At 53.5% G+C, this 57671-nt stretch carries 52 protein-coding genes; 32 read left to right on the forward strand and 20 right to left on the reverse strand.

What is annotated here, in order from left to right; genetic code table 11:
• Positions 1-187 precede the first annotated feature (187 nt).
• Complete coding sequence (locus tag ACLD4F_RS19425) at positions 188-892, forward strand: FadR/GntR family transcriptional regulator (protein WP_001131144.1); 705 nt, start codon at positions 188-190, stop codon at positions 890-892.
• A gap of 11 nt (positions 893-903) precedes the next feature.
• The gene (gene mdtD, locus ACLD4F_RS19430) at positions 904-2331 is read left to right on the forward strand and encodes a multidrug transporter subunit MdtD (protein WP_000202071.1); all 1428 of its coding nucleotides are present in this window, start codon (positions 904-906) and stop codon (positions 2329-2331) included.
• Here the strand turns inward: mdtD and rbsR are convergent.
• From rbsR to kup, 7 genes are all read right to left on the reverse strand, one after another.
• Entirely contained in the window at positions 2297-3295 is a 999-nt protein-coding gene (gene rbsR / locus ACLD4F_RS19435; RefSeq protein ID WP_000224491.1) for a ribose operon transcriptional repressor RbsR, read from the reverse strand. The two genes, mdtD and rbsR, sit on opposite strands and share 35 nt — an antisense overlap.
• Before the next feature lie 3 nt (positions 3296-3298).
• The gene (gene rbsK / locus ACLD4F_RS19440; protein ID WP_000844730.1) at positions 3299-4228 is read right to left on the reverse strand and encodes a ribokinase; all 930 of its coding nucleotides are present in this window, start codon (positions 4226-4228) and stop codon (positions 3299-3301) included.
• A 131-nt stretch (positions 4229-4359) separates the two neighbouring features.
• Positions 4360-5250, reverse strand: coding sequence for a ribose ABC transporter substrate-binding protein RbsB (rbsB, locus tag ACLD4F_RS19445; protein ID WP_001056260.1), 891 nt, complete (start codon positions 5248-5250; stop codon positions 4360-4362).
• Between the two features lie 24 nt (positions 5251-5274).
• A complete protein-coding gene (gene rbsC, locus ACLD4F_RS19450; RefSeq protein WP_000211345.1) occupies positions 5275-6240 on the reverse strand; it encodes a ribose ABC transporter permease in 966 nt (321 codons plus the stop codon).
• Positions 6241-6245: 5 nt separating this feature from the next.
• On the reverse strand, positions 6246-7751 hold the full coding sequence (rbsA, locus tag ACLD4F_RS19455; protein ID WP_000339361.1) for a ribose ABC transporter ATP-binding protein RbsA: 1506 nt from the start codon (positions 7749-7751) through the stop codon (positions 6246-6248).
• A gap of 7 nt (positions 7752-7758) precedes the next feature.
• Complete coding sequence (gene rbsD / locus ACLD4F_RS19460; RefSeq protein ID WP_000715944.1) at positions 7759-8178, reverse strand: D-ribose pyranase; 420 nt, start codon at positions 8176-8178, stop codon at positions 7759-7761.
• A gap of 196 nt (positions 8179-8374) precedes the next feature.
• Positions 8375-10243 carry a low affinity potassium transporter Kup gene (gene kup / locus ACLD4F_RS19465; RefSeq protein ID WP_000102338.1) on the reverse strand — a complete coding sequence of 623 codons (1869 nt, stop codon included), beginning with the start codon at positions 10241-10243 and terminating at the stop codon, positions 8375-8377.
• A gap of 347 nt (positions 10244-10590) precedes the next feature.
• On the opposite strand from kup, the gene ravA reads away from it, so the two are divergent.
• Positions 10591-12087, forward strand: a complete 1497-nt coding sequence (gene ravA, locus ACLD4F_RS19470; protein WP_411010990.1) for an ATPase RavA — start codon at positions 10591-10593, stop codon at positions 12085-12087.
• Positions 12081-13532: an ATPase RavA stimulator ViaA gene (gene viaA / locus ACLD4F_RS19475; RefSeq protein WP_411010991.1), complete on the forward strand. Its 1452-nt coding sequence runs from the start codon at positions 12081-12083 to the stop codon at positions 13530-13532. Before ravA ends, viaA begins: the two co-directional genes overlap by 7 nt.
• A gap of 4 nt (positions 13533-13536) precedes the next feature.
• Here the strand turns inward: viaA and asnA are convergent, their stop codons facing one another.
• Positions 13537-14529 (reverse strand): aspartate--ammonia ligase, encoded by a 993-nt coding sequence (gene asnA / locus ACLD4F_RS19480; RefSeq protein WP_411010992.1) that lies wholly within the window; start codon positions 14527-14529, stop codon positions 13537-13539.
• A 150-nt stretch (positions 14530-14679) separates the two neighbouring features.
• On the opposite strand from asnA, the gene asnC reads away from it, so the two are divergent.
• The 16 genes from asnC to glmS all read left to right on the forward strand — a co-directional run bounded on the left by asnC (position 14680) and on the right by glmS (position 30802).
• Positions 14680-15138 (forward strand): transcriptional regulator AsnC, encoded by a 459-nt coding sequence (asnC, locus tag ACLD4F_RS19485; protein WP_000433018.1) that lies wholly within the window; start codon positions 14680-14682, stop codon positions 15136-15138.
• 89 nt (positions 15139-15227) lie between these two features.
• Entirely contained in the window at positions 15228-15671 is a 444-nt protein-coding gene (gene mioC / locus ACLD4F_RS19490; RefSeq protein ID WP_001531212.1) for an FMN-binding protein MioC, read from the forward strand.
• A gap of 378 nt (positions 15672-16049) precedes the next feature.
• Positions 16050-17939, forward strand: a complete 1890-nt coding sequence (gene mnmG, locus ACLD4F_RS19495) for a tRNA uridine-5-carboxymethylaminomethyl(34) synthesis enzyme MnmG (protein WP_411010993.1) — start codon at positions 16050-16052, stop codon at positions 17937-17939.
• Between the two features lie 102 nt (positions 17940-18041).
• Positions 18042-18665 carry a 16S rRNA (guanine(527)-N(7))-methyltransferase RsmG gene (gene rsmG / locus ACLD4F_RS19500; RefSeq protein ID WP_038993043.1) on the forward strand — a complete coding sequence of 208 codons (624 nt, stop codon included), beginning with the start codon at positions 18042-18044 and terminating at the stop codon, positions 18663-18665.
• A gap of 615 nt (positions 18666-19280) precedes the next feature.
• Complete coding sequence (gene atpI, locus ACLD4F_RS19505; RefSeq protein ID WP_000116685.1) at positions 19281-19661, forward strand: F0F1 ATP synthase subunit I; 381 nt, start codon at positions 19281-19283, stop codon at positions 19659-19661.
• Positions 19662-19669: 8 nt separating this feature from the next.
• Entirely contained in the window at positions 19670-20485 is an 816-nt protein-coding gene (atpB, locus tag ACLD4F_RS19510; protein WP_000135632.1) for a F0F1 ATP synthase subunit A, read from the forward strand.
• Between the two features lie 46 nt (positions 20486-20531).
• A complete protein-coding gene (atpE, locus tag ACLD4F_RS19515; RefSeq protein ID WP_000429386.1) occupies positions 20532-20771 on the forward strand; it encodes a F0F1 ATP synthase subunit C in 240 nt (79 codons plus the stop codon).
• Between the two features lie 59 nt (positions 20772-20830).
• Positions 20831-21301: a F0F1 ATP synthase subunit B gene (gene atpF, locus ACLD4F_RS19520; RefSeq protein WP_001052212.1), complete on the forward strand. Its 471-nt coding sequence runs from the start codon at positions 20831-20833 to the stop codon at positions 21299-21301.
• 14 nt (positions 21302-21315) lie between these two features.
• A complete protein-coding gene (gene atpH, locus ACLD4F_RS19525) occupies positions 21316-21849 on the forward strand; it encodes a F0F1 ATP synthase subunit delta (RefSeq protein ID WP_001288957.1) in 534 nt (177 codons plus the stop codon).
• A gap of 12 nt (positions 21850-21861) precedes the next feature.
• Positions 21862-23403 (forward strand): F0F1 ATP synthase subunit alpha, encoded by a 1542-nt coding sequence (atpA, locus tag ACLD4F_RS19530; protein ID WP_001176751.1) that lies wholly within the window; start codon positions 21862-21864, stop codon positions 23401-23403.
• 50 nt (positions 23404-23453) lie between these two features.
• On the forward strand, positions 23454-24317 hold the full coding sequence (gene atpG, locus ACLD4F_RS19535; RefSeq protein WP_000896506.1) for a F0F1 ATP synthase subunit gamma: 864 nt from the start codon (positions 23454-23456) through the stop codon (positions 24315-24317).
• 26 nt (positions 24318-24343) lie between these two features.
• On the forward strand, positions 24344-25726 hold the full coding sequence (gene atpD, locus ACLD4F_RS19540; RefSeq protein WP_000190499.1) for a F0F1 ATP synthase subunit beta: 1383 nt from the start codon (positions 24344-24346) through the stop codon (positions 25724-25726).
• Positions 25727-25746: 20 nt separating this feature from the next.
• Positions 25747-26166, forward strand: coding sequence for a F0F1 ATP synthase subunit epsilon (locus ACLD4F_RS19545; protein WP_001251971.1), 420 nt, complete (start codon positions 25747-25749; stop codon positions 26164-26166).
• Positions 26167-26395: 229 nt separating this feature from the next.
• A complete protein-coding gene (locus ACLD4F_RS19550) occupies positions 26396-27094 on the forward strand; it encodes a Bax inhibitor-1 family protein (protein ID WP_000009900.1) in 699 nt (232 codons plus the stop codon).
• 319 nt (positions 27095-27413) lie between these two features.
• Entirely contained in the window at positions 27414-28784 is a 1371-nt protein-coding gene (glmU, locus tag ACLD4F_RS19555) for a bifunctional UDP-N-acetylglucosamine diphosphorylase/glucosamine-1-phosphate N-acetyltransferase GlmU (protein WP_411010994.1), read from the forward strand.
• 188 nt (positions 28785-28972) lie between these two features.
• On the forward strand, positions 28973-30802 hold the full coding sequence (gene glmS, locus ACLD4F_RS19560) for a glutamine--fructose-6-phosphate transaminase (isomerizing) (RefSeq protein WP_172496485.1): 1830 nt from the start codon (positions 28973-28975) through the stop codon (positions 30800-30802).
• Positions 30803-30951: 149 nt separating this feature from the next.
• On the opposite strand, the gene ACLD4F_RS19565 is transcribed toward glmS, so the two are convergent.
• Positions 30952-32709 carry an SgrR family transcriptional regulator gene (locus tag ACLD4F_RS19565; RefSeq protein WP_411010995.1) on the reverse strand — a complete coding sequence of 586 codons (1758 nt, stop codon included), beginning with the start codon at positions 32707-32709 and terminating at the stop codon, positions 30952-30954.
• Positions 32710-32803: 94 nt separating this feature from the next.
• Between ACLD4F_RS19565 and ACLD4F_RS19570 the strand changes: the two genes are divergently transcribed.
• The 7 genes from ACLD4F_RS19570 to phoU all read left to right on the forward strand — a co-directional run bounded on the left by ACLD4F_RS19570 (position 32804) and on the right by phoU (position 39836).
• Positions 32804-33622 (forward strand): shikimate 5-dehydrogenase, encoded by an 819-nt coding sequence (locus tag ACLD4F_RS19570; RefSeq protein WP_000166709.1) that lies wholly within the window; start codon positions 32804-32806, stop codon positions 33620-33622.
• 48 nt (positions 33623-33670) lie between these two features.
• Complete coding sequence (locus ACLD4F_RS19575) at positions 33671-35044, forward strand: fructose-specific PTS transporter subunit EIIC (RefSeq protein WP_000162545.1); 1374 nt, start codon at positions 33671-33673, stop codon at positions 35042-35044.
• Between the two features lie 166 nt (positions 35045-35210).
• Positions 35211-36251: a phosphate ABC transporter substrate-binding protein PstS gene (pstS, locus tag ACLD4F_RS19580; RefSeq protein ID WP_000867131.1), complete on the forward strand. Its 1041-nt coding sequence runs from the start codon at positions 35211-35213 to the stop codon at positions 36249-36251.
• 135 nt (positions 36252-36386) lie between these two features.
• Positions 36387-37346: a phosphate ABC transporter permease PstC gene (pstC, locus tag ACLD4F_RS19585; protein ID WP_000741630.1), complete on the forward strand. Its 960-nt coding sequence runs from the start codon at positions 36387-36389 to the stop codon at positions 37344-37346.
• Positions 37346-38236 carry a phosphate ABC transporter permease PstA gene (pstA, locus tag ACLD4F_RS19590; protein WP_000212197.1) on the forward strand — a complete coding sequence of 297 codons (891 nt, stop codon included), beginning with the start codon at positions 37346-37348 and terminating at the stop codon, positions 38234-38236. The genes pstC and pstA overlap by 1 nt, the downstream gene beginning before the upstream one ends.
• 86 nt (positions 38237-38322) lie before the next feature.
• Complete coding sequence (pstB, locus tag ACLD4F_RS19595; protein ID WP_000063118.1) at positions 38323-39096, forward strand: phosphate ABC transporter ATP-binding protein PstB; 774 nt, start codon at positions 38323-38325, stop codon at positions 39094-39096.
• Positions 39097-39110: 14 nt separating this feature from the next.
• Positions 39111-39836: a phosphate signaling complex protein PhoU gene (gene phoU / locus ACLD4F_RS19600; protein WP_000377800.1), complete on the forward strand. Its 726-nt coding sequence runs from the start codon at positions 39111-39113 to the stop codon at positions 39834-39836.
• Positions 39837-39930: 94 nt separating this feature from the next.
• Here phoU and yieH read toward each other — a convergent pair whose 3' ends face one another.
• A complete protein-coding gene (gene yieH / locus ACLD4F_RS19605) occupies positions 39931-40596 on the reverse strand; it encodes a 6-phosphogluconate phosphatase (protein WP_079944697.1) in 666 nt (221 codons plus the stop codon).
• Positions 40597-40764: 168 nt separating this feature from the next.
• Between yieH and adeP the strand changes: the two genes are divergently transcribed.
• Entirely contained in the window at positions 40765-42102 is a 1338-nt protein-coding gene (gene adeP / locus ACLD4F_RS19610; protein WP_001521829.1) for an adenine permease AdeP, read from the forward strand.
• Between the two features lie 44 nt (positions 42103-42146).
• On the opposite strand, the gene ACLD4F_RS19615 is transcribed toward adeP, so the two are convergent.
• The 9 genes from ACLD4F_RS19615 to rpmH form a co-directional block, all read right to left on the reverse strand.
• Positions 42147-42731 carry an NADPH-dependent FMN reductase gene (locus ACLD4F_RS19615; RefSeq protein ID WP_001527038.1) on the reverse strand — a complete coding sequence of 195 codons (585 nt, stop codon included), beginning with the start codon at positions 42729-42731 and terminating at the stop codon, positions 42147-42149.
• Positions 42731-43486, reverse strand: a complete 756-nt coding sequence (locus ACLD4F_RS19620; protein ID WP_411010996.1) for a 4'-phosphopantetheinyl transferase family protein — start codon at positions 43484-43486, stop codon at positions 42731-42733. The genes ACLD4F_RS19615 and ACLD4F_RS19620 overlap by 1 nt, the downstream gene beginning before the upstream one ends.
• A 157-nt stretch (positions 43487-43643) precedes the next feature.
• On the reverse strand, positions 43644-44603 hold the full coding sequence (yidZ, locus tag ACLD4F_RS19625; protein ID WP_079944698.1) for an HTH-type transcriptional regulator YidZ: 960 nt from the start codon (positions 44601-44603) through the stop codon (positions 43644-43646).
• The gene (locus ACLD4F_RS19630; RefSeq protein WP_079944852.1) at positions 44572-45759 is read right to left on the reverse strand and encodes an MFS transporter; all 1188 of its coding nucleotides are present in this window, start codon (positions 45757-45759) and stop codon (positions 44572-44574) included. Before ACLD4F_RS19630 ends, yidZ begins: the two co-directional genes overlap by 32 nt.
• Positions 45760-45941: 182 nt before the next feature.
• Complete coding sequence (mnmE, locus tag ACLD4F_RS19635; protein WP_023218439.1) at positions 45942-47306, reverse strand: tRNA uridine-5-carboxymethylaminomethyl(34) synthesis GTPase MnmE; 1365 nt, start codon at positions 47304-47306, stop codon at positions 45942-45944.
• A gap of 140 nt (positions 47307-47446) precedes the next feature.
• On the reverse strand, positions 47447-49093 hold the full coding sequence (gene yidC / locus ACLD4F_RS19640) for a membrane protein insertase YidC (RefSeq protein ID WP_000378278.1): 1647 nt from the start codon (positions 49091-49093) through the stop codon (positions 47447-47449).
• A gap of 2 nt (positions 49094-49095) precedes the next feature.
• The gene (gene yidD / locus ACLD4F_RS19645) at positions 49096-49353 is read right to left on the reverse strand and encodes a membrane protein insertion efficiency factor YidD (RefSeq protein ID WP_001307474.1); all 258 of its coding nucleotides are present in this window, start codon (positions 49351-49353) and stop codon (positions 49096-49098) included.
• Positions 49317-49676, reverse strand: a complete 360-nt coding sequence (gene rnpA / locus ACLD4F_RS19650) for a ribonuclease P protein component (protein WP_000239725.1) — start codon at positions 49674-49676, stop codon at positions 49317-49319. The genes yidD and rnpA overlap by 37 nt, the downstream gene beginning before the upstream one ends.
• Positions 49677-49692: 16 nt before the next feature.
• A complete protein-coding gene (gene rpmH / locus ACLD4F_RS19655) occupies positions 49693-49833 on the reverse strand; it encodes a 50S ribosomal protein L34 (RefSeq protein WP_000831330.1) in 141 nt (46 codons plus the stop codon).
• Positions 49834-50493: 660 nt separating this feature from the next.
• Between rpmH and dnaA the strand changes: the two genes are divergently transcribed.
• The 4 genes from dnaA to gyrB all read left to right on the forward strand — a co-directional run bounded on the left by dnaA (position 50494) and on the right by gyrB (position 56713).
• Positions 50494-51894, forward strand: coding sequence for a chromosomal replication initiator protein DnaA (dnaA, locus tag ACLD4F_RS19660; protein ID WP_000059093.1), 1401 nt, complete (start codon positions 50494-50496; stop codon positions 51892-51894).
• Positions 51895-51898: 4 nt separating this feature from the next.
• Entirely contained in the window at positions 51899-52999 is a 1101-nt protein-coding gene (gene dnaN / locus ACLD4F_RS19665; RefSeq protein WP_000673474.1) for a DNA polymerase III subunit beta, read from the forward strand.
• Between the two features lie 197 nt (positions 53000-53196).
• Positions 53197-54270 carry a DNA replication/repair protein RecF gene (gene recF / locus ACLD4F_RS19670; RefSeq protein WP_000059373.1) on the forward strand — a complete coding sequence of 358 codons (1074 nt, stop codon included), beginning with the start codon at positions 53197-53199 and terminating at the stop codon, positions 54268-54270.
• 28 nt (positions 54271-54298) lie between these two features.
• Positions 54299-56713: a DNA topoisomerase (ATP-hydrolyzing) subunit B gene (gyrB, locus tag ACLD4F_RS19675; RefSeq protein WP_000072047.1), complete on the forward strand. Its 2415-nt coding sequence runs from the start codon at positions 54299-54301 to the stop codon at positions 56711-56713.
• Between the two features lie 18 nt (positions 56714-56731).
• On the opposite strand, the gene ACLD4F_RS19680 is transcribed toward gyrB, so the two are convergent.
• Positions 56732-57628, reverse strand: coding sequence for a LysR family transcriptional regulator (locus ACLD4F_RS19680; RefSeq protein ID WP_001054589.1), 897 nt, complete (start codon positions 57626-57628; stop codon positions 56732-56734).
• Positions 57629-57671 lie beyond the last annotated feature (43 nt).

Below are 57671 nucleotides of genomic sequence, written 5' to 3' on the forward strand. Positions count from 1 at the left end.
GTGGCGCATTATAGGGAGTTATTTCTGCCTGACAAGAGGAAATTTAAAATAATTTTCTGAGTGTCTCTTTTTTCATCAATGGCGTGCTTAACGTGCCATAAAATAAGCAAATTGCCGTTATTGCAACTGTAATCACACTTCCAGGTGGCATACTAATAACCAAACGAAAGAGAAAGGAAGAACATTCATGCCTTTAAGCGCACAACAATTAGCCGCACAGAAAAATCTATCCTATGTTCTGGCTGAAAAGCTGGCGCAGCGGATATTAAAGGGTGACTACGCCCCCGGTACGATTCTTCCCGGCGAAATAGAACTGGGCGAGCAGTACGGCGTAAGTCGAACGGCAGTTCGCGAAGCGGTGAAAACGTTGACGGCTAAAGGTATGGTGCTACCCCGTCCGCGCATTGGTACGCGGGTGATGCCGCAGGGAAACTGGAACTTTCTGGATCAAGAGCTGCTGACCTGGTGGATGACGGAAGAAAATTTTCATCAGGTGGTAGATCATTTTCTGGTGATGCGTATTAGCCTGGAGCCGCAAGCCTGCCTGCTGGCGGCGACTCTTGGCACACCGGAGCAGAAAGCGCGGCTTAATGCCTTAATGGAAGAGATGGTCGCGCTGAAAAAGCATTTTAAGCGTGAACGCTGGATTGAAGTGGATATGGCGTGGCACGAGCATATCTACGAAATGAGCGCCAATCCCTTTCTAATCTCTTTTGCTACGCTATTTCATTCGGTTTATCACACTTACTTTACCTCAATCACCTATAACGAGGTGGTAAAGCTGGATTTGCACCAGGCCATTGTTGATGCCATCGCTGATGGCGACGGCGAACGCGCTTTCCAGGCCTGTCAGGCGTTGTTAATAGCGCCCAATGAGAGACCAGATAATTAACAGGATATTGAATGACCAGCAAAAAAGCGCGCAGTATGGCTGGCCTGCCGTGGATCGCGGCGATGGCCTTCTTTATGCAGGCGCTAGACGCCACCATTTTGAATACCGCTTTACCGGCTATTGCGCATAGTCTTAACCGTTCACCACTCGCCATGCAGTCCGCTATTATCAGTTATACCCTGACAGTAGCTATGTTAATTCCGGTAAGCGGCTGGCTGGCTGACCGCTTCGGTACGCGTCGCGTCTTTATGGTTGCCGTAAGTCTGTTTACGTTAGGCTCGCTGGCCTGCGCGCTCTCCAGTTCACTATCTGAATTGGTTATTTTTCGCGTCGTACAAGGCGTCGGCGGAGCGATGATGATGCCGGTGGCGCGGCTGGCGTTATTGCGAGCCTATCCGCGTAGTGAGCTGCTGCCCGTTCTTAACTTTGTCACTATGCCGGGGCTGGTAGGTCCGATTCTGGGGCCGGTATTAGGCGGCGTACTGGTGACCTGGGCAAGCTGGCACTGGATCTTCCTGATTAATATTCCCATTGGTGTTGCAGGCATTCTGTATGCCCGCAAATATATGCCCAACTTCACCACGCCGCGTCGCAAGTTTGACATGACCGGCTTCTTTCTTTTTGGGTTAAGTCTGGTTTTATTTTCCAGCGGAATGGAACTGTTTGGCGAAAAGATTGTGGCGACATGGATCGCATCCGCCATTATTTTTTGCAGTATCGTTCTACTATTGGCCTATATCCGCCACGCCCGCCGTCATCCGACACCGTTAATATCACTGTCGCTGTTTAAGACACGCACATTTTCCGTCGGTATTGCCGGCAACCTCGCCACGCGTCTGGGGACTGGCTGCGTACCTTTTTTGATGCCGTTAATGCTACAGGTTGGTTTTGGCTACCCGGCTCTGATCGCTGGCTGCATGATGGCACCGACGGCTTTGGGTTCTATTATCGCGAAATCGACCGTAACGCAGGTTTTGCGACGTTTGGGATACCGGAAGACTCTGGTCGGCATTACGGTATTTATCGGTCTGATGATTGCCCAGTTTTCGTTTCAATCTCCCGCCATGCCGATCTGGATGCTCGTGCTGCCGCTATTCATTCTTGGAATGGCGATGTCCACTCAATTTACGGCAATGAATACGATTACTCTTGCGGATCTGACAGACGATAACGCCAGCAGCGGCAACAGCGTTCTGGCAGTTACGCAGCAATTGTCTATCAGTTTAGGCGTGGCGATCAGCGCGGCGGTGTTACGTATTTATGAAGGTTTTGCGGGCACCAGTACCGTGGAACAGTTCCACTATACCTTTATCACGATGGGGGCGATCACAATCGTGTCCGCGCTGATGTTTATGCTGCTAAGAGCCAAAGACGGCAACAATCTGATTAAAGAACGGCATAAATCTAAACCGACCCACGCACCGTCAAAACCGGAGTAAGCTGAAGTCGCTGTTGTTGCAAGGCGGGCTGCGCCATCCGATGAATCAACACATCAATAGCCAGCTCGCCCAATTCATCTTTCGGCTGATGGATAGTCGTCAGCGGCGGCGTCATATAGCGCGCCAGCTCAATGTCATCATAGCCAATGACTGCCATATCCTGCGGAATACGAAGCCCCGCCTGATATAGCGCCTGATAGGCACCGACAGCCATCGCATCGTTTCCGGTAAAAACCGCTTGCGGTCGCTGTTGATGGGCGAGTAACGCCTGCATGGCGTCAAAGCCGCCGCCAAATTCAAAATCGCCGGTGATCTCATAGCCTTGCGGAATAGCCAGCCCTGCGCGTTTCATCGCCGCCCGATACCCTTCCAGCCGCAAACGCGCTGGCGTTTTGTCCAGCGGGCCGGTAATACAGGCTATTCGGGTAAATCCTTTATCGATAAGGTATTGGGTAGCAAGATCGCCGCCTAACAACGAATTATCCTGAATGAGATCGCTATCGCCCTCACCATCAAACGGCGACCAGTCCATCATGACGGTAGGAATAGACGGATAACGCTCCATGATTTCACGAGAAGGCTGATGCGTTTCGGTACACAGCAGCAGTAAACCGTCTACCCGTTTTTGCATCAGCGTCTCCAGGTTGCGGTTCATCCGTTGCTCGTCGCCTTCGGTATTGCACAGCACCAGACTATAACCGCGCTCAAAACAGCTTCGCTCAACGCCGCGCACCAGTTCGGAATAAAAAGGGTTGGTACTGGCGGTAATCAACATACCAATCGTGCGGGTCTGGTTTAACTTGAGGCTTCGCGCCAGCGCAGAAGGCGCATAGTTAAGCGATTTAATCGCCGCTTCAACTTTTTCGGTTATCGTCTCACTCACAAAGCGATCTTTGTTGATAACGTGAGAGACCGTCGATGTAGAGACTCCCGCCAGGCGGGCAACATCTTTCATAGTAGCCAAGCGTTACCCCTGCTGATGTAAAAACGCTTCTATCTCTTCGCGCCACGGAACGGAAGGTTGCGCGCCTTTACGCGTTACGGCAATCGCGGCGGCGGCATGGGCAAAGCGAATCGCTTCCGGCAACGGCGTCTCCTCGAGTATCGCGGTGATAAAGGCGCCGTTAAACGTATCTCCGGCGGCAATGGTATCGACAGCCTCAACGCTAAATCCAGGAACGCGGCGGCCCTCGCCGTTTACGCTGGCCCAGACGCCACGGCTTCCTAAGGTAATTAATACGGTTCGAATGCCTTTATCATGCAAAACCTGCGCAGCTTTCGCGGCATCGTCGTCATTTTCCACACGCACGCCCGTCAGCTTTTCAGCTTCCGTTTCATTTGGCGTGATGATGTCCACCAGCGCCAGCAGCTCATCCGGTAGCTCACGGGCAGGCGCCGGGTTCAGCGCAACAGTAGTATGATGTTGATGGGCGATTTTCGCCGCCGCCAGTACGCTTTCCAGCGGCGATTCCAGCTGCATCAGTAACGCATCCGCCTGCGCGATACGTTCACGTTGCGCATCAACCAACGCCGGCGATAACGCGGCATTCGCTCCGGCATGAATACCGATGACGTTCTCGCCTTCGCCATTAACGAAAATCAGCGCCACCCCGGTAGACTCGCCTTTAATGACGCTAACTGGCGCGATATCAATACGATCGCTGACTAATTGTTTACGAATACTGTCGCCAATATCGTCATCGCCCGTGCAGGCGATAAACGCAATATTTGCCCCGCTACGTCCCGCAGCAACCGCCTGATTCGCGCCTTTCCCGCCAAACGCGACCTGATAATGGCTACCGGTTACCGTTTCACCCGGGGTAGGGAAGGACTCAAGATTAAGGATATGATCGGCATTAATGCTGCCAAGGACGATGAGATTACCTGCGGTTTTCATATTCGGGGTTCCACGTCAAAGTGCGCCACCGGTTAGGGTGGCGCGTGCCCTGCTTTTCTTTTTTACGTTCACCTCAGCGGAGGATCGCGTATTTCTGTCGCCATCAGGCCATAGTTGACCCGTGTCGTTTATTACTGCTTGATGACCAGTTTCAGGTCAACCGGATATTTGGCCTGAACTTTTTCGCCTTTCAGCACCTTATCCGCCACTTCAACGCCTTTGGCGCCGATTTGATCCGGTAACTGAGCGATAGTCGCTGCCAGTTTGCCATCTTTTACAGCCTTTTCGCCATCCGGCGTACCGTCAAATCCAACCACCATCACATCTGCTTTACCGGCAGTTTGCAGCGCGCGCAGTGCGCCCAGCGCCATTTCATCGTTCTGGGCGAAGACAGCCTGAACATCCGGATGCGCGGTCAGCAGGTTTTGCATGACGTTCAGACCCTTAGTACGGTCGAAATCGGCAGGCTGGCTGGCCAGAACATTAAATTTGTGAGCGGCTACCGCCTGCTGGAAACCTTCGCCACGCTCACGCGCCGCAGATGTTCCGGCAATGCCTTGCAGCTCAATCACTTTGGCGCCTTCGCCAGCTTTTTTCGCGATATAGTCGCCAGCGATCTTACCGCCCAGCACGTTATCAGACGCGATATGGCTGACGACATCACCTTTGGTTGCCTGGCGGTCAAGCGTGATAACCGGAATCTTCGCCTGGTTCGCCATCTTCACCGCGTTACCCACCGCATCGGAGTCAGTCGGGTTGATCAGCAGAATTTTGGTCCCGCGAACGGTTAAATCCTGCACGTTCGCCAGCTCTTTGGCAGGGTTGTTCTGGGAGTCCAGCACCACCAGGTTATAACCCAGTTTATCCGCCTCTTTTTGCGCCCCGTCTTTTAACGACACGAAGAAGGGATTATTGAGGGTAGAGATCACCAGCGCAATGGTGTCTTTCGCCATTGCATTCGCGCTCACGGTGGCGCTCAGCGCAACAGCAGATACCAGGGTAGCCAGTTTTTTCATGTTCATATTTCAGATGTCCTGTAGTCGTTGTTACTGCTTTTTGTTGTCTACCAGTACCGCCAGCAAAATCACCACCGCTTTGACGATCATCTGGTAATAGGAGGAAACACCTAACAAATTCAAACCATTATTAAGGAAGCCGAGAATCAATGCGCCGATCAATGTCCCAACAATGCGCCCTTTACCGCCTGCAAGGCTGGTGCCGCCCAGCACTACGGCGGCAATAGCATCCAGCTCATAGCCGGTACCCGCCGTCGGCTGCGCGGAAGAGAGGCGCGCCACTTCAATGATGCCCGCCAGCGACGCTGTCAGGCCGCAAAGTGAATAGACGATAATTTTCACTTTGCTCACGCTAATGCCAGACAGGCGCGTCGCCGCTTCGTTACCGCCCAGCGCGTAGATATAGCGTCCCAGACGGGTGTGATGCAGCATATACCAGGCGGCGATAAAGACGATAGCCATGATCCAGACCGGCGTAGGAACGCCCAGCGGACGGCCGATACCGAACCAGCCAAACAGATCGGCGTTATCGGTAAAGCCGGTGTTGACCGGGCTACCGTCGGTGTAAACCATCGTCACGCCGCGCAGTAGCAACATCATCACCAGCGTAGCGATAAACGCCTGTACGCGGCCTTTCGCGACGATAACGCCAGTGACGGCGCCAATCGCAGCGCCCAGCGCCAGCGCGGCGGCAACCGCGACCAGCGCATTCACTTCAACGCCGACGATTGAAGCGGCAACCGCGCCGGTGAGCGCCAGCAGGGAACCGACGGACAGATCGATCCCCGATGTCAGAATCACCAACGTCATCCCCACCGCCATAATGGCGTTAACGGAGGTCTGTTGAAGAATATTGAACAGATTATTAACGGTAAAAAAGTTGGGGCTTAACGTCGACACAATCGCGATCAACACCAGCAGGGCAATGAGCGACTTCTGCTCAAGAAGCCACGCTTTAGTGAAATAACGGCGACCAGAAACAGCCTGGGTTGTCATCTTTTTTACTCCTGATTCACGCGATTAAGCTTGCCCACTGCGGCAGCCATTAACACTTCCTGGGTGGCCTGCTCGCGAGTAAATTCACCGCTGAGATGCCCTTCATGCATGACGATGATGCGATCGCTCATGCCTAATACTTCTGGCATCTCAGATGAGACCAGAATGATGCTCAGGCCGTCGGCCTTAAACTGGTTGATAAGCTGATAAATCTCTTTCTTGGCGCCGACGTCCACGCCGCGGGTCGGCTCGTCGAGAATGAGCACTTTCGGGCGCGTCATCAACCCGCGGGCAATCGCCACTTTTTGCTGATTACCGCCAGAAAGCAGGCCTATCGCCTGTTCCATTGACGGCGTCTTGACGTTGAACAGACGGATAAAATCCCCCACCGCCTGTTGCTCATCTTTGTGTTTCAGGCTTCCGCCAGCGCGGCTGAAATAGTCCAGCGCCGTCAGCGACATATTCTCTTTAACTGACATGCCGAGCACCAGTCCATCGCGCTTACGGTCTTCAGAGATATAAACGATGCCATTGGCCAGTCCGTCCTGCGGAGAACGCGTCACCACTTCGTGTCCATCAAGCGTCACGTAACCGCTGGTTCGCGGCATCGCGCCGTACAATACTTTCATCAGCTCGGTGCGACCGGCGCCCATCAGGCCGGAAATGCCAAGAATCTCGCCTTTTCGCAGCACAAAAGAGACATCATTCACGCCCGGTCCGCACAGATTATCGACCTTGAGGCGAATCTCACCCGGCGCGTTATCCAGATGCGGGTACTGATCTTCCAGCTTACGTCCCACCATCATTTCGATAAGAGAATCTTCGGTCAACGTGGCCACTTCACGCTCGGCGATAAATTGCCCATCGCGGAAGACCGTCACGTCATCGCAAATTTCGAAAATCTCTTTCATACGGTGAGAGATATAGACAATGCCGCGCCCCTGCGATTTTAATTCACGGATAACGCGGAACAGAGATTCGGTTTCAGTGTCGGTCAGCGCATCGGTCGGTTCATCCATAATGATGACTTTGGATTCGAAGCTCAGCACTTTGGCGATTTCCACCATTTGCTGATCGCCGATAGAGAGTTCGCCCACCAGCTTATCGCTCTTAAAGCGCAGATTGAGTTTGGCTAAGAGGTGGTCGGCTTCGGCATACATCTTTTTCCAGTCGATTTTGCCAAAGCGATTCACAAACTCACGGCCCAGGAAGATGTTTTCCGCAATGGTCAACTGCGGGATCAGGTTCAGTTCCTGATGAATAATGCCGATCCCGGCTTCCTGAGACGATTTAGGCCCATTAAAGGTGGTCTCTTTACCCAGCCATAACAACGATCCCGCATCTCGCGTATAGATGCCGGTTAATACTTTCATCATGGTGGATTTTCCGGCGCCGTTTTCCCCCACCAGCGCCATAACGCGGCCAGGATAAACGTTTAACGCGGCGCCGGAGAGAGCCTTCACGCCGGGGAACGCTTTATCGATCCCTTTGAGTTGCAGTAATGCGTCCATAGCGGCCTCAGAAAGTGACGCCAGCGCAAAGAATGACGTTCGCATACGGGGAACACTCCCCGCTGCGAATCACTGCCTGACTGTCTGCAGTCAATTTTTTGAATTGTTCGTGTGTCGTATAACTAATTTTTATGGTGTTTCCCTGGTGTTGCTGCAGTTGCTCAAGGTGAGTGAGCAACGTTTCGTGGAGCTGCGGATTCTGTTGTTTGATTTCCGTTGCAAGAATCGCCGCCTCAACCTGCATTTCCCGGGTCACGACATCCACCACCTGCATAAAAGAAGGTACGCCCTGGGTTAGTGCCATATCGATACGCGCAGTGCTATTCGGGATGGGTAAACCCGCATCACAGACCACCAGAGTATCAGTATGCCCCAGACGGGAAATGACCGACGAGATTTCAGAGTTGAGTACGGTGCCTTTCTTCATTTTTCTGCTCCACTAGCGAAACGTTTCGCTGGCCGCAGTGTAACCCTGGATGTGTTCATAAAACCATCATGACGTAACAGAATTGTGATCGCCGTCGAAACGTTTCGCTAGCGGAAATCAGGCGATTATCGTGTGGGAATCTACGGATTGGCCAGGCCGGGTAAGCCAACGCGGCCCCCGGCATGGTGATGGGAGGTTAAATCTCGACCTGCGTTCCTAACTCAATCACGCGGTTAGGCGGGATCTCGAATTGATCCGGCGCGCGCAGGGCGTTACGTTGCAACAACAAATACAGCTTGCCACGCAAACGCAAATACCACGGGCGTTTGCCGACAATCAACGACTCGTGCGACATAAAGAACGACGTTTCCATCATCCGACAGCTAAGCCCTTCCAGACCGCAGCGGTGGAACACCTCTTCAACGTTTGGCGTTTCGCGCCAGCCGTAGCTGGCCACCACGCGCCAGAATGTCGGAGACAACTGCTCAATCTGCACCCGGCGAACGTTATGCACATAAGGCGCATCTTCCGTACGCAACGTCAGTAAGATTACGCGCTCATGCAACACTTTGTTGTGCTTCAGGTTATGCAATAAAGCAAAAGGGATCACACTGAGCGCGCGCGACATGTATACGGCAGTACCCGGCACCCGAACCGGCGGTGACTTCTCCAGCGAAGCAATCATCGCTTCCAGCGAATTACCGTGTTCATGCATACGACGCAACAGACGGAAACGCTCGCTCTTCCAGGTGGTCATGATCGTGAACATGATCAGGCCCAGGCTCAGCGGCAGCCAACCACCGGACAACAATTTGTCGAGGTTGGCCGAGAACAGCGGGATATCCACGCACAGGAATGCGATGAGGATCAGCGCGACAAAATATTTGTTCCAGTGCCAGTTCTTACGCGCCACGGTCGTAGAAAGAATAGACGTCAGCACCATCGTGCCGGTCACGGCGATGCCATAGGCCGCCGCCAGGTTGCTGGAGTGCTCAAAGCTAACAATAACAACCACGACCGCGAAATAAAGCAGCCAGTTAACGAAAGGGATATAGATCTGACCGGACTCCATCTCGGAGGTATGGATAATGCGCATTGGCGACAAATAGCCAAGACGCACAGCCTGACGCGTCAGCGAAAAGACGCCGGAAATTACCGCCTGGGAGGCGATCACCGTCGCCAGCGCGGCCAGAATCAGCAGCGGAATTAACGCCCAGTCCGGCGCCAACAGGAAGAAGGGGTTTTTAATCGCTTCCGGATGCTTTAGTAGCAATGCGCCCTGACCAAAGTAGTTCAGTACTAACGACGGCAATACCACGGTAAACCACGCCAGGCGAATCGGGAACTTACCGAAGTGTCCCATATCGGCGTACAACGCCTCTACGCCGGTAATCGACAGCACCACCGCGCCCAACGCAATAAACGATACGGTTTTATATTCAAGGAAAAAACGTACCGCCCAGACAGGATTCAGCGCATGTAACACTTCGGGATTGGCGATAATACTGCGCAGGCCAAGTACCGCCAGGATTAAAAACCAGGTCAGCATGATCGGCGCAAAGAGTTTCCCTACCATTCCCGTACCGTGCTTCTGAATCATAAACAACAGAGTCAGCACAATAATGGAGAGCGGGACAATCCAGGTGTCCAGCTGCGGCGCGACAATCTCCAGGCCTTCAATCGCCGACATCACCGAAATCGCTGGCGTAATGACCACTTCGCCATAGAAAAAGCTGCCGCCTATCAGTCCCATGATAACTAACATGGATGTGGTGCGCGCCGAGGTATTACGCCCGGCAAGCGACATCAGCGTCAAAATTCCACCTTCACCCGCGTTATCGGCGCGCATCACGAAGGTGAGATATTTGATGGAAACCACAAAGATGAGTAGCCAGAAGATCAGCGACAGAAAACCAAACACGGCATCTCGTTCAACGCCAAAACCAAACTGACCGGACAAACATTCACGAAGCGTATAAAGCGGGCTGGTACCAATATCACCGTAGACAACCCCAATAGCTGCGAGGGTAATCGCAGGCAACGATTGCTTATTATCAGTGCTCATAGACTCATCTTTCGTTTATACACGTCACCCTTCACGCTACCTCCTTGTCGGCTGCATTCGCTTACCCCAGTCACACGTTTAAGTCAGTGCCAGGGGATTCACTCCTTTGCCGCCTTGATGTAGTTTGAATGAATGAGTGTATAGATATGAAATGTGTGCTTAGTCCCTTGGCCCACAAAAAAGCGCACAGTATGCACGATTAATCATAAAATCGTACCCCTAAATGAAGCCAGATTAACCTGGCTCAAAGAAAAATAAACAGCGCGTCAGACGATTACAGCCCCGGTGGTGAAACGTCTATACTCGCAATTAGCACGATCCATTTGTCGAAAGGACGCCTCTTTATTATGGCTCACCCACATTTATTAGCGGAAAGAATTTCCCGTCTGAGCAGCGCCCTTGAGAAGGGGCTGTATGAACGTAGTCACGCCATACGCCTTTGCCTACTGGCGGCGTTAAGCGGTGAGAGCGTCTTTTTGTTGGGCCCTCCCGGTATCGCCAAGAGTCTGATTGCCCGCCGCCTGAAGTTTGCTTTCCAGCGCGCCCGCGCTTTTGAATATCTGATGACACGCTTTTCCACGCCGGAAGAGGTGTTTGGCCCGCTCTCTATTCAGGCGTTGAAAGATGAAGGTCGCTATGAACGCTTAACGACCGGCTATCTTCCCGAAGCCGAAATCGTTTTTCTGGATGAAATCTGGAAAGCCGGGCCCGCTATCCTGAACACATTGCTGACCGCCATTAACGAACGCCATTTCCGCAACGGCGCATTTGAGGAAAAAATTCCGATGCGGCTGCTGGTGGCGGCCTCCAACGAACTGCCCGAAGCGGACAGCAGCCTGGAAGCCTTGTACGACCGAATGTTGATTCGCCTGTGGCTGGATAAAGTTCAGGATAAAGCCAATTTCCGCTCCATGCTGATTAGTCAGCAGGATGAGAGTGATAACCCGGTCCCCGCCTCGTTACAGGTTAGCGACGAAGAATATCAACAGTGGCAAAAAGATATCGGCGCGATTTCACTCCCTGATCCGGTCTTTGAGCTGATCTTTACTCTGCGCCAACAGCTGGATAATTTGCCGAATGCGCCTTATGTCTCCGACCGTCGCTGGAAGAAAGCCATCCGCCTGTTACAGGCCAGCGCCTTCTTTAGCGGACGCGACGCGGTTGCGCCGATTGACCTTATCCTGCTAAAAGATTGCTTGTGGTATGACGCGCAGAGTCTGAATCTCATGCAACAGCAACTGGAAATATTGATGACCGGACACGCCTGGCAGCAGCAGGCCATGCTGACTCGCCTCGGCGGTATCGTCCAGCGTCGCCTCCAGTTGCAGCAACAGCAAAGCGATAAAACCGCTTTCACCGTCATTAAAGAAGGCGGTATGTTCAGCCGCCGCCCGCATTACACTTTACCGCCGGAAGCCAGCGCGTCAACGTTGACGTTATTGCTACAAAAACCGCTAAAACTGCATGATATGGAAGTGATCCATATTACCTTTGACCGCAGCGCGCTGGAACTTTGGCTGACCAAAGGCGGCGAGATCCGCGGCAAACTGAACGGGATCGGCTTTGCCCAAACGTTGAATATGGAAGTCGATAACACTCAACATCTGGTGGTGCGCGACATCAGTCTACAAGGTACCCGTCTGGCGTTACCGGGAGCGGCTGAAGACAGTATGCCTGCGGAGATCAAACAGCAGTTGGAAACGTTAGAAAACGACTGGCGCCAGCAGCATACCCGCTTCAGTGAGCAGCAACATTGCCTGTTTATTCACAGCGACTGGTTAGGGCGCATTGAGGCCAGCCTGCAGGATGTAGGAGAACATATCCGCCAGGCGCAACAATGCTGACGCTGGATACGCTAAATGCCATGCTGGCCGTCAGCGAAGAGGGAATGGTCGAAGAGATGATCCTTGCGCTACTGGCTTCCCCACAGCTGGTCATTTTCTTTGAAAAGTTTCCGCGTTTAAAAAACGCCGTGACCGCCGATCTCCCGCGCTGGCGGGAAGCGCTACGCAGCCGTCTTAAAGACGCACGCGTTCCGCCGGAACTCACGGAAGAGGTCATGTGTTATCAACAAAGCCAACTTCTCTCTACATCACAGTTCATCGTGCAACTGCCGCAAATACTGGCGTTGCTTCACCGCCTGCATTCACCGTATGCCGCGCAGGCGAAGCAGTTGACGGAGAGCAACAGTACCTTTACCCCTGCGCTACACACGCTTTTTTTGCAACGCTGGCGGTTAAGTCTGGTCGTGCAGGCCACCACGTTAAACCAGCAACTACTGGAAGAAGAGCGCGAGCAGTTGCTGAGTGACGTTCAGGAACGGATGACGCTGAGCGGGCAACTGGAACCGACGCTGGCGGAAAATGATAATGCCGCAGGCCGCCTGTGGGATATGAGCGCGGGCCAGCTTAAACGTGGTGATTATCAACTGATCGTAAAATACGGCGAATTTCTCGCCGCCCAGCCGGAGCTAATGCAACTGGCGGAACAACTGGGACGTTCGCGGGAAGCCAAATCGGTACCGAAAAAAGACGCGCCGATGGAAACCTTTCGTACACTGGTACGTGAACCCGCAACGGTGCCGGAGCAGGTTGACGGTATTCAGCAAGGCGATGATATTCTGCGCCTGTTGCCGCCAGAGCTGGCGACGCTCGGCATCACCGAGCTGGAATATGAATTCTACCGCCGGTTAGTGGAAAAACAGCTCCTCACCTATCGCCTGTATGGCGAAGCGTGGCGTGAGAAAGTGACCGAACGGCCGGTAGTACACCAGGATGTCGACGAGCAGCCGCGCGGACCGTTTATTGTCTGCGTCGATACTTCAGGCTCGATGGGAGGATTTAACGAGCAGTGCGCAAAAGCGTTCTGCCTGGCGTTGATGCGCGTTGCGCTGGCGGATAACCGCCGCTGCTTTATTATGCTGTTTTCCACTGACGTTGTGCGTTATGAACTCTCCGGCCCGGAAGGTATCGAGCAGGCCATCCGCTTTTTAAGTCAACGTTTTCGCGGCGGCACGGATATCGCCAGCTGTTTTCGCGCCATTATTGAAAGAATGCAGGGACGGGAATGGTTTGATGCCGATGCGGTGGTCATTTCGGATTTTATCGCCCAACGCTTGCCGGATGACGTGGTGAGCAAAGTGGGAGAGTTGCAGCGTCTTCACCAGCATCGATTCCATGCGGTGGCGATGTCGGCGCACGGCAAACCCGGCATCATGCGCATTTTCGATCATATCTGGCGCTTTGACACCGGGATGCGAAGCCGCCTGCTGAGACGCTGGCGGCGCTAACGGCTTATAAAATAGCAGGAATGCTTTCGCGAACCTGCGCGGGCCATACGCCGCACTGCACCTGACCAATATGCGGCAATTGCAGCAGCAACATCGTCAGACGAGACTGCCCAATCCCGCCGCCGATGGTCTGCGGCATTTCGCCGCGCAGCAGCGCCTGATGCCACTCCAGTTGCAGACGATCTTCATCACCGGTCAACGCCAGCTGGCGCATCAGCGTATCGGCATCTACGCGGATACCCATAGAGGAAAGCTCAAACGCATCTTCCAGCACCGGGTTCCACACCAGGATATCGCCGTTCAGACCGGCGTAGCCCAGCTCAGATGAGGAGCTCCAGTCATCATAATCCGGCGCGCGTACATCATGGCGGTGGCCATCGCTCAGTTTACCGCCGATCCCCACCAGGAAAACGGCGCCAAGTTCTTTGGCGATCGCGCGTTCGCGCCCTTTCGCATCCAGATCCGGATAGCGAGACAACAGCTCCTGGCTGTGAACAAACTGAATTTGCTCTGGCAGGAACGGCGCCAGACCAAACTGTTTATGCACTTCCGCTTCCGTCGCCTTAATTCCTGCCCATATAGCCTCTACTGTGCTTTTCAGGGTAGAAAATTGGCGCTCGCCATCGCCCATGACACGCTCCCAGTCCCACTGATCCACATAGACCGAGTGGAGCGGAGAGAGTCGGTCTTCATCGGGGCGAAGGGCTTTCATGTGCGTGTACAGCCCTTCGCCCGCGCTGAAGTCATGTTGCCCCAGGGTTTGACGTTTCCACTTCGCCAGTGAATGCACCACTTCGAACTGGGCGTCAGGCAACGCTTTCACTTTTACCTGCACCGCTTTTTCACAGCCGGACAAATTATCCTGCGTACCATCCCCTACGCGACTCAGAATCGGCGCCTGGACCTCAATCAGACCCAGACGCTCCTCCAGCTGGCGAGAGAAATGTGATTTCACGAAGCTAATTTGACGTTGTTTGGCAATATAAGCGGTTTTCATTTTTTTACTCCTGCGTCCTGTTGCCTATGATTAAGCAACAAAACGAGAGTACTATTCAATAATCTACAGATAAAAAGCTAACTTCGGTTTTGATTCGTTAAAAATAATGGCTAAAATAGAGATAATCATTAATCTGCATAAGAAAAAGCGATGGAAAATTATCAGATCGACAATCTGGACCGCGGCATCCTTGACGCCTTAATGGGAAATGCCCGCACTGCCTACGCCGAACTGGCCAAACAATTTGGCGTTAGCCCTGGAACCATTCACGTTCGCGTCGAGAAAATGAAGCAGGCCGGGATCATTACGGGCGCACGGATTGACGTCAGCCCTAAACAACTGGGCTACGATGTGGGCTGCTTTATTGGCATCATCCTCAAAAGCGCCAAAGACTATCCCTCCGCACTGGCCCGGCTGGAAAGCCTGGATGAGGTGACGGAAGCGTATTACACCACCGGTCACTACAGCATCTTTATAAAAGTGATGTGCAAATCAATCGACGCGCTTCAGCACGTACTTATCAACAAGATCCAAACAATTGATGAAATTCAGTCCACTGAGACACTGATCGTCTTGCAGAACCCGATCATGCGCACCATCAAGCCATGATCGGCTTTTTTAATCCCACATTTTTCCACAGGTAGATCCCAGCTCGTTCACAGAGTACAATGCAGCCTCTTTACCTGAGCGAGCGATCAATGGCAGACATTACTCTTATCAGCGGCAGCACCCTGGGCGGCGCCGAATACGTCGCGGAACATCTGGCGGAAAAGCTGGAAGCTGCCGGTTTTTCAACCGAAACGGTGCACGGTCCGTTATTCGAGGATCTGTCAACTTCCGGGATCTGGCTGATAATCAGCTCAACGCACGGCGCCGGAGACATTCCGGACAACCTGACCCCTTTCTATGAAGACCTTCAGACGCAGAAACCCGATCTTTCCGCGGTACGTTTCGGCGCAATTGGCATTGGCAGTCGAGAATACGACACGTTTTGTGGCGCGATTGAGAAAATAGAAGCGGAACTGAAAGGCGCTGGCGCAAAACAGGTTGGGGAAACACTGAAGATCAACATCCTTGAACATGAGATTCCGGAAGATCCAGCGGAGATTTGGCTCGGATCCTGGATTAATTTACTCAAATAAGTGTAAAGATCGTGCGATCCATTGTGGATAAATCTGGTGGAAAGCTTGGATCAACCGGTAGTTATCCAAAGAATAATCGTTGTTCACTTTTTGAGTTGTGTATAAGTACCCGTTTTGATCCCAGCTTATACGGGCCACGATCACCGATCATTCACAGCTAGTGATCCTTTCCAACGCATTGATCTTTATTACAGGATCCGGGTTATCCACAGCCTGGTGCGATCCTAATAAGAGATCACAATAGAACAGATCTCTAAATAAAAAGATCTTCTTTTTAATAGCCCGGATCCCGGGGCTTTCTCCATCGGCTAAAGTTGAGTAGAATCCACCGCCCGGGCTTCAATCCATTTTCACACCGCGTTATGCGAGGCAATTACCATGTTTTATCAGGATCCTTTTGACGTCATTATTATTGGCGGGGGTCATGCAGGCACTGAGGCCGCGATGGCCGCAGCGCGTATGGGTCAACAGACTCTGCTTTTGACACACAATATTGACACGTTGGGACAGATGAGCTGCAACCCGGCGATCGGCGGTATTGGAAAGGGACATCTGGTAAAAGAGGTGGATGCGCTCGGCGGTCTGATGGCGAAAGCGATCGATCAGGCAGGTATTCAGTTTAGGATACTAAACGCCAGCAAAGGTCCGGCTGTTCGCGCTACCCGGGCTCAGGCGGATCGAGTCTTATATCGCCAGGCGGTGCGTACCGCGCTGGAGAATCAGCCGAACCTGATGATCTTCCAGCAAGCGGTTGAAGATCTGATTGTCGAAAACGATCGCGTTGTCGGCGCTGTGACCCAAATGGGGCTCAAATTCCGCGCGAAAGCGGTGGTGCTGACCGTCGGAACCTTTCTGGACGGCAAAATTCATATTGGTCTGGATAACTACAGCGGCGGTCGTGCTGGCGATCCGCCATCCATCCCGCTGTCTCGCCGTCTGCGTGAGCTTCCGCTACGCGTCAGCCGCCTGAAAACCGGCACACCGCCGCGTATTGATGCGCGTACTATCGATTTCAGCGTGTTGGCTCAACAGCATGGCGATAACCCGATGCCGGTTTTCTCGTTTATGGGGAATGCTTCTCAGCATCCGCAACAGGTGCCGTGTTACATCACGCATACCAATGAGAAAACCCATGACGTGATTCGTAATAACCTCGATCGTAGCCCAATGTACGCTGGCGTGATCGAAGGGATCGGCCCACGCTACTGTCCTTCGATCGAAGACAAGGTGATGCGTTTTGCCGATCGTAACCAGCACCAGATCTTCCTGGAGCCGGAAGGACTGACCTCTAACGAGATTTACCCTAACGGTATCTCCACCAGCCTGCCGTTTGACGTGCAGATGCAGATTGTCCGTTCCATGCAGGGCATGGAGAACGCGAAGATCGTTCGTCCTGGTTACGCGATTGAGTACGATTTCTTCGACCCGCGCGATCTGAAACCGACTCTGGAAAGTAAATTTATTCACGGCCTGTTCTTTGCTGGTCAAATCAACGGTACTACCGGCTATGAAGAGGCTGCGGCGCAGGGCTTGCTCGCTGGTCTGAATGCCGCGCGTCTTTCCGCCGACAAAGAGGGCTGGGCGCCTGCGCGTTCTCAGGCTTATCTCGGCGTGCTGGTGGACGATCTCTGTACGCTGGGCACCAAAGAGCCGTATCGTATGTTTACCTCCCGCGCCGAATATCGCCTGATGCTGCGTGAGGACAACGCCGATCTGCGTCTGACCGAAATGGGCCGCGAGCTGGGTCTGGTGGATGATGAACGCTGGGCGCGCTTCAACGAGAAGCTGGAAAATATCGAACGAGAACGTCAGCGGCTGAAATCGACATGGGTAACGCCGTCTGCGGAATCCGCCGATGAAGTGAATGCGCATTTGACCACGCCTCTCTCCCGTGAGGCCAGCGGCGAAGATCTGTTGCGTCGTCCGGAAATGACCTACGCGCAGCTCACTTCGCTTGCCGCATTCGCGCCTGCGCTTGAAGATGAGCAAGCCGCTGAGCAGGTGGAAATCCAGGTCAAATACGAAGGCTATATCGCTCGCCAGCAGGATGAGATTGAAAAACAACTACGTAACGAGAATACGTTGCTGCCTGCCACGCTGGATTATCGTCAGGTTTCCGGTCTGTCGAACGAAGTTATCGCCAAGCTGAACGATCATAAACCGGCGTCTATCGGCCAGGCATCGCGTATCTCCGGCATTACGCCAGCGGCAATCTCCATTCTGCTGGTATGGCTGAAAAAACAAGGTATGCTGCGTCGTAGCGCTTGATAACACTAATTTGGCGGGGGCGCTTCGCTTGCCCGCCCTACAAATTTGTAGGCCCGATAAGCGAAAGCGCATCGGGCATTTGATTATTAACAGGTAATGACCGTGCTCAACAAACTCTCTCGTCTGCTGGCTGATGCCGGTATTTCTCTTACCGATCACCAGAAAACGCTGCTGGTCGCCTACGTTGATATGCTGCACAAATGGAACAAAGCATACAACCTGACGTCAGTGCGGGATCCCAACGAAATGTTGGTACGCCATATTCTCGACAGCATAGTCGTTGCGCCGTATCTTCAGGGACAGCGTTTTATCGACGTAGGAACAGGACCGGGGCTGCCGGGCATCCCGCTGGCTATTGTTCTCCCTGACGCGCATTTCACCTTACTCGACAGCCTGGGCAAGCGGGTACGTTTTCTGCGTCAGGTCCAGCACGAACTGAAACTGGAAAACATCACGCCGGTTCAAAGCCGCGTTGAAGCCTATCCCTCCGAACCGCCGTTTGATGGCGTTATCAGCCGCGCTTTCGCATCGTTGAATGATATGGTGAGCTGGTGTCACCAGCTGCCGGGAGAGAAAGGGCGTTTTTATGCCTTAAAAGGGCAATTGCCAGGGGATGAAATTGCCTCACTACCTGACAATTTTAGCGTCGAATCTGTTGAAAAATTACGCGTTCCGCAACTGGAAGGCGAGCGGCATCTGGTGATTATTAAGTCAAACAAAGTTTAATTTTTATCAAAAAAAATAGAAAAAAAACGACGCGGCTTGTGTTAAAAATCGACAGGTATAACGCATTTCAGCGTTGTTACATTTAACTCTGGATTTACGGTTTCGTTTCAGCATGACAACGTCGCTTCTTTTGTTAAAACAGAGAGTAATCAACTTTGTAAATATCAGTCTGCTAAAAATCGAATCGAAAAATCACTTTTGCTTGTTAAATTTTTATTATAAATGTCAATGGGGCGTTTTTAAGGTGTAAGCTGGTATTTTTAAAACAGTACTTGGTTTTACGCTTAAATATCAAAAAGATGAAAAGGCATGAATTGACACGTAAATGAATTGCGTAAGCATGAATATGTTTAATGTGTGATCTGGTGCACGCTTTATCGCCAGTGTTTTCGCGCTATTTGCAGTTTTGTACGATCGTTCACACTTTGGCTAAAAGTTAAAAATGCGGGCCAGAGAAAAATATTTAAACATTTATTCACCTTTTGGCTACTTATTGTTTGAAATCACGGGTGCGCACCGTATAATTTGACCGCTTTTTGATGCTTGACTCTAAGTCTTAAAGAACGTTTTATACGACACGCGGCATACCTCGAAGTGAGCAGGAGTAAAAACGTGATGTCTGTGTCGCTCGTGAGTCGAAACGTTGCTCGTAAGCTTCTGTTCATTCAGTTTCTGGCGGTAATAGCAAGTGGATTGCTGTTTTGCCTCAAAGACCCCTTCTGGGGCATCTCCGCAGTATGTGGGGGATTGGCAGTGGCACTGCCTAATATGTTGTTTATGATATTTGCCTGGCGTCACCAGGCGCATACACCTGCTAAGGGCCGCGTGTCCTGGACTTTCGCCTTCGGTGAAGCCTTCAAGGTGTTAGCGATGCTGGTTTTACTGGTGGTGGCGTTGGCGGTTTTAAAGGCGGTGTTTTTGCCGCTGATCGTTACGTGGGTTTTGGTGCTGGTGGTTCAGATACTGGCGCCGGCTGTAATTAACAACAAAGGGTAAAAGGCATCATGGCTTCAGAAAATATGACGCCGCAGGAATACATAGGACACCATCTGAATAACCTTCAGCTGGACCTGCGTACTTTCTCGCTGGTGGATCCGCAGAACCCCCCAGCCACCTTCTGGACGCTCAATATTGACTCCATGTTCTTCTCGGTGGTGCTGGGTCTGTTGTTTCTGGTGATGTTCCGTAGCGTTGCTAAAAAAGCGACCAGCGGCGTGCCAGGCAAGTTTCAGACCGCGATTGAGCTGATAGTCGGCTTTGTGCATGGCAGCGTCAAAGACATGTACCATGGCAAAAGCAAGCTGATTGCGCCGCTGGCCCTGACGATTTTCGTCTGGGTATTCCTTATGAACCTGATGGACTTACTGCCTATCGACCTGCTGCCGTATATCGCTGAGCATTGGCTGGGTCTGCCGGCAACGCGCGTGGTGCCGTCTGCTGACGTCAACATCACCCTGTCGATGGCGCTGGGCGTATTCATCCTTATTCTGTTCTACAGCATCAAAATGAAAGGCATCGGCGGCTTCGCAAAAGAGTTGACGCTGCAGCCGTTCAATCACTGGGCGTTCATTCCTGTCAACTTAATCCTTGAAGGGGTAAGTCTGCTGTCCAAACCGGTTTCTCTCGGTCTGCGACTGTTCGGCAACATGTATGCCGGTGAGCTGATTTTCATTCTGATTGCTGGTCTGTTGCCGTGGTGGTCACAGTGGATTCTGAATGTGCCGTGGGCCATTTTCCACATCCTGATTATTACGCTGCAAGCCTTCATTTTCATGGTTCTGACGATTGTCTATCTGTCGATGGCGTCCGAAGAGCATTAATTTACCAACACTACTACGTTTTAACTGAAACAAACTGGAGACTGTCATGGAAAACCTGAATATGGATCTGCTGTACATGGCTGCCGCTGTGATGATGGGTCTGGCGGCAATCGGTGCTGCGATCGGTATCGGCATCCTCGGGGGTAAATTCCTGGAAGGCGCGGCGCGTCAACCTGATCTGATTCCTCTGCTGCGTACTCAGTTCTTTATCGTTATGGGTCTGGTGGATGCTATCCCGATGATCGCTGTAGGTCTGGGTCTGTACGTGATGTTCGCTGTCGCGTAGTAAGCGTTGCTTGAATTAAGAGCAATATCAGAAGGTTAACTAGATAGAGGCATTGTGCTGTGAATCTTAACGCAACAATCCTCGGCCAGGCCATCGCGTTTATTCTCTTTGTCTGGTTTTGCATGAAGTACGTATGGCCGCCGTTAATGGCAGCCATCGAGAAACGTCAGAAAGAAATTGCTGACGGTCTCGCTTCTGCTGAACGAGCACATAAGGATCTTGACCTTGCAAAGGCCAGCGCGACCGACCAGCTGAAAAAAGCGAAAGCGGAAGCTCAGGTAATCATCGAGCAGGCAAACAAACGCCGCGCTCAGATCCTGGACGAAGCCAAAACTGAAGCAGAGCAGGAACGTACTAAAATCGTGGCGCAGGCGCAGGCGGAAATTGAAGCCGAGCGTAAACGCGCCCGTGAAGAGCTGCGTAAGCAAGTTGCTATCCTGGCTGTTGCTGGCGCCGAGAAGATCATCGAACGTTCCGTGGATGAAGCTGCTAACAGCGACATCGTGGATAAACTTGTCGCTGAACTGTAAGGAGGGAGGGGCTGATGTCTGAATTTGTTACGGTAGCTCGCCCCTACGCCAAAGCAGCTTTTGACTTTGCCGTTGAACACCAAAGTGTAGAGCGCTGGCAGGATATGCTGGCGTTTGCCGCCGAGGTAACCAAGAACGAACAAATGGCAGAGCTTCTCTCTGGCGCGCTGGCGCCGGAAACGCTCGCTGAGTCGTTTATCGCAGTCTGCGGTGAGCAGTTAGACGAAAACGGTCAGAACCTGATTCGGGTGATGGCTGAAAATAATCGTCTGAACGCGCTCCCGGATGTTCTGGAGCAGTTTATTCATCTGCGTGCCGCCAGTGAAGCTACCTCCGAGGTAGAAGTTACGTCGGCAACCGCATTGAGTGAAGAGCAGCTTTCGAAAATCAGCGCCGCGATGGAAAAACGTCTGTCACGCAAAGTGAAGCTGAATTGCAAAATCGATAAGTCTGTAATGGCAGGCGTTATCATCCGGGCGGGTGATATGGTCATTGATGGCAGCGTACGCGGCCGTCTTGAGCGCCTTGCAGACGTCTTGCAGTCTTAAGGGGACTGGAGCATGCAACTGAATTCCACCGAAATCAGCGAACTGATCAAGCAGCGCATTGCTCAGTTCAATGTGGTGAGCGAAGCTCACAACGAAGGTACTATTGTTTCTGTCAGTGACGGTGTTATCCGCATTCACGGCCTGGCCGATTGTATGCAGGGTGAAATGATCTCCCTGCCGGGTAACCGTTACGCTATCGCACTGAACCTGGAGCGCGACTCCGTGGGTGCGGTAGTCATGGGTCCATACGCTGACCTTGCCGAAGGCATGAAGGTTAAATGTACGGGGCGTATCCTGGAAGTTCCGGTTGGCCGCGGCCTGCTGGGACGTGTGGTAAACACCCTGGGTGCGCCAATCGACGGTAAAGGTCCGGTTGATAATGACGGCTTCTCTGCCGTTGAAGCGATTGCGCCGGGCGTTATCGATCGTCAGTCTGTCGATCAGCCGGTGCAGACCGGTTATAAAGCCGTTGACTCCATGATCCCAATCGGTCGTGGTCAGCGTGAACTGATCATCGGTGACCGTCAGACCGGTAAAACCGCGCTGGCTATCGACGCCATCATCAACCAGCGCGACTCCGGCATCAAATGTATCTATGTCGCTATCGGCCAGAAAGCGTCCACCATCTCTAACGTGGTGCGTAAACTGGAAGAACACGGCGCGCTGGCTAACACCATTGTAGTGGTGGCAACCGCGTCCGAATCCGCTGCTCTGCAATATCTGGCGCCGTATGCCGGTTGCGCAATGGGCGAATACTTCCGCGACCGCGGTGAAGATGCGCTGATCATTTACGATGACCTGTCTAAACAGGCTGTTGCTTACCGTCAGATCTCCCTGCTGCTCCGTCGTCCGCCAGGACGTGAAGCATTCCCGGGCGACGTATTCTACCTCCACTCTCGTCTGCTGGAGCGTGCTGCGCGTGTTAACGCCGACTACGTCGAAGCCTTCACCAAAGGTGAAGTGAAAGGGAAAACCGGCTCTCTGACCGCGCTGCCGATTATCGAAACGCAGGCAGGTGACGTTTCCGCGTTCGTTCCGACCAACGTAATTTCCATTACCGATGGTCAGATCTTCCTGGAATCTAACCTGTTTAACGCCGGTATTCGTCCTGCGGTTAACCCGGGTATCTCGGTATCCCGTGTAGGTGGCGCAGCCCAGACCAAGATCATGAAAAAACTGTCCGGTGGTATTCGTACCGCGCTGGCGCAGTATCGTGAACTGGCGGCGTTCTCTCAGTTTGCATCCGACCTTGACGATGCCACCCGTAAACAGCTTGACCACGGTCAGAAAGTGACCGAACTGCTGAAACAGAAACAGTATGCGCCGATGTCCGTCGCGCAGCAGTCTCTGGTTCTGTTCGCAGCAGAACGTGGTTATCTGGCGGATGTCGAACTGGCGAAAATCGGTAGCTTCGAAGCCGCACTGCTGGCTTACGTCGACCGTGATCACGCTCCGCTGATGCAAGAGATCAACCAGTCCGGTGGCTATAACGACGAAATCGAAGGCAAGCTGAAAGGCATCCTCGATTCCTTCAAAGCAACCCAGTCCTGGTAACGTCTGGCGGCTTGCCTTAGGGCAGGCCGTAAGGCATTGAGGAGAAGCTCATGGCCGGCGCAAAAGAGATACGTAGTAAGATCGCAAGCGTCCAGAACACGCAAAAGATCACTAAAGCGATGGAGATGGTCGCCGCTTCCAAAATGCGTAAATCGCAGGATCGCATGGCGGCCAGCCGTCCTTATGCAGAGACCATGCGCAAAGTGATTGGTCACCTTGCGAACGGTAATCTGGAATATAAGCACCCCTACCTGGAAGAGCGCGACGTTAAACGCGTGGGCTACCTGGTAGTGTCGACCGACCGTGGTTTGTGCGGTGGCTTGAACATTAACCTGTTCAAAAAGCTGCTGGCGGATATGAAGGCATGGTCCGATAAAGGCGTTCAGTGCGAACTCGCAATGATCGGCTCTAAGGGCGTGTCATTCTTTAATTCCGTAGGCGGCAACGTTGTCGCTCAGGTGACAGGTATGGGGGATAACCCTTCTCTGTCCGAACTGATCGGTCCGGTTAAAGTGATGTTGCAGGCCTACGACGAAGGCCGTCTGGACAAGCTTTACATTGTCAGCAACAAATTTATTAACACCATGTCTCAGGTGCCGACGATCACTCAACTGCTGCCGCTGCCGGCGTCAGAAGATGATGATCTGAAGCGTAAAGCCTGGGATTACCTGTATGAACCAGACCCGAAAGCGCTGCTGGATACTCTCCTGCGTCGTTATGTGGAGTCTCAGGTTTATCAGGGCGTGGTAGAAAACCTGGCCAGCGAGCAGGCCGCACGAATGGTGGCGATGAAAGCCGCAACCGATAATGGCGGCAGCCTGATTAAAGAGCTGCAGTTGGTATACAACAAAGCTCGTCAGGCCAGCATTACTCAGGAACTCACCGAGATCGTCTCGGGGGCCGCCGCGGTTTAACCAGGTTATTTCGTAGAGGATTTAAGATGGCTACTGGAAAGATTGTCCAGGTAATCGGCGCCGTGGTCGACGTCGAGTTCCCTCAGGATGCCGTACCACGCGTGTACGATGCCCTTGAGGTGCAGAATGGTAATGAGAAGCTGGTGCTGGAAGTTCAGCAGCAGCTTGGCGGCGGTATCGTGCGTACCATCGCGATGGGGTCTTCTGACGGTCTGCGTCGCGGTCTGGATGTAAAAGATCTCGAACACCCGATCGAAGTCCCGGTAGGTAAAGCCACGCTGGGTCGTATCATGAACGTCCTGGGCGAACCGGTCGACATGAAAGGCGAGATCGGCGAAGAAGAGCGTTGGGCGATTCACCGCGCAGCACCTTCCTACGAAGAGTTGTCAAACTCTCAGGAACTGCTGGAAACCGGTATCAAAGTTATCGACCTGATGTGTCCGTTCGCGAAGGGCGGTAAAGTCGGTCTGTTCGGTGGTGCGGGTGTAGGTAAAACCGTAAACATGATGGAGCTTATCCGTAACATCGCGATCGAGCACTCCGGTTACTCTGTGTTTGCGGGCGTAGGGGAACGTACTCGTGAGGGTAACGACTTCTACCACGAAATGACCGACTCCAACGTTATCGATAAAGTATCCCTGGTGTATGGCCAGATGAACGAGCCGCCGGGAAACCGTCTGCGCGTTGCATTGACCGGTCTGACCATGGCGGAGAAATTCCGTGACGAAGGTCGTGACGTACTGCTGTTCGTCGATAACATCTATCGTTACACCCTGGCCGGTACGGAAGTATCCGCACTGCTGGGCCGTATGCCTTCCGCAGTAGGTTACCAGCCGACTCTGGCGGAAGAGATGGGCGTTCTGCAGGAACGTATCACCTCCACCAAAACCGGTTCTATCACCTCCGTACAGGCGGTATACGTACCGGCGGATGACTTGACTGACCCGTCTCCAGCCACCACCTTTGCGCACTTAGATGCAACCGTGGTACTGAGCCGTCAGATCGCATCCCTGGGTATCTACCCGGCCGTTGACCCGCTGGACTCCACCAGCCGTCAGCTGGATCCGCTGGTTGTTGGTCAGGAACACTACGACACCGCGCGTGGCGTTCAGTCCATCCTGCAGCGTTATCAGGAACTGAAAGACATCATCGCCATCCTCGGTATGGACGAACTGTCTGAAGAAGATAAACTGGTGGTAGCACGCGCGCGTAAAATTCAGCGCTTCCTGTCCCAGCCGTTCTTCGTGGCGGAAGTATTTACCGGTTCTCCGGGCAAATACGTCTCCCTGAAAGACACCATCCGTGGCTTTAAAGGCATCATGGAAGGCGAATACGATCACCTGCCGGAGCAGGCGTTCTACATGGTCGGTTCCATCGACGAAGCCGTGGAAAAAGCCAAAAAACTTTAACGCCTTAATCGGAGGGTGATATGGCAATGACTTACCACCTGGATGTCGTCAGCGCGGAGCAACAAATGTTCTCCGGTCTGGTCGAGAAAATCCAGGTTACGGGTAGCGAAGGCGAACTGGGGATTTACCCGGGGCACGCGCCGCTGCTCACCGCCATTAAGCCTGGTATGATTCGCATCGTTAAGCAGCACGGTCATGAAGAGTTTATCTATCTGTCCGGCGGCATTCTGGAAGTGCAGCCTGGCAGCGTGACCGTTCTGGCGGATACCGCGATTCGCGGTCAGGATCTCGACGAAGCGCGAGCCCTGGAAGCGAAGCGTAAAGCCGAAGAGCACATTAAGAGCTCGCACGGTGACGTGGATTACGCTCAGGCGTCTGCGGAACTGGCCAAAGCGATCGCTAAACTGCGCGTTATCGAGTTGACCAAAAAAGCGATGTAACACCGGCTTGAAAGCATAAAACCAGTCTGATTGCGGACTGGTTTTTTTTTATCCTCTCAATTTTTATTCGATAAACTAGCAACTACAAAAACAAGCGGCTGAAGGCGACGCGTTTTCAGCGACAGCTCTGTTTTCATTAAATCCTTCTTTCTGTCATTGGCATCTGCACATTGTGCGAAGAAGGAAGGAATGGATGCGTTTTTATTGCATAAAATGAGGGATTATTACTATGTCATTTCAGCCATCCTTTGCGGGTCCACAACCCGACTCAAGGATTGATCGTACTACCTTTATTCGTCGCGCTTATCTTCATCTCGCCGGCGCCATCGTCGGTTTTATCGTATTGAGCGCGGCGTGGAGTTTTATAGGGGTCGGGGAGTATGCGCTTGATGTGCTGCTGGCTGGTGGAAGATATAGCTGGTTGGTTGTTCTCGGCGCTTTTATGCTGGTGGGAATGCTGGCGACCCGTCTGGCGGATAATGCGGGGAATAATCAAACGCAACTTATCGGGCTGGGGATTTATGTGTTGGCAGAATCCCTGATTTTTGCCCCCCTGTTAACGGTGGCGGCGTATATTAACCCGTCGAGTATTGGCGCGGCGGCAATAACGACTCTGTTGCTGGTCGGCGGCCTGACGTTTACCGCTTTTTCCATAAAAAAAGACTTTTCTTTTCTGCGCTCGTTTCTGACTATGGCTGGGTTCATTGCTTTTGGCGCGATTATTGCCAGCGTCATCTGCGGCTTTTCGCTGGGCGTCTGGTTTTCTGCGCTAATGGTACTGCTGTGCGCCGGGTTTATACTTTACGACACTTCTAACATTATTCACCATTACCCTACCGATCGCCCTGCTGGCGCGGCATTACATCTGTTTGCTTCTATCGCGACCATGTTCTGGTATATTTTGCGGATTTTTATGTCGCGTAATTAAGTAAAAAATACGCGCAACGGAAAACCAGCGGCCTCTGTCGCTGGTTTTTGCTTTTCTGACTCCCCTGCGCTTTATTTCGTTATCTTCTTTATTTATGGAGTAAAAAAACAGCAAAAACATCGGACTACGTTGCCAATACGCGGGTGTTTTTACTTTTCAGGAGACAAGAGGCGCGGTAATGAACGAAAATGATTCATTAGCAGGCGGGGATTTTATCCCGGTGAGCGTTTTATCCTTCTTCCATTTTACGATGAAAAAAATGTAGTATTTTCAACGTGAAACAGTATAAATTCGTTCTCAAATTACAGTCAGGACGCGTATGTTAAATAGTGCTATGAGCGTAGTGATCCTTGCCGCAGGTAAAGGCACGCGCATGTATTCCGATATTCCTAAAGTGCTGCACACGCTGGCGGGTAAACCCATGGTGCAGCATGTCATTGATGCAGCTACTAAATTAGGGGCCGCACAGGTTCATCTGGTCTATGGCCACGGTGGCGAGTTGTTAAAACAGACCCTGAAAGATGACAAGCTGAACTGGGTGCTTCAGGCGGAACAGTTGGGAACAGGTCACGCAATGCAGCAGGCCGCGCCCTTCTTTAGCGACGATGAAGATATTTTAATGCTTTACGGCGACGTGCCGCTGATTTCGGTTGAAACCTTACAGCGCCTGCGCGATGCCAAACCGCAGGGTGGTATTGGGTTATTAACCGTGAAGCTGGACGATCCGAGCGGCTATGGCCGTATTACGCGTGAAAACGGTAAAGTGACCGGCATCGTTGAACATAAAGACGCCACTGATGAACAGCGTCAGATCCAGGAAATTAACACCGGTATTCTGATCGCCAACGGCGCGGACCTGAAACGCTGGTTGTCTAAGCTGACTAACAATAATGCGCAGGGTGAATATTACATCACTGATATCATTGCGCTGGCTTATCAGGAAGGACGGGAAATCGCCGCGGTGCATCCGGCTCGCATCAGCGAAACGGACGGCGTGAATAACCGTCTACAGCTTTCTCGTCTGGAGCGTATTTACCAGGCCGAACAGGCGGAGAAACTGCTGTTATCCGGCGTTATGTTGCGCGATCCGGCACGTTTTGATCTCCGCGGCACCCTTCATTGTGGAATGGATGTTGAAATTGACGCTAACGTTATCATCGAAGGTAACGTGACGCTCGGTCACCGCGTGAAGATCGGCGCGGGCTGCATTATTAAAAACAGCGTTATTGGCGATGACTGCGAAATTAGCCCATACAGCGTGGTGGAAGATGCGCATCTGGAAGCGGCCTGCACCATCGGTCCGTTTGCTCGCCTGCGTCCAGGCGCGGAGCTGTTAGCGGGCGCTCACGTCGGCAATTTTGTTGAGATGAAAAAAGTGCGTCTGGGTAAAGGTTCTAAAGCCGGTCATCTGACCTATCTGGGCGATGCGGAAATTGGCGACAACGTGAATATCGGCGCGGGGACCATCACCTGTAACTATGATGGCGCGAACAAATTCAAAACGGTTATTGGCGACGATGTGTTTGTCGGCTCCGATACCCAACTGGTGGCGCCGGTTACTGTTGGTAAAGGGGCTACCATCGCCGCAGGGACTACCGTCACCCGTAATGTAGCCGACAATGAGCTGGTATTAAGCCGCGTGCCGCAGGTGCATAAGCAAGGCTGGCAGCGTCCGGTGAAGAAAAAGTGATTTTGTAGGCCGGATAAGCGTCAGCGCCATCCGGCAGACCGGAGATGAGAGGATAAAATAATCCTCCGCTCCATGAGCAGTACTTATAAAAATAACCCCACTCTCTACAAGGCTCGGGGCGCCCGCAACGACGGGCATACAGGTCAGCGACAACGCATGGCGTAATGCCATAATCAGGAAATAAAACTATGTGTGGAATTGTTGGCGCTATCGCGCAGCGTGATGTAGCTGAAATCCTTCTCGAAGGTTTACGTCGTCTGGAATACCGCGGATATGACTCTGCCGGTCTGGCCGTGGTTGATGCAGAAGGTCATATGACCCGCCTGCGTCGCCTCGGTAAAGTCCAGATGCTGGCTCAGGCAGCGGAAGAACATCCTCTGCATGGCGGCACCGGTATTGCTCACACTCGCTGGGCGACGCACGGTGAACCTTCAGAAGCTAACGCGCATCCGCATGTTTCTGAACACATTGTGGTGGTGCATAACGGCATCATCGAAAACCATGAATCGCTGCGTGAAGCGTTAAAAGCGCGTGGCTATACCTTCGTTTCTGAAACCGACACCGAAGTGATTGCACACCTGGTAAACTGGGAACTGAAACAGGGCGGTACTCTGCGTGAGGCTGTTCTGCGTGCTATCCCGCAACTGCGTGGCGCATATGGTACGGTAATCATGGATACCCGTCACCCGGATACCCTACTGGCTGCACGTTCTGGTAGCCCGCTGGTGATTGGCTTGGGTATGGGCGAAAACTTTATCGCTTCTGACCAGCTGGCGCTGTTGCCAGTGACTCGTCGCTTTATCTTCCTTGAAGAGGGCGATATCGCTGAAATCACTCGCCGTTCGGTAAATATCTTCGATAACACCGGCGCGGAAGTAAAACGTCAGGATATCGAATCCAATCTGCAATATGACGCGGGCGATAAAGGTATTTACCGCCACTACATGCAGAAAGAGATCTACGAACAGCCGAACGCGATTAAAAACACCCTTACCGGGCGCATCAGCCACGGTCAGGTGGATTTAAGCGAGCTGGGACCGAACGCCGATGAACTGCTGTCGAAGGTTGAGCATATTCAGATCCTCGCCTGCGGTACGTCTTACAACTCCGGTATGGTTTCCCGTTACTGGTTTGAATCGCTGGCAGGTATTCCGTGCGACGTTGAAATCGCCTCTGAATTCCGCTATCGCAAATCTGCCGTGCGCCGTAACAGCTTGATGATCACCCTGTCACAGTCTGGCGAAACCGCAGATACCCTGGCTGGCCTGCGTCTGTCGAAAGAGCTGGGATATTTGGGCTCTCTGGCAATTTGTAACGTGCCGGGATCTTCGCTGGTGCGTGAATCCGATCTGGCGCTGATGACCAACGCGGGTACGGAAATTGGCGTAGCATCTACCAAAGCCTTTACCACCCAGTTAACCGTGCTGTTGATGCTGGTGGCGAAACTGGCGCGTCTGAAAGGTCTGGATGCGTCCATTGAGCATGATATCGTGCATGGCCTACAGGCGCTGCCGAGCCGTATTGAGCAGATGCTGTCGCAGGACAAACGTATCGAAGCCCTGGCGGAAGATTTCTCTGACAAACACCATGCGCTGTTCCTGGGGCGTGGCGATCAATATCCGATTGCGCTCGAAGGCGCGCTGAAGCTGAAAGAGATCTCTTACATTCACGCGGAAGCCTATGCTGCAGGCGAGCTGAAACACGGGCCGTTGGCGCTGATTGACGCCGATATGCCGGTGATTGTGGTGGCGCCGAACAACGAACTGCTGGAGAAACTGAAATCCAACATCGAAGAAGTTCGCGCGCGTGGCGGTCAGTTGTACGTCTTCGCCGATCAGGATGCGGGTTTTGTGAGCAGCGACAACATGCACATCATTGAGATGCCGCATGTGGAAGAAGTGATCGCGCCTATCTTCTACACCGTTCCGCTGCAACTGCTGGCGTATCACGTGGCGCTGATTAAAGGCACCGACGTTGACCAGCCGCGTAACCTGGCGAAATCGGTGACGGTAGAGTAAGTCAAATGTAGTACCAGGCAGAAGGCCGTCGACAGACGGCCTTTTTTTGTGCGCTGTGACAGGCGCTGTTCTTTCTCTATGGTGGCTGAAGAGCGACTAAGAGGTGCTACGCCTGCCTGCGCTACGGGCACCCGGTCACATTCTCTTCTTTAAGGCCCTGGCTCAATCCAGGTGGATCGGAAATCAAACCACCCCAGGTTATTCAGGTGGATCCCCCTGGCCCGGTCGGGGCTTTTGAGTCGCATCCAGTGGTGAAAAAGCGGTTGTAGCCAGCCTGAACGGGTGGTTTCCCTGACCAGTTGTTCCGCGCTGATGGTTTCGGCATGCCACTGGGTTTCCCATTGGGCCAGCAGCGCATCATCCCCACCACTGATGGCGTGGCGCAGTAAAGGGGAGCCCAGTAGCCATGTACCGACGTTCCACTCTTCGGGAATGGGGAAATTGACTGTCCCCAGCCAGAGATCCACATTGGCTTTGCCATTCGCCCAGTCATCATAATTCAGTGCAACACCCTCAAGTAAAATGCCCTGCTGGCGCATGATCTCTTGCATAATATCCAGGAGCATTGGAAATTCAGGGTGCTGATCGTGATAGGCCAGACGCAGTTTCGCGTAGGGCGACGACGAGATAAAAGGTGAACAGGCCGGGCCCGCCTCAATAGTATGAAACCAGGAGGACAGCAGGCTGCCGCCCGGTACCCAGAAGGGGCGAATTGCCTCACTCAGATGCTGGAGTATGGCGTAAGGGCTGAGTGTTTCCCGCAGCCAGCGGCGATGTTCGGCGGTATGCCAGTGCGGGGAGCGGCTGTCGCATAATAAAAAATATCCTCCACGCTCAAGAAACATCTCGCGCAGGTTGTCAGAAGGTTTGCCTGATACCTGGCTAAGCCGTCCGGAAACGTAATCCTCATCGCTCAGGCTGGAACTGAGCCAGGCTGCCGTGTCGTTATCCGACAGCGATTCCGCCAGGTTGTCTGTCTCCGTTAAATTCGGCCAGATAAAGACCTCCACTTCATCCAGCAGCCCGCGCAGACCGAAATAGTGGTCAAAGGCCTTCATTTGCAGATGAAAGCCATTGTTTTCCACCACCTCATAAGGGCCAGTCCCTACAGGATGTGCCGGGAAATCAGCGCGTTGTGTATGGTCAGGCGGTAGGATCATGGCATCAATATGGCTGAGCAGCAGCGGCAGTCGGTTATCCGGGTGCGCCAGCGTAATTTCAAGACTCAGTGGCCCGGTGGCCTGAATAGTCTGCAAGTGCGAGAACAACGGCAGCTTAGCGCTGCGGTTCAGTGAAGCGATAACCGCGTCGATCGTCAGCTCCTGACCATCATGCCAGAGGACGGCGGGGCGCAGATAAAAACGCCAGCGCAGTGGATCAATCTGCCGCCAGTGGTGGGCAAGATCGGCTTCGACTTCACCTTTTTCCTCATTTATGCGCGTCAGGCCGCTAAAAATCTGCCTAACCAGATGCTGCTCAGAGCGACGCAACGGTATGCCGGGGCACAGCGACGGCATTGTCCGGTAATAGGGGATGCACAGCCGCTGATAGTCTGCCCGCACGCTATAGCCCAGTTTTGAGCGCAGCAGTTGCGCCACCTGGTGCTTATTTTTACCCAGCAGTTGAATGGCCTGATCAACATGACCAGACTCCAGTAACTGCTCCGCCTTTTCGCTTAACAGCTGTTCTGGTTTATAGCGCAGGTGAAGCCGGGCGCGATGCCCACGTCCGGCCTGTGATTGCCAGATGAGCCACTTTGCCTCCTGCATCTGAAGCAACAGATTACGCATATGCCGCCGGGTGCAGAACAACACATCCGCCAGCTCCTGTAGCGTCACGCTAACAGGCTTGTCGCCATAGTGCTGGAGTAGCTTTAAGTATTTTTGTTCAGTGTGCCGGGTTGTCATAAAAGGTGAAATTTCCCGAACGGGAATGAGCAATTTTTAATATCCCCTTTTTAGCCGATGATTTTCTCTATCGCAACTTCTATGAGGATTCATCATGACAAAGCGCATTAATAAAGACACTCAGGTCTGCATGTCCCTGGCGGCACGCCCGAGTAACTTCGGTACACGCTTTCACAACTATCTGTACGAAGCGCTGGATCTCAATTATCTCTACAAAGCTTTTTCGCCGACCGATCTTACGCAGGCCATTAGCGGCGTGCGCGGGCTGGGGATACGTGGGTGCGCGATCTCTATGCCATTTAAGGAAGCCTGCATTCCGCTGGTGGATGAACTGGATGCTTCCGCTCAGGCCATTCACTCAGTTAATACCATTGTGAATACCAATGGCCATCTGAAGGCGTACAACACTGATTACATTGCAATAGCTCGCTTGCTGGCGAATTACAAGGTCTCTCCCGACCTGGTGTTTGCTTTGCGTGGCAGCGGTGGTATGGCAAAGGCGGTGGCCTGCGCGCTGAAGGATGCGGGGTTTACCCGTGGTTATATTGTCGCGATTGATGAAGCGTCAGGTAAACAACTGGCCGAACTCTATGGCTATGAATGGCGCCCGGATACCGACGGTATTGAAGCCGATTTGTTAATTAACGCCACGCCTATCGGAATGGCTGGCGGTAATGATGCCGACAAACTCTCTTATTCCGAACAGGAAGTGGATAAGGCGAGCGTTATCTTTGATGTGGTGGCGCTACCGCCCGTCACACCGCTGATCCGCTACGCCCGTGAACGCGGTAAAACCGTGATTACCGGTTCCGAAGTGTTTGCTATTCAGGCCGTGGAGCAATTTGTCCTTTATACCGGGATTCGCCCGGATGACGCGCTGTTCCAGAAAGCCGCGGCCTGGTCACGTCTGTAACATTTTTTCCCGCTTTTTCTTTAAATTAAAAGAACAGGGTACCCTACTATGACTAAAAAAATTGTTGCTGTGACGGCCTGTCCGACGGGCGTCGCCCATACCTTTATGGCTGCCGAAGCGCTGGAAATTGAAGCCCGCAAGCGTGGTGACTGGATCAAGGTTGAAACCCGCGGTTCCGTCGGGGCGAAGAACACGCTGACCGCGGAAGAGATAGCGCAGGCGGATGTGGTGATTATCGCGGCGGATATTGAGCTGGATCTGTCAGGCTTTGTTGGCAAAAGACTCTATCGCACCAGTACCGGCGCGGCGCTAAAAAAAAGTGCGCAGGAAATGGATAATGCTTTCAATAGCGCCGAGGTCTATCAGGGGAGTGCCGGGCGCTCTTCTTCAGCTGGTAAAACAGAGCTACCCGGCGTTTATAAGCATTTAATGACCGGCGTATCCCATATGCTTCCTTTGGTGGTGGCGGGAGGGTTATGTATCGCGCTCTCTTTTGTCTTCGGTATCCAGGCCTTCAACGAGCCGGGCACGCTGGCGGCTGCGCTATTTCAAATTGGTGGTAAGGCGGCCTTTGCGCTGATGGTGCCGGTACTGGCTGGGTTTATTGCCTTCTCAATTGCCGATCGTCCGGGCCTGGCCCCGGGGCTTATCGGCGGGATGTTGGCCAGCCTGTGCGGCGCTGGTTTCCTGGGAGGGATTGTGGCCGGTTTTCTGGCCGGTTACAGCGTACGGTTTCTGGCGCAAAATATTAAGCTGCCAGCGTCAATGGAAGCGCTTAAGCCGGTACTGGTTCTGCCGCTACTGTCTACGCTGATTACCGGCCTAATCATGATTTACGTGGTGGGTGGCCCCGTTTCTGCGGTGATGGAAGGGCTGACGACGTTCCTGGGGAATATGACCTCTACGAATGCTATTTTGCTGGGAATGTTGCTGGGCGCAATGCAAGGTTTTGACCTTGGTGGGCCGGTGAATAAAGCTGCGTATACCTTCGGCGTCGGTTTACTGGCTTCTCATTCTTATATGCCAATGGCGGCCATTATGGCGGCAGGGATGGTACCGGCATTAGGAATGGGCGTCGCAACCTGGGCGGCCAGAGCGAAATTCAATGCCGCTGAGCATGAAGCGGGTAATGCATCTTTTATCCTGGGGCTGTGCTTTATCTCTGAAGGGGCGATTCCCTTCGCCGCGCGTGACCCGATGCGCGTCATCCCTTCCACGATGGTCGGTGGCGCAATCGCCGGGGGACTATCCATGTATTTCGGTTGTACACTGATGGCGCCACACGGCGGCCTCTTTGTCCTGGCGATCCCACATGCGGTAGAACATGTGATGCAATATCTGCTCTCGATTGCCCTGGGCACGATTGTCTGCGGCCTGATGTACGCGCTGTTGAAACCGTCTGCGGTTGCGCAAACAGTCTAATTCATCTCCTCCTGCAGGCTGGTCTGGTGTCTCCCCGGGCCAGCTTTTTTTATTTCCATTGTCATCAAACCGTCATAATCAAGACATATAACTGTCATCAATTTGTCCTATTTTGCTCATCGTAGCAACTCAAACAACGATTTACCGAAACCGTGCAGGAGACATTATGAAAGTTATGCGTACCACTGTCGCAACTGTTGTCGCCGCGACCTTATCGATGAGCGCGTTCTCTGCCTTTGCAGCAGCAAGCCTGACAGGTGCCGGTGCAACGTTTCCTGCGCCGGTGTATGCCAAATGGGCGGATACCTACCAGAAAGAAACCGGTAACAAAGTCAATTACCAGGGGATAGGCTCTTCCGGCGGCGTGAAACAAATCACCGCGAATACCGTTGATTTTGGCGCTTCCGATGCGCCGCTGTCTGACGAAAAACTGAATCAGGAAGGCCTGTTCCAGTTCCCGACGGTGATCGGCGGCGTGGTGCTGGCGGTGAATATTCCAGGCCTCAAATCCGGCGAACTGGTGCTGGATGGTAAAACACTGGGTGACATCTACCTCGGTAAAATCAAAAAGTGGGATGATGAAGCCATCACCAAACTGAACCCAGGCGTGAAGCTGCCTTCTCAGAACATCGCTGTGGTGCGTCGCGCTGACGGTTCCGGTACTTCCTTCGTGTTCACCAGTTACCTGGCGAAAGTCAACGACGAGTGGAAATCGAAAGTGGGCGCGGGTTCTACCGTGAACTGGCCAACCGGCCTGGGCGGTAAAGGTAACGACGGCATCGCGGCATTTGTACAGCGTCTGCCAGGCGCTATTGGCTACGTTGAGTATGCGTATGCCAAGCAGAACAACCTGGCCTACACCAAACTGGTTTCTGCCGACGGCAAACCGGTAAGCCCGACGGAAGAGAGCTTCTCTAATGCGGCGAAAGGCGCTGACTGGAGCAAAACCTTCGCGCAGGATCTGACCAACCAGAAAGGTGACGATGTGTGGCCAATCACCTCCACCACCTTTATCCTGGTCCACAAAGCGCAGAAGAAACCTGAGCAGGGTGCTGAAGTGCTGAAGTTCTTCGACTGGGCCTACAAAAATGGCGCTAAGCAGGCGAATGATCTGGACTACGCCAGCCTGCCGGATAACGTTGTTGAGCAGGTTCGTACCGCCTGGAAGACCAGCATAAAAGACAGCAACGGTAAGGCGCTGTATTAATTAACGAATTGGCGGATGGCGCTACGCTTATCCGCCCTACGGTTTCGACCTCAGGCCCACGTTGTAGGCCGGATAAGCGTAGCGCCATCCGGCAGGGGCAACGTCGTAAAACGCGTTTAATGGAAAGAGTAATTTATGGCTGCAACCAAGCCTGCTTTTAACCCGCCGGGTAAAAAAGGCGACATGATTTTCAGCGCGCTGGTAAAACTGGCTGCGCTGATTGTGCTATTGATGTTGGGCGGTATTATCGTCTCATTGATCATCTCCTCCTGGCCAAGTATTCAGAAATTTGGTTTCTCATTTCTTTGGACTAAGGAATGGGACGCGCCAAACGATATCTACGGCGCGCTGGTGCCCATTTACGGCACGCTGGTGACCTCCTTTATCGCACTGCTGATCGCCGTTCCGGTCAGTTTCGGCATTGCCCTGTTTTTAACCGAGCTGGCGCCAGGCTGGCTAAAGCGTCCGCTCGGCATCGCCATTGAGCTGCTGGCGGCGATCCCCAGTATCGTGTACGGCATGTGGGGGCTGTTTATCTTCGCGCCGCTGTTTGCGACGTACTTCCAGGAGCCGGTAGGCAATATTCTTTCCAACATTCCGTTTGTCGGCGCGCTGTTCTCCGGCCCGGCATTTGGTATCGGCATTCTGGCGGCGGGCGTCATCCTCGCCATCATGATCATCCCCTACATTGCGGCGGTTATGCGCGACGTCTTCGAGCAAACGCCGGTAATGATGAAAGAGTCCGCTTACGGTATCGGCTGTACTACCTGGGAAGTTATCTGGCGCATCGTGCTACCGTTCACCAAAAATGGCGTGATCGGCGGCATTATGCTGGGGCTGGGCCGTGCTCTGGGTGAAACGATGGCGGTCACTTTTATCATCGGCAATACCTACCAGCTCGACAGCGCGTCGCTGTATATGCCGGGCAACAGCATCACTTCCGCGCTGGCGAACGAATTCGCTGAGGCGGAATCGGGTCTGCACGTGGCAGCGTTGATGGAACTGGGACTGATCCTGTTTGTGATCACCTTTATCGTCCTGGCAGCGTCTAAGTTCATGATTATGCGTCTGGCGAAGAACGAGGGAGCACGTTAATGGCTACGCTTGATATGCAGAACACCGCGCAGCTCGCGGAATCCCGTCGCAAGATGCAGGCGCGTCGCCGCATGAAGAACCGTATCGCACTAACGCTATCAATGGCGACGATGGCATTTGGCCTGTTCTGGCTGATCTGGATTTTGATGTCCACTATCACCCGTGGTATCGACGGGATGTCGCTGGCGCTGTTTACCGAAATGACGCCGCCGCCGAACACGGCGGGCGGCGGGCTGGCGAACGCCCTGGCGGGGAGTGGATTATTGATTCTCTGGGCTACCGTATTGGGTACGCCGCTGGGGATTATGGCCGGGATCTATCTGGCGGAATATGGCCGTAAATCCTGGCTGGCGGAAATCATTCGCTTTATTAACGACATTCTGCTTTCCGCGCCGTCAATTGTTGTGGGGCTGTTTGTTTACACCATCGTGGTGGCGCAGATGCAGCACTTCTCCGGTTGGGCAGGGGTGATTGCGCTGGCGCTGTTGCAGGTACCGATCGTTATCCGTACCACTGAAAACATGCTCAAGCTGGTGCCGGATAGCCTGCGTGAAGCCGCCTATGCGCTGGGTACGCCGAAGTGGAAGATGATCTCCGCGATTACGCTGAAAGCCTCTATCTCCGGGATTATGACCGGTATCCTGCTGGCTATTGCGCGTATCGCCGGCGAAACGGCGCCATTGTTGTTTACCGCGCTCTCGAACCAGTTCTGGAGCACCGACATGATGCAGCCGATCGCCAACCTGCCGGTGACCATCTTTAAATTCGCGATGAGCCCATTTGCCGAATGGCAACAATTAGCCTGGGCGGGCGTGCTGATTATTACCCTGTGCGTACTGCTGCTGAATATTCTGGCGCGTGTTGTTTTCGCGAAGAAAAAACACGGTTAAAGACATTGTAGGCCTGATAAGCGTAGCGCCATCAGGCATTATTTTACGGCGTGGCGGATGCGGCGCTGGATGAGGAAAAGAGTGAAATGAGTATGGTTGAAACTGCCCCGAGTAAGATTCAGGTTCGTGATTTGAACTTCTACTACGGCAAATTCCATGCCCTGAAGAACATTAATCTGGATATCGCGAAGAATCAGGTAACGGCATTTATCGGGCCATCCGGCTGCGGTAAATCAACGCTACTGCGTACCTTCAATAAAATGTATTCGCTTTATCCGGAGCAGCGCGCGGAAGGTGAAATTCTGCTGGATGGCGACAATATTCTCACCAACACCCAGGATATCGCGCTGCTGCGCGCAAAAGTGGGGATGGTATTCCAGAAGCCGACGCCGTTCCCGATGTCCATCTATGACAATATCGCCTTTGGCGTGCGTCTGTTTGAGAAGCTGTCTCGCGCTGATATGGACGAGCGCGTGCAGTGGGCGTTGACCAAAGCCGCATTATGGAACGAAACCAAAGATAAATTGCACCAGAGCGGGTACTCTCTCTCCGGTGGTCAGCAGCAGCGTCTGTGCATTGCGCGCGGTATCGCCATTCGCCCGGAAGTGTTGCTGCTGGATGAGCCATGTTCAGCTCTGGACCCGATCTCTACCGGGCGTATTGAAGAGCTGATCACCGAGCTGAAACAGGATTACACCGTGGTGATCGTGACCCACAACATGCAGCAGGCGGCACGTTGCTCCGATCATACGGCGTTTATGTACCTGGGCGAGTTGATTGAGTTCAGCAACACGGACGATCTGTTCACCAAGCCCGCGAAGAAACAAACAGAAGACTATATCACCGGTCGTTACGGTTAATTCAGGAGTGCGTAATGGACAGTCTGAACCTTAATAAACATATTTCCGGCCAGTTCAACGCCGAACTGGAAAGCATCCGCACTCAGGTAATGACCATGGGCGGCATGGTGGAGCAGCAGCTTTCTGACGCTATCACCGCCATGCACAACCAGGACAGCGAGCTGGCGAAGCGCGTGGTAGAAGGCGATCATCAGGTTAATATGATGGAAGTCGCCATCGATGAAGCCTGTGTGCGTATTATCGCCAAGCGCCAGCCGACGGCGAGCGATCTGCGTCTGGTAATGGCGATTATCAAAACCATCGCCGAACTGGAGCGCATTGGCGACGTGGCGGATAAAATCTGCCGTACCGCGCTGGAGAAATTCTCCCAGCAGCACCAGCCGCTGCTGGTCAGTCTGGAGTCACTGGGTCGCCACACCGTGCAGATGCTGCACGACGTGCTGGATGCGTTCGCGCGCATGGATCTCGACGAAGCGGTGCGTATCTACCGTGAAGACAAGAAAGTTGACCAGGAGTACGAAGGTATCGTGCGTCAGCTGATGACCTACATGATGGAAGACTCGCGCACGATTCCCAGCGTGCTGACCGCGCTGTTCTGCGCGCGCTCTATCGAGCGTATCGGTGACCGTTGCCAGAATATCTGCGAATACATCTTCTACTTTGTGAAGGGGCAGGATTTCCGTCACGTCGGCGGCGATGAGCTGGATAAGCTGCTGGCGGGGAAAGATCCGAAAGAGTAAATCTCATCCTTTTGCCCGGTGGCGCTGCGCTTACCGGGCCTACAGGTACAGATGCTGTAGGCCGGATAAGCGTTAGCGCCATCCGGCATTTCAGTTAACGCGTAATCTCCCACCCGCGCGCTTTCCACAATCCCGGCAACTGCGCCAAATCGGTAAACGTCGTCACGTTAGGGTGATCGATCGGCTTGTTATGCGGATCGGCGCAGAAATAAAACACTTCCATTCCCGCCGCAATTCCTGACTGCGCGCCTGCGCTGGAATCATCCACCAGAATACACCTCTCAACATTGACCTTCATGGCGTTCGCCGCATGGAGCATCAGCGCCGGATCGGGCTTCCAGCGTTGAATATCGTAACCGCTAAACAGCAAATCGGGAAAATAATGCAACATGCCCAGTTTACCCAGCGAATGCTGCATCTTACTGACCGGTCCGTTGGATACCACGCACATAGGCGTCTTAATGCTCTCCAGCAGGGTATTTGCGCCCGCGATCGCTTCCAGTTCGGTATCGAACAGACGTGCAACCTCGGCGCGGTACACCGGCTCCAGCTCCGCTTTTGCCAGCGCAACGCCATGCTCTTTACTGATGGTATCGATAATTTCGTAGAGCTTTACGCCTTTAAAGCGTCTGAATACTTCCGTGAGCTCAAGCGTAATGCCGAACTGCCGGAACATAGTGACATAGGCGCGCGAGCAAATTACTTCACTGTCGACCAGCGTGCCGTCACAGTCAAAAAACACCGCTTCGATTTGGGACATGTCATTTCCATTTTAACAAGTTTAACGTTTACGTAATGCTGAATGAGGGGACGCAATCGTTGCCGTACTAACAAATTGAGTGAAAAAAATTACCACACAACTGCGCCAGGTGTCGCATTTTGGTATAGGATAACGGCGAATTTTCCCTCCTTTCTCCGGAAATTGATAATGAGTCAACAACACACCACCCAGGCTTCTGGTCAGGGTATGCTGGAACGCGTGTTTAAACTGCGCGAACATGGCACGACGGCACGAACCGAAGTGATCGCCGGTTTTACCACTTTCCTGACGATGGTTTATATCGTTTTTGTTAACCCGCAAATTCTGGGCGTAGCTGGCATGGACACCAGCGCCGTCTTTGTGACCACCTGTCTGATTGCGGCCTTTGGCAGTATTCTGATGGGCCTGTTCGCTAACCTGCCGGTGGCGCTGGCGCCAGCGATGGGGCTGAATGCGTTCTTTGCCTTCGTGGTTGTGCAGGCAATGGGACTGCCGTGGCAGGTAGGCATGGGCGCCATTTTCTGGGGCGCTGTTGGTCTTTTATTGCTGACTATCTTCCGCGTGCGTTACTGGATGATCGCCAACATTCCGGTCAGCCTGCGCGTGGGCATCACCAGCGGCATCGGCCTGTTTATCGGCATGATGGGGCTGAAAAACGCCGGCGTGATCGTCGCTAACCCGGAAACGCTGGTCAGCATCGGCAACCTGACCTCGCACAGCGTGCTGCTGGGGGTTCTCGGATTCTTTATTATTGCGATTCTCGCTTCGCGCAACATTCATGCGGCGGTGCTGGTGTCCATCATCGTCACGACGCTGCTTGGCTGGATGATGGGCGATGTGCACTACAACGGCATTGTCTCCGCGCCGCCAAGCGTCACCAGCGTGGTAGGGCATGTCGATTTGGCAGGCTCGTTCAATCTTGGCCTGGCGGGGGTTATTTTCTCCTTCATGTTGGTAAACTTGTTTGACTCCTCCGGTACGCTGATTGGCGTGACCGATAAAGCCGGCCTGGCGGATGCGAAAGGCAAATTCCCGCGCATGAAGCAGGCGCTGTTTGTTGATAGTATCTCTTCCGTCACTGGCGCATTTGTCGGAACGTCTTCTGTGACTGCTTATATTGAATCCTCTTCCGGCGTTTCGGTGGGCGGTCGCACCGGTTTGACGGCGGTGGTGGTCGGTATTTTGTTCCTGCTGGTTATCTTCCTGTCGCCGCTGGCGGGCATGGTGCCGCCTTACGCGGCGGCGGGCGCGCTGATTTACGTCGGCGTGCTGATGACCTCCAGCCTGGCGCGGGTAAACTGGCAGGATTTAACCGAATCGGTCCCGGCGTTTATTACGGCGGTAATGATGCCGTTTAGCTTCTCGATCACCGAAGGTATCGCGCTGGGCTTTATCTCTTACTGCGTGATGAAAATCGGTACCGGTCGCCTGCGCGACCTTAGCCCGTGCGTAGTGATTGTCGCGCTGTTATTCGTGCTGAAGATTGTGTTTATTGACGCACACTGATGAAATGAACCCTCGCCCCATCGGGGTGAGGGTTTTTAACGAGCTTACGCTTTAACGCGCTGAATAAACTCACCAAATGCGGTCAGCTGACCGGTCAAATGATCTAACGTTCCCTGATCCACCACTTCTCCAGTCTGCGGGTCGACTTTATTCTGAATCACGCCGCCCATAAACTCCGGTTTATTCATCACCATCGCATCAAGGAACACCAGAATCTGGCGCAGATGATACTGGCAGCGCGCGCCGCCAATCGCCCCCATTGAACTGGTCTGGATAAGAACGGGCTTACCCGCCAGCGGCTGCTCAGGCAGACGGGATAGCCAGTCGATGGCATTCTTCAGGCCGCCGGGAACGGAATAGTTATATTCCGGCGTCACAATGACGACGCCGTCGGCGTTGCGAATCTGCTCCGCCAGCGCCTCTACGCTGGCTGGAAATCCCTCTTCCTGCTGGATATCGGCGTCATACAGCGGAATATCCCCGATCGAAGGCAGCGGCGATACCGTCATTCCTGCCGGCGCGACTTTAGGCAGCGTACGCGCCACCATCCCGTTAAAGGAACCTTTGCGTAAACTTCCCAGCAATGTAACCACATTCAGCGTTTCAGACATACGTGCCCCTTTTTTCATTATGAACGATTAAGCGTATACGATTTGGCGGCGGGGAGTTGGGCGAATCGCATCAGACGACCGGTTGGCTCATTGGCGCGCGTCTGGATATCGGGCAGGCTTTTCCAGCCCAATTTGCCATCGAACTCCCACACTTTTAATTTTTCTATCGCTGGCGTAACGGTTACGGACCATACCAGCACATCTTCCGCATCGCACACGGCTTCAAGCTGCGTGACATGCGCGCACTTCAGGCGTCCGGCAACGGGTAAAAGTTGCAGCTCCCGCGGATCGTCATTCATGACATCGCCGGTGAGTTTTAACACGCTCTGGCGCAATGTAATGAGTTGCGCTCGCGCTTCGTTGGGATCGTTTTGATTGGCTACCCATAAGTTTTCATTACGGGAGAAAGGCTGGCGTTCGAGCGAATGTGAATGGTGAAAGCCGCGGGAGGTGCGCTGTAATTCCATATCCAGCCCGCACTCTCCTTCGGTGGTCAACGCCACGCCAACCATATTTCCGGCATAGGAGATAGAAAAGCCTGGCAGATTTTTGTCACGAAACGCGGGTTTACCTTTCGCCTGAATAATGATTTCCGGCAGCTCGCTAATTCCGTACAGCATAAACATCAGTTCGGCAAGAAGGCCTCTGGAGGCGAGAAAACGCGTTCGTCGGTGAGCAGGCAGGTTTCTGGCTTCAATATGGCAAGACGAAGAGAGACGAATTGAAACCAACTGTCCCTCCGTAAGTATCCCTCTGGCAAAGTGAGTCGCCATTTTTCGCTCCGTGATTAATGGGCCGTGATAATGACGAGAGTAACATTAACGTAAATTATGGACAGGTTTTACGCGCTAAAAATTCAATTTCAGAAGGTTCTTTAATCAGACGGTGACATTTCTGGTAAGAGGAAGGTTAATTTATCAACGCAGGTGGTCAGATAAGGCGACGGCAGAGCGTGTTGATAGCCTGTCGTAGCCACACAATCTTGGGATTATGACTATTACGTTTGTGCCATAATAGGGTAAACGGCACCATCAGCTTTTCCCGCTGTTGCGCATCAAAAGGCAGGGGGCGCGCCACTAACGGTAGCTGGTGGAGCTGATTGTAGTGCTGGCAATAGCGCGGCGCGGTTGCTATCAGGGTGTGATCCGGCTGGGCGGCCATAAAGAGCGACTGCTCGAACCCCGGCAGGCTCAACGCGATATGGCGCTTGCGCCCCATTTCTTGCAGGACATCATCCAGCGCCCAGGTATCGCTTTGCTCCCAGCAAATACTGATATGCGGGTAGCGCAGAAAAGTGTCCAGACTCCACTCTTCCTGCAATGCCGGATGATCTTCACGTAGCCAGACGCAAGGGAGATCGGAAAATAACACTTCATGGTCGATCGACAACGGCAGTAGGCTCAGCAGTTCTCGCGAGCGGGGATGGCTTTCGCGTCCGGTGAAGCCGATATCCACCTCGCCGCGAATAATCGCATCCAGCGAATCATAGTCCCAGTTGCGTATTTTGATCGTCGCCTGAGGATAACGCTGATAGATCTGCCGGGAGAGGGCGTTAAACATGATCATGACCAGCGGTGTTTCAGCCACCAGATCAAACTTCAACCCACGCGGAGCCTCATGGTGCGGCTTATCCAGCAATTGATTGCTCATCTGCATCCACTCTGCCAGATTCTGCTCCATACTGACCATTAACGGCGTCGGCGTAAGTCCCAGCGGGGTGTTTACAAACAACGGGTCGTCAAACCAGGTCCGCAGTTTCGACAGCGACTTACTCACCGCCGACGGCGTGACGTTCATCCGTTTGGCGGTTTTGGTAACGCTGCGTTCCTGCATGAGTAACTGTAGGCATAACAGCAAATTAAGGTCGAGATTGGTAAGGGATTTCTTCATGCTCGGCTACGGACCTGTTGGGCGCGACGGAGAAGATCAGCAGAATACTCACTATGCTACAACCAATCAGAATCCCGATCAGCATATTCATCGCGCTGATACCGAGTATTGCCGCCAGCCAAATCCACAGTGATGAACCGCAAACCTGCGCGATACCCAGCGTGGAACTGGCCACTCCGGCGCGCAGCGAAAACGGCCCCAGCGCCTGGCTCATCGCGACGCCAAAACCAACCGAGAATCCGGCGCAGATAAGCGTCAGGCCAAAGAGCGTGACGGTATTGGTATGAGCAAGGCTTAACGTCACGCCAGCCGTCAAAAACAGCCCCTGTGAGACGAGCATTAAAGTTCGCGGCTTAAATAACCCAAGCGCAAAAGGGGTAGAAAAAGAGACGACCATACTGACGCCTGCGGTGAGCGCCATGGTAATGGCATAGTCGCCACGACTAAATCCCATCACCTCCATCAGCAGCACTGGAGAGGCATTGACGAAGGTCAGGATCACCGACACGCTAAGGGTGGTGATCGCCAGTCGACTGACGAAAAAACGGTTAACCAGCGACTCGGCGGCGGGCGACGATCGTGATAAATCGCGTGGAGCCAGCCTTGCCGGGCGCGTCTCGCGCAGGATAAACAGTGATAACAGGCCCACAATAATGCCCATCGCGGACATCGTATAGAACAGACTTTGCCAGGGGAAACGAAGCATAATCAAATGCCCCACCACCGGGGCGAGTACCGGCACAATACAGGTAATCCCATTCAATAATGACAGCACTTTCGCCCGGCGATGCTCGTCGAGCGTGTCGCGCAGAATGGCGAACGCCACCACATAGCAGCCGCCTGCGCCTACTCCCTGAAGAAAACGTCCACTCAGAAATAGCGAGCCTTCCGACGCCCGTGAACAAAGCAGTGAGGCCGTCATAAAGACGAGCGCGCCGACGATCGCGACCGGCTTGCGGCCTGACTGGTCGGCTATCTTCCCGGCAAACAGCATGGCCGTCGCCATTCCGGCCAGGTAAACGGAGAAGGCGATATGCAACTGCGCCTCGCTGGCGTTTAGATCGGCGGCTATACGCGGTAAACCGACCAGATACATATCAATACCGGCAGGATAGAGTAAAACCAGGACAAAACTACACAGTAGAAAACGTTTCATAGCGGCCTCACGAAAAGTGTGGCGCTAAGAATACGGGGCGACGTTGCGCGAGACGAGTTGCCATTTGGACAACAGTGATTTCCTCATGGGAAATCATTGCTGCCGGATGGCGGCGTAAACGCCTTATCCGGCCTACGGGTTCTGTAGGCCCGGTAAGCATTGCGCCACCGGGCAACACAACGTTATTTACCGATACAGAAGCTGGAGAAAATCCGTCCCAGCAGGTCGTCGGAGGTAAACTCGCCAGTAATCTCGCTTAAGCTTTGCTGCGCCAGGCGCAACTCTTCCGCCAGCAGTTCCCCCGCCCATGCGCCTAATAGCTGCGCTTTGCCCTGCTCAAGATGTTCAGCGGCTTCCGCCAGCGCCTGTAGGTGACGGCGGCGGGCCAGGAAGCCGCCTTCCATATTGGTATCAAACCCCATGCTCTGCTTGAGGTGGTTACGCAACACGTCGACGCCTTCGCCGGTACGCGCCGAGAGGCGAACCAGTGAGTGACCGTTTACTTCACTAATACCCAGCGTTTCGCCGGTGATATCCGCCTTGTTACGTACCACGGTAATCGGTAGATTTTTTGGCAGACGGGCGATAAAGTCCGGCCAGATGTCGGCAGGGTCAACGGCGTCCGTCGTGGTGCCATCCACCATAAACAGCACGCGATCGGCCTGTTCAATCTCCTGCCAGGCGCGTTCAATGCCGATACGCTCAACTTCGTCGTTGGCGTCGCGCAGTCCGGCGGTATCGATGATATGCAGCGGCATCCCGTCGATGTGAATATGCTCGCGCAACACGTCGCGCGTGGTACCGGCGATATCGGTAACAATGGCCGCTTCACGGCCTGCCAGCGCATTCAGCAGGCTGGATTTCCCGGCATTCGGGCGTCCGGCAATCACTACCTTCATCCCTTCGCGCAGCAGGCTGCCCTGGCGCGCTTCGGTGCGCACGGCGTCAAGATCGGCGATGACGCCATTGAGCTGTGCTTCAATTTTGCCGTCAGAGAGAAAGTCGATCTCCTCATCCGGAAAATCGATAGCCGCTTCGACGTAGATTCGCAGGTGAGTAAGTGCTTCCACAAGGTGGTTAACGCGGGCGGAAAATGCCCCCTGTAACGAGTTTAGCGCTGAACGCGCCGCCTGTTCGGAACTGGCATCGATCAGGTCGGCAATGGCTTCCGCCTGGGCTAAATCGAGCTTATCGTTGAGGAACGCTCGCTCGGAGAACTCGCCCGGTCGGGCAATGCGCACGCCTGGAAGCGTCAGGATACGTTTTAACAGCAGGTCCAGGATCACCGGACCGCCGTGCCCTTGTAGCTCCAGCACATCTTCACCGGTGAAGGAGTTCGGGCCGGGGAACCACAGCGCAATACCCTGATCCAGCGCGCTGCCGTCAACGTCTTTAAACGGCAGGTAGTCGGCATAGCGCGGCTTCGGCAGCTTGCCCAGCACCTCTTGCGCAACGTCACGCGCTTTCAGACCAGAGATACGCAGGATACCCACGCCACCGCGTCCCGGTGGGGTTGCCTGGGCGACGATAGTGTCGTTATGGCTCATGGTTAGTCTCAACTTTGTTGCAATAAAAAAGGCGGTCATATGACCGCCTTTTGATTGTAGGCCTGATAAGCGTTAGCGCCATCAGGCTGACCGGCGCGCCTTGCCGGATGGCGGCTTCGCCTTATCCGGCCTACACCGAATCAGGATTTTTTCTTCTCGCGGCTATGCAGGCCACGCTTCTCCAGACCACGGTAAATCAGCTGCTGCTGAATGATGGTGACCAGGTTGCTGACGATATAGTACAGCACCAGACCTGACGGGAACCACAGGAAGAACACCGTAAAGATGACCGGCATAAAGGTCATGATCTTCTGCTGCATCGGGTCGGTCACGGTGGTCGGCGACATCTTCTGAATGAAGAACATCGTTACGCCCATCAGGATCGGCAGAATGTAGTACGGGTCCTGTGCGGACAGGTCATGAATCCACAGCGCGAACGGCGCATGACGCAGTTCAATGGAACCCATCAGCATGTAGTACAACGCCAGGAAGATAGGCATCTGGATGATCAGCGGGAAGCAGCCGCCCAGTGGGTTAACCTTCTCCGCTTTGTACAGGGCCATCATCTCCTGGCTTTGGCGCTGTTTATCATCGCCAAGACGTTCGCGCATCGCCTGAATTTTCGGCTGCAGCATACGCATCTTCGCCATTGACGTGTACTGCGCTTTGGTCAGCGGGTACATGATACCGCGAACGATAAAGGTAATGATGATAATGGAGAAGCCCCAGTTGCCCACAAAGCTGTGGATCCACTTCAGCAACTTGAACAGCGGCTGAGAGATGAACCACAACCAACCGTAGTCCACGGTCAAATCCAGGTGCGGTGCAACAGCCGCCATTTTATCCTGAATTTCCGGGCCGACCCACAGGGTGCTGGTCATCGCGCCAGTCTGGCCTGGCTGTACCAGTACCGGCTGCGCTTTATAGCCGATAGCGACAATGCCGTTACCCAGATTAGCGGTGTAGAAATTGTTGGTGCCGTCGTTACGCGGAATCCATGCGGTAGCGAAATACTGCTGCAACATTGCCACCCAACCGCCTTTGGAGCTGACGTTGAGGTTTTCGTTATCGGCAATGGTGTCGAATTTGTATTTCTCATACTTCTCATCCGGCGTGGAGTACGCTGCGCCGCGGAACGTATGCAACGCAAAGTTGCTGCTGCCGGTGTCGCGATGAGGAGGCAGGTTGACGGATTGTTTTAACTGACCAAAGGTGGAGACTTCCAGCGGTTTTTCGCCGGTGTTCTGCACGCTATAGTTCACGTTAACCGCATAATCGCCACGCTTAAAGACAAACGTTTTGGTAAACGTGTTGCCTGCGGCGTCAGTATAAGTCATCGGAACCTGCAGTTCGTTCTGACCGTCGGCCAGTACAAACGCATCTTTCTCGACGTTGTACAGCGGACGCGGGCCGTTCGCCGGGTTATCCGGGCCGTCGCGGCCTGTCAGGCCGCTTTGCGCCTGATAGATAAACTGCGGGGTGGTTTCCAGCAGCTGGAACGGTTCGTTGGAACCCAGTTCTTTCGGGTAAGCCGGGAGCAAGGCCTGCTCGACATCACCACCACGGGTGTTGATAGTCAAATCAAGCACATCGGTTTTCACCGTAATCATTTTCCCCTGGCCACTGGCTGGTACGCCCTGGTCGGCGGCGCTACCCGCTGCGGTGGTCGTTGTCTGCGTGGTCTGTTGAGTCTGAGGTTGCGGATTTTTATCCTGCTCCCAGGCTTGCCAGATCATGAAAGACACGAACAGCAAAGCGATGACTAAAAGATTGCGTTGCGAATCCATCGTTAGTGTTCTCTGGTATCAAATGGTCCGGGCGGGACGGGATCGTCACCACCAGGGTGTAAAGGGTGGCATTTTAATACGCGTTTCACCGTCAACCAACTGCCTTTTATCACTCCAAACCTGCGCAATGCCTCAATTCCGTAGCTTGAGCACGTTGGCGTGAAACGACAATGCGGCCCAAGCAGCGGACTGATCAGGCGTTGATAGACCCGAATAAGGGCTATCAGGACCCGCGAGCCAGGCGACAGTGGCGGCGCCATAATTTTTCCAACGCTTCCGAGAGAGCACGGTTATCGAGGTCGGCAACCCCTTTTTTCGCCACCACCACGAAATCCATTGCAGGAAGTTCATGCTGGCGCAGACGGAAGCTTTCACGCGTCAGACGTTTAATCCGGTTGCGTTCATGCGCACGTCGAACATTTTTCTTGGCGACGGTAAGACCGATACGGGGATGCCCCAGCGAATTCAGGCGGCCGAGGATGGTGATTTGCGGCGTGCCAGCCCGTTGAGGTTGCTGGAAGACGAATGTGAAATGAGCGGGAGTTAACAAACGTAACTCCCTGGGAAATGCGAGCTTAACCACTCAGGGGTTAGCTTTATTACTTGGAAACGGTCAGACGAGCGCGGCCTTTAGCACGACGACGTGCCAGAACCTGACGACCATTTTTAGTAGCCATACGAGCACGGAAGCCGTGAGAACGGTTGCGCTTCAGTACAGACGGTTGAAAAGTGCGTTTCATGGCGATTTCTACCTAAACTTGAATAAATTCACTGACTTTTGCGTATACCCGAACAAACTTTGAACGACTTACGCCACAGTGTGGGTGATTAAAGAGGCCGGATTGTAATAATTGTACACTCCGGAGTCAATTCTCTTTCCTTATTTTCCCGCGATTTTCCACGCCTTTTTGTGCGGAAAATAAGCAGCGTTGACGCCATATGACGGGCATTGCGCGACGGGTGGAGAATTATACGGACTGCCAGGTAAAGCGCAAGGATCGCCCTGGATCTTTATGCGATCTTTTAGGCGTCTGCTCACCTTTACCTATTAATTTTTTCAATATGCGCGCGAAAGCGTACAGGAGTTCCCCAGGATCGATTACACTTATCCTTTCCTGGAAAGTCCTGTGGATAAATCGGGAAGAATCTGTGAGAAACAGAAGATCTCTTGCTCAGTTTAGGCTATGATCCGCGGTCCTGATCGTTTCAAACGATCCTGGTCAGGCATGAACACGAAATCTTTCAGACTGCGTGAAGTCGCGATCGTTTGAAAGATCCGTGAAAACCGCAGACAGCGGTTCGTGCGTCACCCTTCATGCAGGGTCTTATCGACGTGCGCCAACAATCATTAATGTATCAGCCTTTGTCATTTATCGACTTTTGTTCGAGTGGAGTCCGCCGTGTCACTTTCGCTTTGGCAGCAGTGTCTTGCCCGATTGCAGGATGAGTTACCAGCCACAGAATTCAGTATGTGGATACGCCCGTTGCAGGCGGAACTGAGCGATAACACGCTGGCTTTGTATGCGCCAAACCGTTTTGTGCTCGATTGGGTAAGAGATAAGTACCTCAACAATATCAATGGATTACTCAACACATTCTGCGGCGCGGATGCCCCACAACTGCGTTTTGAAGTGGGAACAAAGCCCGTTACGCAAACGCTAAAAACGCCTGTGCATAACGTTGTCGCGCCTGCGCAGACAACAACGGCGCAGCCGCAGCGCGTAGCGCCTGCGGCCCGTTCGGGCTGGGATAACGTACCAGCGCCGGCGGAGCCGACCTACCGCTCCAACGTCAATGTTAAGCATACATTTGATAACTTCGTCGAAGGTAAATCCAACCAACTGGCGCGCGCGGCGGCACGTCAGGTGGCGGATAATCCTGGCGGCGCTTATAACCCGTTATTCCTCTATGGCGGCACCGGTCTGGGTAAAACTCACCTGCTGCACGCGGTGGGTAACGGCATTATGGCGCGTAAACCCAACGCGAAAGTCGTGTATATGCACTCCGAGCGCTTTGTGCAGGACATGGTAAAAGCCCTGCAAAATAACGCCATCGAAGAGTTTAAACGCTACTACCGCTCCGTTGACGCATTGCTGATCGACGATATTCAATTCTTCGCCAATAAAGAACGATCCCAGGAAGAGTTTTTCCATACCTTTAACGCTCTGCTGGAAGGCAATCAGCAGATCATTTTGACGTCGGATCGCTATCCGAAAGAGATCAACGGCGTTGAGGATCGTCTCAAGTCCCGCTTTGGTTGGGGGCTAACAGTGGCGATCGAACCGCCAGAACTGGAAACCCGCGTGGCGATCCTGATGAAAAAAGCGGACGAAAATGATATTCGTCTGCCAGGCGAGGTCGCGTTCTTTATCGCCAAGCGTCTACGCTCTAACGTACGTGAACTGGAAGGCGCGCTGAACCGGGTGATCGCCAATGCCAACTTTACCGGCCGGGCGATTACTATCGACTTTGTGCGCGAAGCGCTGCGCGATTTACTGGCGTTGCAGGAAAAACTGGTCACCATCGACAATATTCAGAAGACGGTGGCCGAGTATTACAAAATCAAAATTGCGGATCTGCTTTCTAAGCGTCGATCTCGCTCGGTAGCACGTCCGCGCCAGATGGCTATGGCGCTGGCAAAAGAGCTCACCAACCACAGTCTGCCGGAAATCGGCGATGCGTTTGGCGGGCGCGACCACACTACCGTACTTCATGCCTGTCGTAAAATTGAGCAACTGCGTGAAGAAAGCCACGATATCAAAGAAGATTTTTCGAATTTAATCAGAACATTGTCGTCGTGATCCTATGAAATTTACCGTTGAACGTGAACATTTATTAAAACCGCTTCAGCAGGTCAGCGGCCCGCTGGGCGGTCGTCCTACGCTGCCGATTCTCGGTAACCTGCTCCTCCAGGTAGCGGACGGTACGCTTTCTCTGACCGGCACCGATCTTGAAATGGAGATGGTCGCGCGCGTTACGCTTTCTCAGCCGCATGAGCCAGGCGCCACTACCGTGCCGGCGCGGAAATTCTTTGATATCTGCCGCGGCCTGCCGGAGGGCGCGGAGATTGCCGTTCAGTTGGAAGGCGATCGGATGCTGGTGCGTTCTGGCCGTAGCCGCTTCTCGCTGTCTACACTGCCTGCCGCCGATTTCCCGAATCTTGACGACTGGCAAAGCGAAGTTGAATTTACGCTGCCGCAGGCCACGATGAAGCGCCTGATTGAAGCGACCCAGTTTTCGATGGCCCATCAGGATGTGCGCTACTACTTAAACGGTATGCTGTTTGAAACGGAAGGTAGCGAACTGCGAACTGTCGCGACCGACGGCCACCGCCTGGCGGTGTGCTCAATGCCGCTGGAAGCGTCTTTACCCAGCCACTCGGTGATTGTGCCGCGTAAAGGCGTGATTGAACTGATGCGTATGCTCGACGGCGGCGAAAACCCGCTGCGCGTGCAGATCGGCAGTAATAATATCCGCGCGCACGTCGGCGACTTTATCTTTACCTCGAAGCTGGTGGATGGTCGCTTCCCGGATTACCGTCGCGTTCTGCCGAAGAATCCGGATAAACATCTGGAAGCGGGCTGCGATATCCTCAAGCAGGCGTTTGCCCGCGCGGCAATCCTCTCGAATGAGAAATTCCGCGGCGTTCGTCTGTACGTCAGTGAGAATCAGCTCAAAATCACCGCCAATAACCCGGAGCAGGAAGAAGCGGAAGAGATTCTGGACGTGAGCTACGGCGGGACGGAGATGGAAATCGGCTTTAACGTCAGTTACGTGCTGGACGTGCTCAATGCGCTGAAGTGCGAAACCGTGCGTATTATGCTGACGGATTCCGTATCCAGCGTACAGATTGAGGATGCGGCGTCACAGTCGGCTGCCTATGTTGTTATGCCAATGCGCTTGTAAAGAATATCGGGCTATCTTACTTGTTATTCTGGCTTCGGGCAGTGCTCGCACAAAATACGAAGTATTTTGGACGTCTTATGGACGGCCCGAAGGGCGAGCGCAGCGAGCAATCCTCACGTACTCCAGTACGCTCCGGTTGCTGTGCGCTGGCCGTAACCAGACTAATTGCGCCGATAACGCCCTGGTTATGAGTTGATATGTCGCTATCCAGACTGCTAATCAAAGACTTCCGCAACATAGAAAATGCGGATCTCGCTTTATCCCCCGGCTTTAACTTCCTGGTTGGCGCCAACGGCAGCGGCAAAACCAGCGTGCTGGAAGCTATCTATACGCTTGGCCATGGTCGGGCGTTTCGCAGTTTGCAGCCTGGCCGCGTGATTCGTCATGAGCAGGAAGCGTTTGTTCTTCACGGGCGATTACAGGGCGAAGAGCGTGAGACGTCGATTGGCTTAACCAAAGATAAGCAGGGCGACAGCAAAGTCCGTATCGATGGTACCGACGGTCACAAGATCGCGGAGCTGGCGCATTTAATGCCGATGCAGTTGATTACGCCGGAAGGGTTTACTTTACTCAACGGCGGCCCCAAATACAGAAGAGCGTTCCTTGACTGGGGATGCTTTCACAACGAAGCCGGATTCTTCACCGCCTGGAGCAACCTGAAACGATTGCTGAAACAGCGTAATGCCGCGCTGCGCCAGGTGAGTCGTTATGAGCAATTGCGCCCGTGGGATAAAGAGCTGATTCCGCTGGCGGAACAAATTAGTACCTGGCGGGCGGAGTACAGTAGCGCTATCGCACAGGACATGGCGGATACCTGTCAGCAGTTTTTACCTGAATTTTCCCTGACGTTCTCTTTCCAGCGCGGCTGGGAGAAAGAGACAGACTATGCGGACGTGCTGGAGCGAAGCTTTGAGCGTGACCGTATGTTGACCTACACCGCGCACGGGCCGCATAAAGCGGACTTTCGCATTCGCGCCGACGGCGCGCCGGTGGAAGATACCCTGTCGCGCGGGCAGCTAAAGTTATTGATGTGCGCCTTACGTCTGGCGCAGGGCGAGTTCCTCACCCGCGAAAGCGGGCGGCGCTGCCTGTACCTGATAGATGATTTTGCCTCTGAACTTGACGATGCGCGTCGCGGACTGCTGGCCAGCCGCTTAAAAGCCACGCAATCGCAGGTCTTTGTCAGCGCAATTAGCGCTGAACACGTTATAGACATGTCGGATGAAAATTCGAAGATGTTTACCGTGGAAAAGGGTAAAATAACGGATTAACCCAAGATTAAATGAGCGAGAAACGTTGATGTCGAATTCTTATGACTCCTCCAGTATCAAAGTCCTGAAAGGGCTGGATGCGGTGCGTAAGCGCCCGGGTATGTATATCGGCGACACGGATGACGGCACCGGTCTGCACCACATGGTATTCGAGGTGGTAGATAACGCTATCGACGAAGCGCTCGCGGGTCACTGTAAAGATATCGTCGTGACTATTCACGCCGATAACTCCGTGTCCGTAACGGATGATGGCCGTGGCATTCCGACCGGTATTCACCCGGAAGAAGGCGTCTCGGCGGCGGAAGTGATCATGACCGTTCTGCACGCGGGCGGTAAATTTGACGATAACTCCTATAAAGTCTCCGGCGGTCTGCACGGCGTGGGCGTCTCGGTAGTTAACGCTCTGTCGCAAAAACTGGAGCTGGTTATCCAGCGAGATGGCAAAATTCACCGTCAGATCTACGAGCACGGCGTGCCGCAGGCACCCCTGGCCGTCACTGGCGATACCGATAAAACCGGCACGATGGTACGTTTCTGGCCGAGCCACGAAACCTTCACCAACGTCACTGAATTTGAATATGAGATCCTGGCGAAACGCCTGCGTGAACTGTCATTCCTGAACTCAGGCGTCTCCATCCGCCTGCGCGACAAGCGCGATGGCAAAGAAGATCATTTCCACTACGAAGGCGGCATCAAGGCGTTTGTTGAATATCTGAACAAGAATAAAACGCCGATCCACCCGAATATCTTCTACTTCTCCACCGAAAAAGACGGTATCGGCGTCGAAGTAGCGTTGCAGTGGAACGATGGTTTCCAGGAAAATATCTACTGCTTTACCAACAACATTCCGCAGCGCGACGGCGGTACTCACCTGGCAGGCTTCCGTGCGGCGATGACCCGTACGCTGAACGCCTACATGGACAAAGAAGGCTACAGCAAAAAAGCCAAAGTCAGCGCCACCGGCGATGATGCCCGTGAAGGTCTGATTGCGGTGGTTTCCGTAAAAGTACCGGACCCGAAATTCTCCTCACAGACCAAAGATAAGCTGGTCTCTTCCGAGGTGAAATCGGCGGTAGAACAGCAGATGAACGAACTGCTGAGCGAATACCTGCTGGAAAACCCATCTGACGCGAAAATCGTCGTCGGCAAAATTATCGACGCCGCGCGTGCGCGTGAAGCGGCGCGTCGCGCCCGTGAAATGACCCGTCGTAAAGGCGCGCTCGATTTAGCCGGTCTGCCGGGCAAACTGGCGGACTGTCAGGAACGCGACCCGGCGCTGTCCGAACTGTACCTGGTGGAAGGGGACTCCGCGGGCGGCTCTGCGAAGCAGGGGCGTAACCGTAAAAACCAGGCGATTCTGCCGCTGAAAGGTAAAATCCTCAACGTCGAGAAAGCGCGCTTCGACAAGATGCTCTCCTCTCAGGAAGTGGCGACGCTGATTACCGCGCTGGGCTGCGGTATTGGTCGCGACGAGTACAACCCGGACAAGCTGCGCTATCACAGCATCATCATCATGACCGATGCGGACGTCGACGGCTCGCACATCCGTACGCTGCTGTTGACCTTCTTCTATCGTCAGATGCCGGAAATCGTCGAGCGCGGCCACGTCTACATTGCCCAGCCGCCGCTGTACAAAGTGAAGAAAGGCAAGCAGGAACAGTACATTAAAGACGACGAAGCGATGGATCAGTACCAGATCTCCATCGCGCTTGACGGTGCGACTCTGCACGCGAACGCCCATGCGCCGGCGCTATCCGGCGAAGCGTTAGAAAAACTGGTCTCTGAATATAACGCCACGCAGAAAATGATTGGTCGTATGGAGCGTCGCTTCCCGAAAGCGCTGCTCAAAGAGCTGGTGTATCAGCCAACTCTGACCGAAGCCGATCTTTCTGATGAGCAGACTGTAACGCGCTGGGTGAATGCGCTGATTACCGAGCTGAACGAGAAAGAGCAGCACGGCAGTCAGTGGAAGTTCGATGTTCATACTAATACGGAACAGAATCTGTTCGAGCCGATCGTTCGCGTGCGTACGCATGGTGTGGATACCGATTATCCGTTGGATCACGAGTTTGTGACCGGCGCGGAATATCGTCGTATCTGCACGCTGGGCGAGAAGCTGCGCGGTCTGATTGAAGAGGACGCGTTTATCGAACGCGGCGAGCGTCGCCAGCCGGTAACCAGCTTCGAGCAGGCGCTGGAGTGGCTGGTGAAAGAATCACGTCGCGGTCTGGCTATCCAGCGTTATAAAGGTCTGGGTGAAATGAACCCGGATCAGCTGTGGGAAACCACCATGGACCCGGAAAGCCGCCGTATGCTGCGTGTGACCGTTAAAGATGCGATTGCTGCCGACCAGCTGTTCACCACGCTGATGGGTGATGCCGTTGAGCCGCGTCGTGCCTTTATTGAAGAGAACGCCCTGAAAGCGGCGAATATCGATATTTAACCTGCCTTAATCCCCGGCCTACCGCTGGTTGGCCGGGGCATCATGATGTTCATCGACATAGCTGAATAAAAAATCTCTAAAGCGCTGAGTGGCGGGCGTTTGTGCGCGCCACGCATGGAAATAAAGGTTCATATTGCGCCGCAGCGGAGGCGTGAGCGAACAGGTCGCTAATTGGTAGCTTTTGGCGTAATGGCGGGAAAAGGTTCCGGCGATCACCACGCCTTCACACTGCGCCGCCAGCGACATGGCGGTCGCCATATGTTCCACCGTCATTTTGGGCTTAATGCGCACGCCAGCGGTTGCGGAGATCATCGGAATGGATTCGTTGCCAACGGCGATCAGCTCTTCGCTTTGAATCTCTTCCCAGCGAACCGTTTTTTTATGCAGCCGATAGTCCGGATGGCAGTACAGGGCGATTTCCGTTGTGAACAGCGTTTGTTTGTCGATTTCCGGCTCCAGCGGCCGCTCCGGGCCGATACCAAAATCGGCTTCTCCCAACATAATGCTTTTTTGTAATTGCGACATGGGCTTATCAATAAGCTGTACGTGGGTATGCGGATGCTGCCGCTTAAAGGCATGGATGATTTGCGGCAGAAAAGCACAGGCGATCAGCGGCGCGCCAACAACCCGCACCAGGGATTTTTTGATCTCTTTCAGGTCGCGGGCATAATTTTCGGCCCGTTGAAACTCTTCAACAACCCGCATGGCGGCGGGTAAAAACTTTTCGCCGTCGGGCGATAGCTTCACCACGCGCGAAGTGCGGTCGAAAAGGGAAACCTCCATCTGGCTTTCCATTTCGTTGATTAAACCGCTAACAGCTCCCTGCGTGATGCACAGATATTTGCTGGCGGCGGTAAAACTACGCAAATCCGCGACGGCCAGAAACGCGCGAAATTGCCGGATAGTTAAATTCATTTGCCACCTGTGTTACCCCTTTACTGAGAGGATTTTATCTCAG

It is taken from the genome of Salmonella sp. 741265050_HSA (genome assembly GCF_046569445.1).
Classification (GTDB): domain Bacteria; phylum Pseudomonadota; class Gammaproteobacteria; order Enterobacterales; family Enterobacteriaceae; genus Salmonella; species Salmonella enterica.

Excerpts from the sequence above, each read along its gene's own strand:
- dnaN (WP_000673474.1), top strand. The coding sequence starts at position 51,899 with ATGAAATTTACCGTTGAACGTGAACATTTATTAAAACCGCTTCAGCAG.
- ACLD4F_RS19620 (WP_411010996.1), bottom strand. The coding sequence starts at position 43,486 with ATGGCGACTCACTTTGCCAGAGGGATACTTACGGAGGGACAGTTGGTT.
- ravA (WP_411010990.1), top strand. The coding sequence starts at position 10,591 with ATGGCTCACCCACATTTATTAGCGGAAAGAATTTCCCGTCTGAGCAGC.
- atpI (WP_000116685.1), top strand. The coding sequence starts at position 19,281 with ATGTCTGTGTCGCTCGTGAGTCGAAACGTTGCTCGTAAGCTTCTGTTC.
- mioC (WP_001531212.1), top strand. The coding sequence starts at position 15,228 with ATGGCAGACATTACTCTTATCAGCGGCAGCACCCTGGGCGGCGCCGAA.
- recF (WP_000059373.1), top strand. The coding sequence starts at position 53,197 with ATGTCGCTATCCAGACTGCTAATCAAAGACTTCCGCAACATAGAAAAT.
- asnA (WP_411010992.1), bottom strand. The coding sequence starts at position 14,529 with ATGAAAACCGCTTATATTGCCAAACAACGTCAAATTAGCTTCGTGAAA.
- atpB (WP_000135632.1), top strand. The coding sequence starts at position 19,670 with ATGGCTTCAGAAAATATGACGCCGCAGGAATACATAGGACACCATCTG.
- yidZ (WP_079944698.1), bottom strand. The coding sequence starts at position 44,603 with ATGAAGAAATCCCTTACCAATCTCGACCTTAATTTGCTGTTATGCCTA.
- ACLD4F_RS19425 (WP_001131144.1), top strand. The coding sequence starts at position 188 with ATGCCTTTAAGCGCACAACAATTAGCCGCACAGAAAAATCTATCCTAT.
- pstA (WP_000212197.1), top strand. The coding sequence starts at position 37,346 with ATGGCTACGCTTGATATGCAGAACACCGCGCAGCTCGCGGAATCCCGT.
- rbsK (WP_000844730.1), bottom strand. The coding sequence starts at position 4,228 with ATGAAAACCGCAGGTAATCTCATCGTCCTTGGCAGCATTAATGCCGAT.
- viaA (WP_411010991.1), top strand. The coding sequence starts at position 12,081 with ATGCTGACGCTGGATACGCTAAATGCCATGCTGGCCGTCAGCGAAGAG.
- yidC (WP_000378278.1), bottom strand. The coding sequence starts at position 49,093 with ATGGATTCGCAACGCAATCTTTTAGTCATCGCTTTGCTGTTCGTGTCT.
- mnmG (WP_411010993.1), top strand. The coding sequence starts at position 16,050 with ATGTTTTATCAGGATCCTTTTGACGTCATTATTATTGGCGGGGGTCAT.
- rpmH (WP_000831330.1), bottom strand. The coding sequence starts at position 49,833 with ATGAAACGCACTTTTCAACCGTCTGTACTGAAGCGCAACCGTTCTCAC.
- atpA (WP_001176751.1), top strand. The coding sequence starts at position 21,862 with ATGCAACTGAATTCCACCGAAATCAGCGAACTGATCAAGCAGCGCATT.
- mdtD (WP_000202071.1), top strand. The coding sequence starts at position 904 with ATGACCAGCAAAAAAGCGCGCAGTATGGCTGGCCTGCCGTGGATCGCG.
- ACLD4F_RS19570 (WP_000166709.1), top strand. The coding sequence starts at position 32,804 with ATGACAAAGCGCATTAATAAAGACACTCAGGTCTGCATGTCCCTGGCG.
- phoU (WP_000377800.1), top strand. The coding sequence starts at position 39,111 with ATGGACAGTCTGAACCTTAATAAACATATTTCCGGCCAGTTCAACGCC.
- ACLD4F_RS19630 (WP_079944852.1), bottom strand. The coding sequence starts at position 45,759 with ATGAAACGTTTTCTACTGTGTAGTTTTGTCCTGGTTTTACTCTATCCT.
- pstC (WP_000741630.1), top strand. The coding sequence starts at position 36,387 with ATGGCTGCAACCAAGCCTGCTTTTAACCCGCCGGGTAAAAAAGGCGAC.
- rbsD (WP_000715944.1), bottom strand. The coding sequence starts at position 8,178 with ATGAAGAAAGGCACCGTACTCAACTCTGAAATCTCGTCGGTCATTTCC.
- atpH (WP_001288957.1), top strand. The coding sequence starts at position 21,316 with ATGTCTGAATTTGTTACGGTAGCTCGCCCCTACGCCAAAGCAGCTTTT.
- ACLD4F_RS19575 (WP_000162545.1), top strand. The coding sequence starts at position 33,671 with ATGACTAAAAAAATTGTTGCTGTGACGGCCTGTCCGACGGGCGTCGCC.
- glmS (WP_172496485.1), top strand. The coding sequence starts at position 28,973 with ATGTGTGGAATTGTTGGCGCTATCGCGCAGCGTGATGTAGCTGAAATC.
- pstS (WP_000867131.1), top strand. The coding sequence starts at position 35,211 with ATGAAAGTTATGCGTACCACTGTCGCAACTGTTGTCGCCGCGACCTTA.
- atpE (WP_000429386.1), top strand. The coding sequence starts at position 20,532 with ATGGAAAACCTGAATATGGATCTGCTGTACATGGCTGCCGCTGTGATG.
- atpD (WP_000190499.1), top strand. The coding sequence starts at position 24,344 with ATGGCTACTGGAAAGATTGTCCAGGTAATCGGCGCCGTGGTCGACGTC.
- gyrB (WP_000072047.1), top strand. The coding sequence starts at position 54,299 with ATGTCGAATTCTTATGACTCCTCCAGTATCAAAGTCCTGAAAGGGCTG.
- asnC (WP_000433018.1), top strand. The coding sequence starts at position 14,680 with ATGGAAAATTATCAGATCGACAATCTGGACCGCGGCATCCTTGACGCC.
- pstB (WP_000063118.1), top strand. The coding sequence starts at position 38,323 with ATGAGTATGGTTGAAACTGCCCCGAGTAAGATTCAGGTTCGTGATTTG.
- kup (WP_000102338.1), bottom strand. The coding sequence starts at position 10,243 with ATGAGCACTGATAATAAGCAATCGTTGCCTGCGATTACCCTCGCAGCT.
- rbsA (WP_000339361.1), bottom strand. The coding sequence starts at position 7,751 with ATGGACGCATTACTGCAACTCAAAGGGATCGATAAAGCGTTCCCCGGC.
- mnmE (WP_023218439.1), bottom strand. The coding sequence starts at position 47,306 with ATGAGCCATAACGACACTATCGTCGCCCAGGCAACCCCACCGGGACGC.
- rbsC (WP_000211345.1), bottom strand. The coding sequence starts at position 6,240 with ATGACAACCCAGGCTGTTTCTGGTCGCCGTTATTTCACTAAAGCGTGG.
- glmU (WP_411010994.1), top strand. The coding sequence starts at position 27,414 with ATGTTAAATAGTGCTATGAGCGTAGTGATCCTTGCCGCAGGTAAAGGC.
- adeP (WP_001521829.1), top strand. The coding sequence starts at position 40,765 with ATGAGTCAACAACACACCACCCAGGCTTCTGGTCAGGGTATGCTGGAA.
- ACLD4F_RS19615 (WP_001527038.1), bottom strand. The coding sequence starts at position 42,731 with ATGAAAAAAGGGGCACGTATGTCTGAAACGCTGAATGTGGTTACATTG.
- ACLD4F_RS19550 (WP_000009900.1), top strand. The coding sequence starts at position 26,396 with ATGTCATTTCAGCCATCCTTTGCGGGTCCACAACCCGACTCAAGGATT.
- ACLD4F_RS19680 (WP_001054589.1), bottom strand. The coding sequence starts at position 57,628 with ATGAATTTAACTATCCGGCAATTTCGCGCGTTTCTGGCCGTCGCGGAT.
- atpG (WP_000896506.1), top strand. The coding sequence starts at position 23,454 with ATGGCCGGCGCAAAAGAGATACGTAGTAAGATCGCAAGCGTCCAGAAC.
- ACLD4F_RS19565 (WP_411010995.1), bottom strand. The coding sequence starts at position 32,709 with ATGACAACCCGGCACACTGAACAAAAATACTTAAAGCTACTCCAGCAC.
- ACLD4F_RS19545 (WP_001251971.1), top strand. The coding sequence starts at position 25,747 with ATGGCAATGACTTACCACCTGGATGTCGTCAGCGCGGAGCAACAAATG.
- rbsB (WP_001056260.1), bottom strand. The coding sequence starts at position 5,250 with ATGAACATGAAAAAACTGGCTACCCTGGTATCTGCTGTTGCGCTGAGC.
- yieH (WP_079944697.1), bottom strand. The coding sequence starts at position 40,596 with ATGTCCCAAATCGAAGCGGTGTTTTTTGACTGTGACGGCACGCTGGTC.
- yidD (WP_001307474.1), bottom strand. The coding sequence starts at position 49,353 with ATGGCGCCGCCACTGTCGCCTGGCTCGCGGGTCCTGATAGCCCTTATT.